Origin of the sequence: Gottfriedia luciferensis (assembly GCF_002156865.1) — a bacterium.
GTDB lineage: Bacteria > Bacillota > Bacilli > Bacillales > Bacillaceae_G > Gottfriedia > Gottfriedia luciferensis.
This window is the reverse complement of record NZ_NCTA01000010.1, coordinates 1-57,671: the sequence shown is the minus strand read 5'-3', so window position 1 is coordinate 57,671 and position 57,671 is coordinate 1. Positions and strand designations below refer to the sequence as shown.

57 protein-coding genes, 1 tRNA gene and 1 other RNA gene (1 of these 59 running past the window's edge) are annotated in these 57,671 nt (G+C 33.6%); 13 read left to right on the top strand and 46 right to left on the bottom strand.

Translation table 11 applies throughout. From position 1 onward, the window contains the following. The 5 genes from B7R67_RS09560 to B7R67_RS09540 form a co-directional block, all read right to left on the bottom strand. Positions 1-219, bottom strand: partial view of a TVP38/TMEM64 family protein gene (locus tag B7R67_RS09560; RefSeq protein WP_158095061.1) — the beginning only. It extends 654 nt beyond the left edge of the window; the window shows 219 of its 873 coding nt (coding positions 1-219); its start codon is at positions 217-219; its stop codon lies off the left edge, out of view. 48 nt (positions 220-267) lie between these two features. Next, positions 268-564 carry a transposase gene (locus B7R67_RS09555; protein ID WP_088069835.1) on the bottom strand — a complete coding sequence of 99 codons (297 nt, stop codon included), beginning with the start codon at positions 562-564 and terminating at the stop codon, positions 268-270. 624 nt (positions 565-1,188) lie between these two features. Beyond that, positions 1,189-1,362, bottom strand: coding sequence for a hypothetical protein (locus B7R67_RS09550; RefSeq protein WP_025671792.1), 174 nt, complete (start codon positions 1,360-1,362; stop codon positions 1,189-1,191). 207 nt (positions 1,363-1,569) lie between these two features. After that, positions 1,570-3,000, bottom strand: a complete 1,431-nt coding sequence (locus tag B7R67_RS09545) for a YfcC family protein (RefSeq protein ID WP_088069834.1) — start codon at positions 2,998-3,000, stop codon at positions 1,570-1,572. Between the two features lie 146 nt (positions 3,001-3,146). Beyond that, entirely contained in the window at positions 3,147-3,905 is a 759-nt protein-coding gene (locus B7R67_RS09540) for a gamma-glutamyl-gamma-aminobutyrate hydrolase family protein (protein ID WP_088069832.1), read from the bottom strand. 320 nt (positions 3,906-4,225) lie between these two features. Here B7R67_RS09540 and B7R67_RS09535 point away from each other — a divergent pair, with 320 nt between their 5' ends. After that, positions 4,226-6,274, top strand: coding sequence for a sigma 54-interacting transcriptional regulator (locus B7R67_RS09535; protein WP_088069830.1), 2,049 nt, complete (start codon positions 4,226-4,228; stop codon positions 6,272-6,274). Between the two features lie 230 nt (positions 6,275-6,504). On the opposite strand, the gene ssrA is transcribed toward B7R67_RS09535, so the two are convergent. From ssrA to B7R67_RS09515, 4 genes are all read right to left on the bottom strand, one after another. Continuing rightward, positions 6,505-6,862: a transfer-messenger RNA gene (ssrA, locus tag B7R67_RS09530) on the bottom strand. A 217-nt stretch (positions 6,863-7,079) separates the two neighbouring features. Continuing rightward, positions 7,080-7,547: an SsrA-binding protein SmpB gene (gene smpB / locus B7R67_RS09525; RefSeq protein WP_088069828.1), complete on the bottom strand. Its 468-nt coding sequence runs from the start codon at positions 7,545-7,547 to the stop codon at positions 7,080-7,082. Between the two features lie 120 nt (positions 7,548-7,667). Then, positions 7,668-10,103, bottom strand: coding sequence for a ribonuclease R (rnr, locus tag B7R67_RS09520; RefSeq protein WP_088069826.1), 2,436 nt, complete (start codon positions 10,101-10,103; stop codon positions 7,668-7,670). A gap of 71 nt (positions 10,104-10,174) precedes the next feature. Beyond that, positions 10,175-10,915: an alpha/beta hydrolase gene (locus tag B7R67_RS09515; RefSeq protein WP_088069824.1), complete on the bottom strand. Its 741-nt coding sequence runs from the start codon at positions 10,913-10,915 to the stop codon at positions 10,175-10,177. A gap of 292 nt (positions 10,916-11,207) precedes the next feature. Here B7R67_RS09515 and B7R67_RS09510 point away from each other — a divergent pair, with 292 nt between their 5' ends. Next, the gene (locus B7R67_RS09510; protein WP_088069822.1) at positions 11,208-11,699 is read left to right on the top strand and encodes a DinB family protein; all 492 of its coding nucleotides are present in this window, start codon (positions 11,208-11,210) and stop codon (positions 11,697-11,699) included. Positions 11,700-11,783: 84 nt separating this feature from the next. Here B7R67_RS09510 and secG read toward each other — a convergent pair whose 3' ends face one another. From secG to B7R67_RS09495, 3 genes are all read right to left on the bottom strand, one after another. Next, positions 11,784-12,017: a preprotein translocase subunit SecG gene (gene secG, locus B7R67_RS09505; RefSeq protein ID WP_025569105.1), complete on the bottom strand. Its 234-nt coding sequence runs from the start codon at positions 12,015-12,017 to the stop codon at positions 11,784-11,786. Positions 12,018-12,098: 81 nt separating this feature from the next. Beyond that, positions 12,099-13,028 carry an alpha/beta fold hydrolase gene (locus B7R67_RS09500; protein ID WP_088069820.1) on the bottom strand — a complete coding sequence of 310 codons (930 nt, stop codon included), beginning with the start codon at positions 13,026-13,028 and terminating at the stop codon, positions 12,099-12,101. Continuing rightward, positions 13,021-13,242: a hypothetical protein gene (locus tag B7R67_RS09495; protein WP_088069818.1), complete on the bottom strand. Its 222-nt coding sequence runs from the start codon at positions 13,240-13,242 to the stop codon at positions 13,021-13,023. The genes B7R67_RS09500 and B7R67_RS09495 overlap by 8 nt, the downstream gene beginning before the upstream one ends. 157 nt (positions 13,243-13,399) lie before the next feature. On the opposite strand from B7R67_RS09495, the gene B7R67_RS09490 reads away from it, so the two are divergent. Next, complete coding sequence (locus tag B7R67_RS09490; protein ID WP_088069816.1) at positions 13,400-13,978, top strand: hypothetical protein; 579 nt, start codon at positions 13,400-13,402, stop codon at positions 13,976-13,978. Positions 13,979-13,998: 20 nt separating this feature from the next. Here the strand turns inward: B7R67_RS09490 and B7R67_RS22085 are convergent, their stop codons facing one another. Both B7R67_RS22085 and B7R67_RS09485 read right to left on the bottom strand, forming a co-directional pair. Continuing rightward, positions 13,999-14,157, bottom strand: a complete 159-nt coding sequence (locus B7R67_RS22085; protein WP_158095060.1) for a hypothetical protein — start codon at positions 14,155-14,157, stop codon at positions 13,999-14,001. A gap of 148 nt (positions 14,158-14,305) precedes the next feature. Beyond that, entirely contained in the window at positions 14,306-14,536 is a 231-nt protein-coding gene (locus B7R67_RS09485; RefSeq protein WP_142289534.1) for a hypothetical protein, read from the bottom strand. A gap of 586 nt (positions 14,537-15,122) precedes the next feature. Between B7R67_RS09485 and B7R67_RS09480 the strand changes: the two genes are divergently transcribed. The 4 genes from B7R67_RS09480 to B7R67_RS09465 are packed head-to-tail and all read left to right on the top strand — an operon-like array spanning position 15,123 to position 16,496. Beyond that, on the top strand, positions 15,123-15,698 hold the full coding sequence (locus B7R67_RS09480; protein WP_088069812.1) for a sigma-70 family RNA polymerase sigma factor: 576 nt from the start codon (positions 15,123-15,125) through the stop codon (positions 15,696-15,698). 17 nt (positions 15,699-15,715) lie between these two features. Continuing rightward, a complete protein-coding gene (locus B7R67_RS09475; protein WP_088069810.1) occupies positions 15,716-15,916 on the top strand; it encodes a hypothetical protein in 201 nt (66 codons plus the stop codon). 25 nt (positions 15,917-15,941) lie between these two features. Then, entirely contained in the window at positions 15,942-16,091 is a 150-nt protein-coding gene (locus tag B7R67_RS09470; protein ID WP_088069809.1) for a YvrJ family protein, read from the top strand. A 3-nt stretch (positions 16,092-16,094) separates the two neighbouring features. Continuing rightward, positions 16,095-16,496 carry a hypothetical protein gene (locus B7R67_RS09465; protein ID WP_088069807.1) on the top strand — a complete coding sequence of 134 codons (402 nt, stop codon included), beginning with the start codon at positions 16,095-16,097 and terminating at the stop codon, positions 16,494-16,496. A 255-nt stretch (positions 16,497-16,751) separates the two neighbouring features. On the opposite strand, the gene B7R67_RS09460 is transcribed toward B7R67_RS09465, so the two are convergent. The 12 genes from B7R67_RS09460 to rpoN form a co-directional block, all read right to left on the bottom strand. Further along, positions 16,752-16,937 (bottom strand): hypothetical protein, encoded by a 186-nt coding sequence (locus B7R67_RS09460; protein WP_088069805.1) that lies wholly within the window; start codon positions 16,935-16,937, stop codon positions 16,752-16,754. Continuing rightward, positions 16,927-17,253 (bottom strand): hypothetical protein, encoded by a 327-nt coding sequence (locus B7R67_RS09455; RefSeq protein WP_088069803.1) that lies wholly within the window; start codon positions 17,251-17,253, stop codon positions 16,927-16,929. Before B7R67_RS09455 ends, B7R67_RS09460 begins: the two co-directional genes overlap by 11 nt. A 120-nt stretch (positions 17,254-17,373) precedes the next feature. After that, positions 17,374-17,775: a hypothetical protein gene (locus B7R67_RS09450; RefSeq protein ID WP_088069801.1), complete on the bottom strand. Its 402-nt coding sequence runs from the start codon at positions 17,773-17,775 to the stop codon at positions 17,374-17,376. Between the two features lie 172 nt (positions 17,776-17,947). Continuing rightward, entirely contained in the window at positions 17,948-19,189 is a 1,242-nt protein-coding gene (locus B7R67_RS09445) for an MFS transporter (protein WP_088069799.1), read from the bottom strand. Between the two features lie 392 nt (positions 19,190-19,581). After that, positions 19,582-20,877, bottom strand: a complete 1,296-nt coding sequence (gene eno / locus B7R67_RS09440; RefSeq protein ID WP_088069797.1) for a phosphopyruvate hydratase — start codon at positions 20,875-20,877, stop codon at positions 19,582-19,584. A gap of 63 nt (positions 20,878-20,940) precedes the next feature. Next, a complete protein-coding gene (gene gpmI, locus B7R67_RS09435; RefSeq protein WP_088069795.1) occupies positions 20,941-22,473 on the bottom strand; it encodes a 2,3-bisphosphoglycerate-independent phosphoglycerate mutase in 1,533 nt (510 codons plus the stop codon). Beyond that, positions 22,473-23,228 (bottom strand): triose-phosphate isomerase, encoded by a 756-nt coding sequence (tpiA, locus tag B7R67_RS09430; RefSeq protein ID WP_088069793.1) that lies wholly within the window; start codon positions 23,226-23,228, stop codon positions 22,473-22,475. Before tpiA ends, gpmI begins: the two co-directional genes overlap by 1 nt. A 79-nt stretch (positions 23,229-23,307) precedes the next feature. Next, the gene (locus B7R67_RS09425; protein WP_088069791.1) at positions 23,308-24,489 is read right to left on the bottom strand and encodes a phosphoglycerate kinase; all 1,182 of its coding nucleotides are present in this window, start codon (positions 24,487-24,489) and stop codon (positions 23,308-23,310) included. A 239-nt stretch (positions 24,490-24,728) separates the two neighbouring features. After that, positions 24,729-25,736, bottom strand: coding sequence for a type I glyceraldehyde-3-phosphate dehydrogenase (gap, locus tag B7R67_RS09420; RefSeq protein ID WP_088069789.1), 1,008 nt, complete (start codon positions 25,734-25,736; stop codon positions 24,729-24,731). A gap of 41 nt (positions 25,737-25,777) precedes the next feature. Then, positions 25,778-26,806 (bottom strand): sugar-binding transcriptional regulator, encoded by a 1,029-nt coding sequence (locus tag B7R67_RS09415; protein WP_088069787.1) that lies wholly within the window; start codon positions 26,804-26,806, stop codon positions 25,778-25,780. A gap of 193 nt (positions 26,807-26,999) precedes the next feature. Further along, the gene (locus B7R67_RS09410) at positions 27,000-27,239 is read right to left on the bottom strand and encodes a glutaredoxin family protein (RefSeq protein WP_407920388.1); all 240 of its coding nucleotides are present in this window, start codon (positions 27,237-27,239) and stop codon (positions 27,000-27,002) included. Positions 27,240-27,249: 10 nt separating this feature from the next. Beyond that, the gene (rpoN, locus tag B7R67_RS09405; protein WP_088069785.1) at positions 27,250-28,551 is read right to left on the bottom strand and encodes an RNA polymerase factor sigma-54; all 1,302 of its coding nucleotides are present in this window, start codon (positions 28,549-28,551) and stop codon (positions 27,250-27,252) included. 148 nt (positions 28,552-28,699) lie between these two features. On the opposite strand from rpoN, the gene B7R67_RS09400 reads away from it, so the two are divergent. Then, positions 28,700-31,411 carry a sigma 54-interacting transcriptional regulator gene (locus tag B7R67_RS09400; RefSeq protein WP_088069783.1) on the top strand — a complete coding sequence of 904 codons (2,712 nt, stop codon included), beginning with the start codon at positions 28,700-28,702 and terminating at the stop codon, positions 31,409-31,411. Positions 31,412-31,485: 74 nt separating this feature from the next. Here B7R67_RS09400 and chbG read toward each other — a convergent pair whose 3' ends face one another. From chbG to B7R67_RS09345, 12 genes are all read right to left on the bottom strand, one after another. Next, on the bottom strand, positions 31,486-32,202 hold the full coding sequence (gene chbG, locus B7R67_RS09395) for a chitin disaccharide deacetylase (RefSeq protein WP_088069781.1): 717 nt from the start codon (positions 32,200-32,202) through the stop codon (positions 31,486-31,488). A 78-nt stretch (positions 32,203-32,280) separates the two neighbouring features. Next, positions 32,281-33,618 (bottom strand): 6-phospho-beta-glucosidase, encoded by a 1,338-nt coding sequence (locus B7R67_RS09390; protein ID WP_088069779.1) that lies wholly within the window; start codon positions 33,616-33,618, stop codon positions 32,281-32,283. Positions 33,619-33,749: 131 nt separating this feature from the next. Continuing rightward, positions 33,750-34,070, bottom strand: a complete 321-nt coding sequence (locus B7R67_RS09385; RefSeq protein WP_088069778.1) for a PTS lactose/cellobiose transporter subunit IIA — start codon at positions 34,068-34,070, stop codon at positions 33,750-33,752. 22 nt (positions 34,071-34,092) lie between these two features. Beyond that, complete coding sequence (locus B7R67_RS09380; RefSeq protein ID WP_088069776.1) at positions 34,093-35,448, bottom strand: PTS sugar transporter subunit IIC; 1,356 nt, start codon at positions 35,446-35,448, stop codon at positions 34,093-34,095. Between the two features lie 45 nt (positions 35,449-35,493). Next, positions 35,494-35,796 (bottom strand): PTS sugar transporter subunit IIB, encoded by a 303-nt coding sequence (locus B7R67_RS09375; RefSeq protein WP_088069774.1) that lies wholly within the window; start codon positions 35,794-35,796, stop codon positions 35,494-35,496. 452 nt (positions 35,797-36,248) lie between these two features. After that, on the bottom strand, positions 36,249-36,575 hold the full coding sequence (locus tag B7R67_RS09370) for a PTS lactose/cellobiose transporter subunit IIA (RefSeq protein ID WP_088069773.1): 327 nt from the start codon (positions 36,573-36,575) through the stop codon (positions 36,249-36,251). Between the two features lie 25 nt (positions 36,576-36,600). Continuing rightward, on the bottom strand, positions 36,601-37,956 hold the full coding sequence (locus tag B7R67_RS09365; protein WP_088069771.1) for a PTS sugar transporter subunit IIC: 1,356 nt from the start codon (positions 37,954-37,956) through the stop codon (positions 36,601-36,603). Positions 37,957-37,999: 43 nt separating this feature from the next. Beyond that, positions 38,000-38,302 carry a PTS sugar transporter subunit IIB gene (locus B7R67_RS09360; protein WP_088069769.1) on the bottom strand — a complete coding sequence of 101 codons (303 nt, stop codon included), beginning with the start codon at positions 38,300-38,302 and terminating at the stop codon, positions 38,000-38,002. Positions 38,303-38,662: 360 nt separating this feature from the next. Then, positions 38,663-38,956, bottom strand: coding sequence for a DUF6509 family protein (locus tag B7R67_RS09355; protein ID WP_088069767.1), 294 nt, complete (start codon positions 38,954-38,956; stop codon positions 38,663-38,665). Positions 38,957-39,295: 339 nt separating this feature from the next. Further along, positions 39,296-39,448, bottom strand: coding sequence for a hypothetical protein (locus B7R67_RS22080; RefSeq protein ID WP_158095059.1), 153 nt, complete (start codon positions 39,446-39,448; stop codon positions 39,296-39,298). A gap of 183 nt (positions 39,449-39,631) precedes the next feature. Then, a tRNA-Arg gene (locus B7R67_RS09350) sits at positions 39,632-39,705 on the bottom strand. 529 nt (positions 39,706-40,234) lie between these two features. After that, positions 40,235-41,674, bottom strand: coding sequence for a 6-phospho-beta-glucosidase (locus B7R67_RS09345; protein ID WP_088069765.1), 1,440 nt, complete (start codon positions 41,672-41,674; stop codon positions 40,235-40,237). Positions 41,675-41,840: 166 nt separating this feature from the next. Between B7R67_RS09345 and B7R67_RS09340 the strand changes: the two genes are divergently transcribed. Together B7R67_RS09340 and clpP are read left to right on the top strand one after the other, a co-directional pair. Continuing rightward, positions 41,841-42,809, top strand: coding sequence for a LacI family DNA-binding transcriptional regulator (locus B7R67_RS09340; RefSeq protein ID WP_088069763.1), 969 nt, complete (start codon positions 41,841-41,843; stop codon positions 42,807-42,809). A 190-nt stretch (positions 42,810-42,999) separates the two neighbouring features. After that, positions 43,000-43,593: an ATP-dependent Clp endopeptidase proteolytic subunit ClpP gene (gene clpP, locus B7R67_RS09335; RefSeq protein ID WP_088069761.1), complete on the top strand. Its 594-nt coding sequence runs from the start codon at positions 43,000-43,002 to the stop codon at positions 43,591-43,593. Positions 43,594-43,686: 93 nt separating this feature from the next. On the opposite strand, the gene B7R67_RS09330 is transcribed toward clpP, so the two are convergent. The 8 genes from B7R67_RS09330 to B7R67_RS09295 form a co-directional block, all read right to left on the bottom strand. Next, positions 43,687-43,944 carry an HPr family phosphocarrier protein gene (locus B7R67_RS09330; protein ID WP_088069759.1) on the bottom strand — a complete coding sequence of 86 codons (258 nt, stop codon included), beginning with the start codon at positions 43,942-43,944 and terminating at the stop codon, positions 43,687-43,689. Between the two features lie 28 nt (positions 43,945-43,972). Continuing rightward, positions 43,973-44,923: a DNA-binding protein WhiA gene (gene whiA, locus B7R67_RS09325; protein ID WP_088069757.1), complete on the bottom strand. Its 951-nt coding sequence runs from the start codon at positions 44,921-44,923 to the stop codon at positions 43,973-43,975. Between the two features lie 18 nt (positions 44,924-44,941). Then, positions 44,942-45,928, bottom strand: coding sequence for a gluconeogenesis factor YvcK family protein (locus B7R67_RS09320; protein WP_088069754.1), 987 nt, complete (start codon positions 45,926-45,928; stop codon positions 44,942-44,944). Next, positions 45,928-46,812: an RNase adapter RapZ gene (gene rapZ / locus B7R67_RS09315; RefSeq protein ID WP_088069752.1), complete on the bottom strand. Its 885-nt coding sequence runs from the start codon at positions 46,810-46,812 to the stop codon at positions 45,928-45,930. Before rapZ ends, B7R67_RS09320 begins: the two co-directional genes overlap by 1 nt. A 29-nt stretch (positions 46,813-46,841) precedes the next feature. Continuing rightward, positions 46,842-47,300: an NUDIX hydrolase gene (locus B7R67_RS09310; RefSeq protein ID WP_088069750.1), complete on the bottom strand. Its 459-nt coding sequence runs from the start codon at positions 47,298-47,300 to the stop codon at positions 46,842-46,844. A 625-nt stretch (positions 47,301-47,925) separates the two neighbouring features. After that, on the bottom strand, positions 47,926-49,146 hold the full coding sequence (locus B7R67_RS09305) for a cyanophycinase (protein ID WP_088069748.1): 1,221 nt from the start codon (positions 49,144-49,146) through the stop codon (positions 47,926-47,928). A 26-nt stretch (positions 49,147-49,172) separates the two neighbouring features. Continuing rightward, positions 49,173-50,345, bottom strand: coding sequence for a beta-aspartyl-peptidase (gene iadA / locus B7R67_RS09300; RefSeq protein ID WP_088069746.1), 1,173 nt, complete (start codon positions 50,343-50,345; stop codon positions 49,173-49,175). 33 nt (positions 50,346-50,378) lie between these two features. Continuing rightward, positions 50,379-51,797, bottom strand: coding sequence for a YfcC family protein (locus tag B7R67_RS09295; protein WP_088069744.1), 1,419 nt, complete (start codon positions 51,795-51,797; stop codon positions 50,379-50,381). Positions 51,798-52,062: 265 nt separating this feature from the next. Between B7R67_RS09295 and B7R67_RS09290 the strand changes: the two genes are divergently transcribed. The 3 genes from B7R67_RS09290 (at position 52,063) to B7R67_RS09280 (ending at position 57,551) form a co-directional block, all read left to right on the top strand. Continuing rightward, positions 52,063-54,117, top strand: coding sequence for a sigma-54 interaction domain-containing protein (locus tag B7R67_RS09290; protein ID WP_088069742.1), 2,055 nt, complete (start codon positions 52,063-52,065; stop codon positions 54,115-54,117). Between the two features lie 172 nt (positions 54,118-54,289). After that, positions 54,290-54,610: a hypothetical protein gene (locus B7R67_RS09285; protein ID WP_088069740.1), complete on the top strand. Its 321-nt coding sequence runs from the start codon at positions 54,290-54,292 to the stop codon at positions 54,608-54,610. A gap of 436 nt (positions 54,611-55,046) precedes the next feature. Continuing rightward, positions 55,047-57,551 (top strand): cyanophycinase, encoded by a 2,505-nt coding sequence (locus B7R67_RS09280; RefSeq protein WP_088069739.1) that lies wholly within the window; start codon positions 55,047-55,049, stop codon positions 57,549-57,551. Positions 57,552-57,671 lie beyond the last annotated feature (120 nt).

The following is a 57,671-nucleotide window of genomic DNA, read 5'->3' as shown; positions in this document are numbered from 1 at the left end:
ACGTGTCAACTTTAAAAACTCTTCACTTTTATTAAAAAAAGCGGTCACTGCGAAAATAATAACGGTCGCTGTTTGAAAAAGGCAGATCATCCTGAATTGATATAGTAAAGTATCAAGAGAAGTTGTTAAGATGATTAATGGTATGAAGCTGACAACTAGCTGAAGTCCTAGCCTTACATATCTCCAATTTGTATATTTAATTCTAGGGATAATGTCCATAACATTCTCCTTATAGAAAGTCATATTTTTAAGCAAATAAATTACATTTTATATTTTCAAAAACTGCTTAATAAAAAGTCTAATCAATTCGTATAGCCCATATATCCCTAAATATGAACCTGCTAGAATAAAATAGAAATTTAGGAAAACAGCATGTATATTTGTCATAAAAACTTCATGATAGATGATGATCTCAGCAATAGAAAATGCAGCGATAAATCCAAAAACTACATAAGCAACTATTGCAATAAAATGAAAGATTAAACCAAAAACTTGTTTAAATTTAACTAATATATTCATCATGATCGGAACAGCAATGATGGTAAGGAGTATTAAAATTTTCAAAATAGATCCTTTCTGTTAATTGATTTTAAAAAGTAAAAGTTAAGTGATGTTAATTTCCACTACAGTATGCTCGCTTTCCATGGGGCGAAACCTGAGCCTCCTCGGCAAGCCTGCGGGGTCTCAGCCTTTCCGCATCTCCCATAGGAGTCGAGCACCCTTTCGTTCCAATCAATTTATTCTTCAATAAAAGTATTCATTAAAAACTATTTAAAATTAATCAGTTTAAACAACAAATTTAAAAAAAGCATCGTCTTTTAAGATTTGAATTCATTTTTCTTAAAATTAGTATTTATTATCTTAAACTTATGAAAAAGATCCAAGTATTGCTAAAAAATATTAACATTTTATATTCATTAATAGATTAGCAAGCATTATACTTTATCAAAAATAATGTTCACTTAATGACTTTTTTAAAATTGACCGTTATATACATCTTCAGTGTGTAGACAAAGTCATATTTCTGATTTTCAGACTGATTGAAAACGCTTGTCTTTCGAGGCACAAAGCCTGGCAGGAAGCGGAGTTACCTTATACGGTAATGAGCACCAAAGGCAGGCGAAGTAACAAAGAAAGCGAGCGTTTGTCAACAGTCTGGAGAGAGTATTTTACAACACTCTCCTTTTCTTAACTCCGATGTTCAACTAAGTCAATTGCCCCTAATACAATATGGGCTAAACCAAAGCCAAAAACAGTATTAGCAATCATTTTGTTTGTACCACGTTTTTGCTTTAAAGCGTAACCAGTAGCAGTAACAGCAGAACCTAAAACCGTTGGAATTAAACCTTCACGAATATTCATAAAAAGTTTCCCTCCTCATCGAAGTATTAGGTGAAAGATTCACCATAATATTATTGTTAACATTTGAGATTCTACTATGTAAATTTTCTTATCTAATTTATGACTCAAAAATTTTATTTAAAGAGGAAATAACAAACGAGCCTTACTACAGAAATTGTAGTAAGGCTCTGGTCATTATTATAAAACTTTCATTATACAGTTCTTACCTCAAAATGGACCATAATTGATAAAATGAGCAATTATAACCGCTATTAAACCGATTGTGTATTCAATTAGAATCAAAGGGAGAATCCACTTTGCCCACTTTGTCCAGGAAATTCCTGCTATTGCCAAACCAGCCATTAACGTACCACCTGTCGGAAAAATAATATTTCCAATACCATCTGCGAATGAAAAAGATAATACTGCTGTTTGGCGTGTAATGTGTAATAAATCTGCAAGCGGTGCCATAATCGGCATCGTCAACATCGCATGACCACTACCTGATGATAAAATGAAATGAATAGCCGCTTGGAAGTTGTACATTCCGACAACACTTAAAAAAGGAGGAATATGTTTCATTCCTTCCGATACTTGGTGAAGGAGGGGATCTATAATATGACCTTGATTCAATACGACCAGGATAGCGCGCGATACACCAATGATTAAAGCTCCGCTGACTAAAGACGCCGATCCCTGTGTAAAAGATTCTACGGTATCTTCAATCGATATCTTGCCAAGGATTGCAATTACGATCGTTAAAATAATAAATAGTGATGCAATTTCTGTTATATACCATTCATACTTAATAACACCGAAAACAAGAACAACATAATTAATAAAAAATGCTGTTAATATCCATTTATGTCTTGTTGTTAACTCTACTTTCGCTGTTAGTAGGGTATCTGATTTATGTGTATTGAATTTCCCGAAAACTCCAGTTGATGGATTTCTCTTTACTTTCATAGCATGACGATAGACAAATGTAACAGCTATAAGATACAAGATTACGAATAAAACCAGGCGGAAACCCATCCCAGAGTACATCGGAAGACCTGCTATTCCTTGGGCCATCCCGACTGTAAACGGATTCATAATTGCGGTTGTAAATCCGACGGAAGCTCCTATCAATACCATCGCAGTTCCCGTTATCGTATCAAATCCAAGTGCAAGAGCCAATGGTATAAACAGCGGTACATAAGCCAAAGTTTCCTCAGCCATCCCCATTAATGATCCTCCAAGTCCAAAGAATAACATAATAATAGGAATCATCAATTTTTCACGGTTAGCTAGATTTTTTGCCATGGTTGAAACAAGAGCCTCAACCGTGCCCGATGCCTTTAATACACCAAAAAATCCTCCGATAATTAGCACAAAAAAGATAATATTAGCCGCTTCCACCATCCCTGTAGGAATAGCTTTTACCATATCAAAGAATCCAAGCGGTGCTGATGCAATCCACTTGAATGAATTTGGAATTACTGTTGTATGCCCGTTTTTTTCAATCTGTGCATATTCACCAGCTGGCACTATATGTGTAATAAAAGTTGCAATGACTAAAAAGACAAGTAACAGTGCAAATACGTTTATTTTCCATTCTCTTTTTACCTTTTTTTCTCCTGACTTGACTGAAATTACTTTTTCTGACATTTGACTCATATACCGATCCCCTTTTCAATAAATTTTTGACAACTGATAGTCTGGTTACCTCATTTGCCGAGCTTACCAGACTGTCATATTACAAATAGCCCTTTATTTCTTTAAGAGGTAACTACAATGCCATCGATTCTATTACTTATAACACTCTAGGTTCTAACTACCCTTTTACTAGTTACGTTAACAAAATGGTTAAATAAACGCTGCTGTAGAACATCCCTTTCTGCCATCATTTCAGGATGCCATTGGACAGCTGTTACATAATGATGAGCTTTGGATTCAATGGCCTCTATCACACCATCAAATGAATAAGCACTCACTTCAAAATCTCTTCCCAGCGTTTTCACTGCTTGATGATGAAAAGAATTAACCATTAAGGATTTTTGGCCAATAGCGTCATAAATTTTTCCACCTTCAAGAAGATTGATCGAATGGGAGCCTTGCCATTTACGAAATTGTTCCCGAACATGGAAATGTTCAGGGCCCATCTCTTGTTCTAAGTCTTGATAAAGAGACCCACCAGATGCAACATTCAACACCTGTAATCCTCGACAGATTCCTAGAATAGGAATATCTCTTTCTAAAGCTTGCCTTGCCAGGTTTAATTCAAAGTTATCTCGCTCTTCCTCTACAGTGCCTAAATACGCTTTAGGTGTATCACCGTAATAAAGTGGATTGATATCCGCCCCACCAGCCAATAACAATCCATCTAATTGATTAAGTGTGGTTTCGATTTGATCAGCTTCTTCGATTGGAAGTAGTACAACCGTTGCATCCGCTCGTTGAAGTGAACGAATGTAGTCATAAGAAAAGATAGCCATATCTTGACCGGGCAGCCCACGTAAGCCTTCCTTTCCAATCTCACTATGGTCAACATAATATCCGGTAACGCCAATTAGTGGTTTCATTTACTCTCACCTCATCTATTCATTGTTTTTCTCTGTTTGATTTTCTATTTTTAACCTCCTCCTTTTTAAACAAATGGTAAAGAAGCGAATAGGTGGATTATTACTCTACTAATTTCATTATTTCTTTACACGCATTTACAAAAGCAAGTATCGTGCCAATATTAAAATTTGAATGATTATTTACATTCTTTTAAATATTCCAGTGTTTTCCCAGTGCTTGTCATGCCCATATGGATTATAATTGGTTATTATCTGGTTAATAAATAACCAAATTGATCAACCAACTTTAGACCAATAAAATCCAACTAAAGAGGTGTTCTATGACCAAATTTGAAAACAATCACGTTGTATTGATTACCGTTTTAAAAGAAACACGAAAAGCTCTGCATCAACAACTAGCAGAGATGGTAAGTGATCTTTTAGATATCGAAAGTTTTTCTGTAGAAGAAAGGATCCCAAAAGTATTTCATTCGACATTAATCGTTTTACCTAATAAATTTACGATTGAATCGGTCAAAGACTTTATTGGGGAGAATTGCGAAATAATCATTGCAAAACGAACATTAAATTATGAGAACGTGGATCAACTTTTATTTTTGCCTGAAGGAACACAAGCCCTATATGTGAATGATAATCATGAAACAGTATATGAATCGATTGAAACCATGCGTCAATTAGGACTGAACCATATTGAATATATCCCATATTATCCAGGAAAAACTAACATACAAATGATCAAGCTTGCAATCACACCTGGCGAACTTGAAATTATTCCGAACTTTGTAGAAAAAGTGATTAATATTGGTCATAGACTAATCGATATTACTACGATCATGTCCATTCTGGAGCGGTTCCATTTAATGGAGGAATACGGTAACCATGTTTCTGAAAGGTATTATCGAAAAATAGTCGATTTAACGAAGAATCTTGCTAAAGCTCATCGACAACTTCATCAAGTTATTGATGGCGTTGGTGACGGCATACTAGCTATTGATTATAATGGAAGGATTGTTGTTTTTAATGAGTTTCTGGAAAATATGCTAAAAATAGAAAACAACAAAGCGATCGGCCGTCCTATTGACTCCATTATTGATAATATTGATTTGGTAAATTTTATCCTTTCAACTAGTCAACAAGAAAGCGGTATTTTTGTTGTAAACGGCTTGGACATGATAGTAGAACGTCTGCATATAAATGATCAATCAATTATTGTTACTTTTAGAAATGCCCTTAAGACCATAGGATTTGAACGTAAATTAAGAAAAGAATTTGTTAAAAAAGGTTACGTAGCAAAATACAACTTTCCTGATATCGTCGGGATTAGCTCTTCCATCCAGGAAACAAAACAAATTGCCAAAAGGTTAGCAAAGAATGATTTAACTGTATTAATTGAAGGTGAAAGTGGTACTGGGAAAGAGTTGTTTGCAAGTGCCATTCATAATGCTTCTTTTCGAAATAGCGGCCCTTTTCTTGCCGTTAACTTTAGTGCTTTATCGGATGATTTAGTAGAGAGTGAACTATTTGGTTATGAGGACGGAGCATTTACCGGAGCAAAAAAGGGTGGAAAAATAGGATTATTTGAACAAGCAAATGGTGGCACTATTTTTTTAGATGAGATTGGAGATATTAGTCTTAAACTTCAAGCACGACTACTTCGAGTTTTGCAGGAAAAAGAAATCATGCGTGTAGGTGGAAGTCAAATTATCCCAATAGACGTTCGAATTATCGCAGCAACCAATAAGAACCTCCTTAAAATGATTCAGGAAAATCTTTTTAGAGAAGACTTATACCATAGACTTAAGGTACTCTTTATCCACCTTCCCGAATTAAGGGTTCGTCGAAATGACATTGAAATATTGGCTAAACATTTTGTTGCCCTATCGGACCGAAAAGTCAAAATTGAAAATGAATTAATTGAAGAACTTCAAGGATATCCATGGTATGGAAATGTAAGAGAACTAAAAAACACCATCGATTATATGCTTGCCGTCCGTACTGGAAACCAACTAACGAAAAATGATTTACCTAATCAACATTTTTTTCAAAAACCTCCTCATAGGAAAACAAATAGCGACCCAATCGAGAGTATACCGTCCTTTTATTCAGGTTCAAGTACTCTTGATGAAGAATCACTTTTCATCCTTAGCCTCATCATGAATTATGAGGAACAAGGAAAAATGATCGGAAGAAGGATTATTTCTGAAAAGAGTCAAGAAATCGCAATAAAATTATCTGAAGCACAGGTTAGACACCGGTTGAATTCCCTAAAAATTAGAGGGTATTTGCAAACAAAAAGAGGCAGGGCAGGAATTAATCTAACAAGCAAGGGACGGGAAATTTTAAACACAATCTTAGAACGTAGCCTTTGATTACTTATTATCAATGCTGTACAATTTTAAGTTTCCTTAAAGGGAAAGTCCATGCTTCAAGTTTGGCTATTTAGCTACATTTGATTAAAATTTTAATCCTCAAAAGATATAGCTTTAAGAATTCGAATGAATCCTCTTTTGCTACAAACAAAAAGAACCGTAAGTTTGCTGGAATGGCAAGTTTACGGTTCTTATCATAACAAATAAAAAAACCACCAAACAGTATGTATTGGTGGAGACGGTGGGAGTCGAACCCACGTCCAAGAATATCGGCACTTAAGCTTCTACGAGCGTAGTCAATATATTAGAATTTCGCATACCATTCAGCCCATTGACAGGCTTCCTGATAGCTAGTCTGATTAATCTCTTCCATTCCCCTCAGACGGCGAGGTCCGGCGTAGCCCACTAATAAGTGAACCCCTCTAAGCTATGCACATGGGCGATACATAGGAGGAGCCTTTAGTGCAATTAAGCAGCTAAAGAGAAATTGTTGTTTTTGCCAGTTATTGGCTTTTGCGTTTTAACGAGGCCGACCCCTCGACTCGCAACTTAAGCTCGAACTACCCCTGTCGAATCCGTAACGTCCCCATATAAAATGCTCACATAACTTATTCAGATATGTTCGCTATGAGTGACTTACGAAGCATAAAGCAAAGGCTTCATAATCTATAAAATCTGCACATCGTGCTCATTTATTTTGTAGCTGATTAACTTACAAACTTATTATAGCATATCCGACACAAGTTGCAATTAACAATTGTTTCTAAATGAATAACAGAATTCCAGCGCTTCAACATTTATCCATTTAGATTTTTTGGCGATCGCGGAACGCACGTTCAACTTCACGTTTTGCCTCTTTTTTCTTTAAATCATCACGTTTATCATATTGCTTTTTACCTTTTCCTAAACCAAGTAATAGCTTAGCATAACCGTTTTTTAAATAGACTTTTAAAGGTACAAGCGTATATCCTGTTTCCTTTGTATAGCCAATTAATTTCACAATTTCTCGATTGTGTAACAATAATTTTCTAGTACGTAAAGGTTCATGGTTATAGCGATTTCCTTGTTCATAAGGACTAATATGCATATTATGTAACCACACTTCGCCACCTTGAACACGAGCAAATGAATCCTTTAAGTTAGCTTTTCCAGCACGCAGTGATTTTATTTCAGTACCTTGTAAGACGATACCGGTTTCGTATGTTTCTTCAATAAAGTAATCATGATAAGCTTTTTTATTTTGCGCAATTACTTTCCCTTCACCTTTTGGCATATAGAACACCTCTCTATCTTTACTTATTTTACCATAAACAATGATCATATACTATGTAGCTGACTAATAAGGAAATAAAGCAGTGAACAGTTGTTGACTGTTCACTGCTTTGTTTTTAAATTATCGTTTTTTATTTCCCTTTGCTACTTTTTCATAAAAAGGTTTGTTCTTTTTACTCTTACTTTTACTCTTTGTTGGATTAAAACGATCGTCGCGCTTATTTCTCGATGATCTCCCGCTACGTCCGCTATCTCTCTCGTCGTTTTGAGAAGGACTGTCTCCTCGTCTTCCTCGAGAACGACCACTTCGAGTGTTGTCTCCATTTCGATCAGAAGAACCTCTTCCACGTCCTCCTCGACCTCGGCCACCAGATCCGCCACCCAAGTTCACTGGACCTCGGCCACCGCTTCGACGAGGTTTATTCGATTTCATTCCTACAATTTCAAAATCGATTGCTCGTTCTTCCTTATTAACATTTACAACTCGAACAGAAACTTCATCCCCAATACGGAATACTTTACCTGTTCTTTCTCCGATCATCGCATATGTGCGTTCATCGTAGTTATAGTAGTCATCTGATAAATCGGCAACTCGAACTAAACCTTCGATTGTATTTGGAAGTTCTATAAACATTCCGAAGTTTGTTACAGAACTAATAATCCCATCATACTCCTCACCAATCTTATCAAGCATGAACTCTGCCTTTTTCAAGTCATCAGTTTCTCTTTCAGCTTCAACTGAACGACGTTCCATATTAGATGCATGTTCAGCTATCGCAGGCAATTTATCATCCCACTCACGTTTAGTTGCATCATCCATTTTGCCTTCAATTAAATATTTACGAATTAATCGATGGACAATTAAGTCTGGATAACGGCGAATTGGTGACGTGAAATGAGTATAAAATTCAGCTGCTAAACCAAAATGACCAAGATTATCTGCTTCATACTTCGCTTGTTTCATTGAACGAAGCATTACTGTAGAAATAACAGTTTCTTCAGGCTGACCATGAACCATCTCAAGAACTTGTTGCAATGCTCTCGGGTGAATTTCATTTCCAGCACCTTTTACTGTATAGCCAAACGACGCTATAAATTCAAAAAATCTTTGTAGCTTTTCTTCTTTTGGATCCTCATGCACTCGATACATAAACGGTACATTTAGCCAATGGAAATGTTCAGCAACCGTTTCATTCGCTACAAGCATAAATTCTTCAATTAATTTTTCTGCTGTTGAACGCTCACGTATTACAACATCGGTTGGATGACCATCTTCATCTACAAGTACTTTCGCTTCTTTAAAATCGAAATCAATCGCACCACGAGTCATACGTCGATTACGTAATATTTTAGCTAATCCAGCCATTTCTTCAAACATTGGAACTAGTGGTTCATAGCGTTCACGTAATTCAACATCTTCGTCATCTAATATTTTATTGACATCGCTATATGTCATTCGTTCAGTTGTTTTAATGATACTCTCAAAAATCTCATGCTTAACAACTTCACCTTTTTGATCTATTTCCATGTCACAAGAAAGTGTAAAACGATTTACCTTTGGATTCAGAGAACAAATCCCATTAGATAAGCGATGCGGAATCATCGGGATTACTCGATCTACTAAGTAAATACTAGTTCCACGATCATATGCTTCTTGATCAATCGGTGAATTATCAGTTACATAGTATGATACGTCTGCAATATGTACGCCTAGCTTGTAATTGCCATTTTCAAGTTTTGTTACTGTAACCGCATCATCTAAGTCCTTCGCATCTGCTCCATCGATTGTGACGATTTGTTGATCTCTTAGGTCACGTCGTGTACCGATAGCTGATTCATCAATTTCATCCGGAACTGCATATGCTTGATCCATCACCTCTTTTGGAAATTCTTGAGGTAGGTCAAATTTATGAATAACCGATAAAATATCTACACCTGGATCATTTTTATGACCAAGTATTTGAACAATAATACCCTCTGCATTCTTCCCGTTTTCAGGAAACTGCGTAAGCTCAACGACAACTTTATGTCCTTCTACAGCACCTTGTGAATTGCTCTTTGTAATAAAAATATCACTACCGAAACGTTTATCATCAGGTATCACAAATCCAAAACTTTTCTGTGCTTGGAATGTACCAACCATTTTTGTTTGACCACGCTCAAGAATTTTAACAATTGTTCCTTCTCTTCGTGCATCACTTTTCTCTTTTGTAATACGTGCTAAAACGATGTCTCCGTGAAGAGCTCCATTTAAATCTGACGGCGGAATGAATACATCCTCTGCCCCAGCTTCCTCTGGAATCACGAAAGCAAATCCTTTCGCATGGCCAGTTAATTTACCTCTTACTAAATTTGATTGCTCAGGTAAACTGTATTTATTATTTCGCGAACGTACAATATAACCCTCATCCTCCATAATGACAAGAGTTTTTACTACTTCTCTAAAATCACTAGCTTCAGTTAATTCTAAAGCCTCTTCAATTCCTTGAATATTTAAAGGTTGATAATCATCACTTTTCATTAAAGTTAATAATTTTTCTTTCCATTGTTGATTCATGTATTTCCCTCCTTTTACTTACTTAATTTTTAAAGGGTATTTTATATAAGTTTGTCCAGAAAGAATTATTTCTACCATTCCAATTCATTTAGAAATGCTAGTACATCTTCATGAAGCGTATCTCTTTCTGGTCCAAGCGTAATAACATGTGTTGAATTTTCATACCATTTTAATTTTTTTTGATCAGATTGCACTTCATTAAAAATAATATTCGCACTGTCCGTATTAATCATCTCATCTACTGTAGATTGGACAACAAATGTAGGAGCATAAACTGTATCAACATTTTCACGAACTTCTTTAATTAAACCTTGAAGGGCCTTTAATGTATTCATAGGTGATTTTTTAAAATCTTCCATTTCTACTTCAATTTGCTCAGGCGATTTTCCTTCACGTTTTTTAAACTCTTTCGCATAAGCAAGAACTCCTTCGTACATCACTTCTTCACTTTTTATGTACATTGGCGAACACATTGTGACAATACCATTCAATGGAACAGTATAACCTAGCTTTAATGCAAATACTCCTCCTAGAGATAAACCAACTGCAGCAATTTTTTGATGGCCTTTATCTTTTAAAAGCTGATAAGCCTCCATCACATCTTGCCACCAGTCTTCTGGCCCAGTATGTACAAGTTCATCTGGTGGAACTCCATGTCCTTTATAATGAGGTGCATGACAAGTATATCCTTGTTTTTCTAAAAAACGACCAAGCATGCGAACATCAGCAGAATGACCTGTAAAACCATGTAATAATAAAACTGCGCGATCTCCACCTTCAAAAGTAAATGGCTTCGGCATTGTTACTTTCATATATACTCACTCCAAAACTTTTCTATCCTATTTTTCTTTCGTTACCTTTATATTACCTATAAACAGTTTCAAACATTTAAGTAATTAATCGTCATTTTCTCATTCACTTTTTTATCTATATCCAGTTTAATGGATCAATAATAAGATTTGACTTAATATACGTAAAGAAATTGTTCTTTTATTTTACCTTTCATTTCAAAGATTTACCAATAAACAGTTTTTTTAATTCACACGTTATGATTTAATAATAAATGTGGCCATAATATTGTTTGTACTCAGAAGGAGGATGACTATGTTTATTAATGTTGAAGAATTTATTACTGAATGGAAGTTTGAAGAAGCAAACACAATCAAATTGCTAAATGCTATGACAGATGAATCACTTGATCAATCAATCGGTGAAGATTTTAGCTCTTTAGGAGAATTAGCTTGGCATCTTACTACAGCAATTAAAGCAATCGTCTCCCAATCAGGTTTACAATTCGAAGCACCTATGAGTAAAGAAGATATGCCTGCAACTGCAAAAGAACTTGCTGAAAAATACGCTCAAGCAAGTAAATCAATGATTGAAGCAGCACAAGCTGAATGGAAAGAAAAAGACTTAAAACAAATTATTAATGCGTTTGGATTCCTTGATATGCCGATCTTTGCATTACTTCGCATGGCGATTCAACACCAAACTCACCACCGTGGTCAAATGACTGTGCTAATGAGACAGGCAGGACTAGCAGTGCCTGGTATGTATGGTCCGAGTAAAGAAGAATGGGCTGCAATGAAACGATAAATACTTACTGAGACAACCTGAATTTGGTTGTCTTTTTTAATTTTCGCCAAAAATAAAAAAGCCACCGAATAGGTAGCTAGTTTATCACAGTTTAAAGTAAGTTACAGCAATTGTTAAAATGAAGAATAATACTGCTACAACAACTGTTATTCGTTGTAAAACTAATTCAAAACCGCGAGCTTTTTGTTTCCCAAACAGCTGCTCAGCGCCACCAGAAATCGCACCTGATAGGCCGTTACTTTTACTTGATTGAAGTAGTACAAGAACAATCATAAGTACTGAAACAATAATTAATAGTACAGATAAAAACGTATGCATTTCTTCACCTCCACAGTACAACACTGTTACTTCCTATTTTACTATGAAGAATACTATACTTCAACAAGAGAGTACAACCCTTCAATGATTTAATATAGCTTCTTCAATCCAAGCTTTTACATCTTGATGAACTTCATCTTTATTCGTTTCATGAAGCATCTCATGTCGGCCTTCATCGTATAGTTTCATTTTTACATTTGTACAACCTATCTCTTTATATAGCTCATAAACTTTCTTAACTCCATCACCATTTGATCCAACCGGATCCTTGCTTCCTGAAAAAATGTAAATTGGAAGTGAAGTCGGCGTTTTCTTTATCTCTTTTTTATTATGTATAATACCGATTCCTTTTAACAGTTCACGGTAAAAACTAGAAGAACAGATAAAACCGCAAAATGGATCTTTAATATAACGTTCAATTTCAGCATCATCTCTTGTTAACCAGTCATATCTTGTTTTAGGAAACTTAAAATGATTATTGAAATTACCAAAAGTTAAAAAATCTAATATTTTACTTCTTTTATTAGCACCGATTAAAAAAGCTTCTGCACTAGATATAAAGACGCCCATTTTCCTTAAGATACCAGGATCGTATCCAGTCCCTGATAAAACTAATCCGTCATATAATCCGCCATCTAATTGAACAACGCGCCTGCTCAAATAAGATCCCATACTATGACCGAATAGGATAAGAGGTAAATCAGTTAATTCTTTTTTGATTATTTTACTAATAAAATTAATATCTTTCGCGACATCATCCCATTCTATCTCTTCACCAAAGAAACCTAAATCATCTTCAATCATCGCCGTTTTCCCATGTCCTCTTTGATCATGTATATAAACTGCAAATTGATTATGAACTAAATACTCAATAAATTTCTCATAGGCTCCGCCATGCTCTGCCATTCCATGTACGATTTGAATGACAGCAATCGGTTCTGCTGGAATATATTTTCGTAAATAAATTTTCGTTCGATCTTCCGCCGAAATTAATCCTTCCCAATTATTCATTTTTATGCCCCTTCATCTCATATGTTGTAAAAGATACGAATAAGAAAAAACAAATAAAATAGATTATTTCTAATCGTATGTTTTGAAAAGTAAATTCATCACCTAGTAATCCCCAAAAAACAAGTACTATTGAAATTATAACAATAATAAATGGAAGTAAATATGTTTTAATAGTATACCAAATATAATCTTTTAAGTATTCGAAAAAACTCATAATTATCCTCCCAACTATTTGTCACTCTTTTCTTATTTAAATATTAGTTCAAAAACTCTAATTTTTAATGTTTATTTTTAAAAGTTTATTGTCAATTTGATGAACTATTTTTGTCTAATACGCTTGATCATAAAACATTTTGAATGGAGGATTCGTAATGAAAAGAGGTTTCCAAACTATTTTATCTATTACTTATTCTATTTGCATGCTTGTCCTATTTATCATTTTTTTCATAAAAGATGACACTTACAGATATCCAATTGCATTAGGTAGTGTTGTAGTTGCTCTCGTTCCACTTATATTAGATAAGTTTTTTAAAATCCGCTTTAAATTATCGATTATCATTTCATATTTTGCATTTTTAATTGGTTCACAATGCCTCGGCTCAATGCTTAAATTTTATTCATTAGGTTGGTGGGATTCATTTTTGCATTTTTTAAGTGGCGTTTTAGTCGCATTTTTAGCAATTGATTTAATGGAAAAATTAACAACTGAAAAATCAAGAAGTGAAATGTCACCTTTCTTCATTTTCATTTTTATATTTGCTTTCGGAGTATTTTGTGGAACACTATGGGAAATTTGGGAATTTAGTGGAGATCATTTATTAGGAAGCACTATGCAAGGTGGAGGAAACTTTGATACAATGACCGATTTAATAGCCGATACAATTGGAGCATTTATTATCGCCGTTTGGTTTGCTAGAAAATCAAACGTAAAAACGAAAGAGAAGGTTTGATTCCTTCTCTTTTTTTAATATTACTCTTCATGGTCCCATACATTGTAAGCTAGACTATATAGTTCTTTTTGACTATTATATTGATTACTTCCTTTACTTTTTACGTAATGATATATTCCATTCGTATCTTGTTCAAGTGCTTTTGCCGTATCAAATAACATCATGAGTAAAGTGTTCATTTTCTCTGTAATAAATTTACCACTATTATATCAACAGAATAGGAATAAACTGATTTTTCAGAGGTAATTCGTACTTTAGACCCGGATTAATTTGCTTGGGCTTATACGAAAAAAGAGAAGGTATTTAGATCCCCTCCTCTCATTTATTCTATTTTGTACCTTTACTGCGTTCGTTAAAGGCTTTTACTTCACTTTCGAAAATAATTTTCTCTCGTTTTTTCTCTGCTTGTTTCTGTTCTTCTTTATAGCGTTCCTCAGCATTAAGCGAAGAAAAAAAGATAATCCCAATTGGAATAGCTAAAAACATCATACATACAGCAATACTCAGCATTACTGTTTGAAACTCTCTGTTCTGCAATAACTTTTTAAATCGCTTCATCACTAGTTGATAGCCTCCTCATTAACGGAATTAAAGATTAGTAATTGTTTCACTATTATTCCCATTGTATTAAGCTATGTATTCTACAATTTTTAGTTAAAGTCCCTCTTAAATATGACTTTAAATCTATTATGAATTGTTTCGGATTGTTTGTTGTTATTTAATACGTAAAAAAACAATTAGATTATGAGCGAAAAATACACATAATTTGGAGGCTGTCTAGTATTGTGAAGTTCATATAATATTACTATTTTCACATAAATAATATATTCAAATCATTTATTAAATCTTTTAAATGTTACAATCGTTTTATTCTCCTAGGAAACTCTATGTTTATAGTTTATGATCCTCGTTATTTAGATTTTATGGCTGTTAACCTCTTATATGGATTAACTTATTAATCCTCTCAATTCTTTTTAAAATTCGCCATTTTTTACATTTATTGAGATTCAAAATTAATCATATTATTTTTTCCAATATAATTTTTGTTATATATGTGAATCATTTTCAATTTGGTTTAAATCTAACTTATTAAGACCACTTATATTATTAATATCAATGTAGCCTAAGGAGGTCAGGGTTCTTTATGGATTCAAATCAAAAAAAGGTTAGCATGTATTTGGATAATTTAGAGAAAAGCAAAAGATTTATAATCGAAAAATTTCTTGAAGACCAAAATAATTTGATTTTGTTTGAATCATATTTAGAGCAACCAGATTTAGAGAAACAAAAGTTGATAGACACGTCTTTTAAAAAATTTTTATTTGAATTTAGAAAAAAAAGTTTCTTTAAAAGTTTAATACGATTTAAATCCATAGATTTTGATAAGCATTTAAATAAGCATAATAAACGAAATATCTTAACATTAGATTCACCTATTAACTCTACAACAAAGAATAATCTTACAAATAAAGAATTAATAGTAAGTGAAACTACTACTTTTTATAGTAAGTTGGATCCCTTTGAAGAAATAGATAACGATCAATTGAAAAAGGCTATAAAAACTCTAACATCTAAACAACGCTTAATTATCAAATTAATCTATTTTTATAATTTTACACAAACGGAAGTTGCCTTATTAATTGATACTAGTCCTCAAAATGTAAATAAAATTCACAAAAAAGCTATTGAACAAATCAAGTCTAAATTCAAATATGAATAAATTGGAGGTCTACAATTATGAAAAATGACGATGATTTTCAGTCACTATTGAATGATTTCAATGTGATTATTAATAAAAATGTAAGGAAAGTAACTCCTATCAATCAAGATGATTTATCTCAAGAAATAAAAATTTTAATGTATGAGAAGTTTTTAAATATTAATAATATAATCGCTGAGCCACCTGGCTTTTTTGATTTTATAAAAAACAATAACTAAGAAAAAGAGTATTGGAGTGCTTAATTTGCCAGATATTATTTCTTTCATAAATAATTTAGGGTTTCCTATAGCTATAATATTTTATTTACTTTATAGATTTGAAAAAAAATTAGAATATTTGACTCAATCAATCCAACAACTAACAGATACAATAAATAAAAATTTAGGAGAATAAATAATGGAAATTGAAAAAAGAAGTGTATTTAAAATATTCCCTCCAGTTTACCTTAACTATGTGGATATCCAAGAAATATACCATATCTTTATTAGGCAACCCTTTAATACAAGAGATATTGTTAAAGATACTGAATCGTTTGGGGAAGAAAGAACTTTAAAAATCTTATCACAATTAATCGGCGCAAAATGTAATTTTACAATGTTTCAAGAGTTAAAGTTATTTAATATTGAAGGGATCACTACAATTTTTTATTACTCACTAAAAGAATCAAATATTCTTGAGAAATTAAAGTTTTTAAAGAGGAATGGCAAACTTAAGTTTTGCTTGTACGTTTATAAAAATGAAAATGAATATAATAAATCTGAATTCGAACAATCTATTAAACTAGCATTTATAAAATAATAAAATTCATTGTAGATAAAAAGTTTAATCTGTATAAATATGGATTAAGCTTTTTTATATTTCATAAAAAATTATTATGAGTCATTTTTGAAATCATTATTGAAATACTGCTTCAACAACATTTTTTACATCGTTATGCATAGTTTTACTTGGGCTTAATTCAAATAATTCCTTTTTACCGCATACGCTAATTACTTTAACTTTAATAATAGAATTCTGCTGTGATATTAATATTGTACTTATTAATTTACATCCTTAAGTTAATGAAAACTTTTCTATTATAAAAATTAAACAATTATTTATTTCAATTCTTTCTAAAATCTTAAACTTAATTCCCCTTAAATTTTCGATTATTTTATTTTGCTCAATATCCTTAATTTCAATTTGAGTTTCGTAATCTTTCTCAAATTTTTTCTTTTCTATCACTCCTTCAACCAGCAAATATTTCTTCAACAATACTTATTACATCAGTATGAATTTTTGAATATGAACCTAAATCAAGAAATTCACTAAGTTTCCCTCCAGCAGTTATTATTCTTACTTTCATCATTCCATCTTGCTCATAAATAATGACTGTTGTTGCTAATTTACACCCTAAGGCTAAAGTATATTTTTCAATAACAAGATATAAACTATTATTTAATTCAACTTGTTCGAGAATTTCATACTTTTTTTCTTTCAACTCTTTAATTACTCTATTAATTTCAATATCTTTAATAGAGTAATCAGCTATGAAATCTTTTTCATATTTTTTCAACTCTATCACTCCTTTTTAGTAAATTTCACTTTAATTTTACCTTATATTACTAACTCAAATTTAATGGATAAGTTACAAAAAGATGTCATTGAAATTTATCAATGACATCTTTTAACTAATTTAAATAAATTGTGCTGTTTGTTTTGTAGTATAGCTCCACATGTTACCAGATGCTGAACCTGTAAACGTCTTATAGATTGCTGTTTTTATTCTTAAATATTTGTAAGTCCCGCTTTTAAGTTTTGACATATTTGATACAAAATTAGCTTTTTCTAAAGCACTTTTAACTCCATCAGCTATGCCAATTAACGCTATCGTGACACCTGCTATTGCACAAATAATCGGTCCTATAAATAATCCTATTATTGTTAAAACAATTCCGGCACCACCTAGACTAATACAAGTTACAATATCCTTATACCCACCCGAATTTTTAGCAATAAACTCATCATTTAATTGTTTGTACGTTTTGTCGACATTACTTAAATTTTCAACAAAAACTGCTTGTCCTACTACTGGCATTCTAATTACTCTCCTTCAAAATTTATTTTATATTTCAAAACATCAATTACCGGTAAAATTGTGTTTGTATATATAAGTGAAGAATCTAATAGATTTTTAAACTTTATTAAAAATTTAATACTCCAAAATAAAAAACCTGATTATTAAAAAATAATCAGGTTTTTTATTACTATCATGATTTCGCTTCTACTAAAACATTTTTCATTAATTTGAACATCGGAATCATAATGATTATTCCAACGATAAATAGACAGGCTGAAAATTGGTAAATAGAGAATAAAGAAAATTGTTCTTTTAGGACTCCTGATAAGCTCATTGTAATAACCATCGAGCCCATAAATAATGGTGTTAAAATTCCGTTCACTCTTCCAACAAACTTTTCTTCCGTATTTTTCAAGATAATCGTATTAATACCTATATGCAATGCTGGCATAAATAAACCGATAAAAAATTCAGCAACAAGAGTGAGCCAGAATAGTTCGGACCAACCAATTACGAAGATTCCGATCGCATTTACTGCCATACCGATTAATAATAATACATGTGGCGCAAGTTTATTCGAAATGAACATAATGACACCACCACCAATAATCATAGCCGCTCCGTTTGCTGCGAATAACCACTGTAAATAATCTTTGTCTAGCCCTAGTCGTTCTGTTACAAGAAAAATTGCTAAAGGATGAATTAGTCCAATGCCTAACCCCGCAGCCGCAAATACTCCACCTAAAAGTACAAGAATTTTTCGTGACCACACATACTGAAAGCCTAACTTCATCTCTTCCCATACTGATGACGTTTGATCATTTTTTTCTTCCTCTTGATCTTTTGGTAGCTTTGTTAATACGAAAGCTGACAAAAGAAAAGCCACTCCTACGATTCCCATCGAAACGTACATTCCAGCTTGTTGAAAAACAAATGTACCTAAAATAGGACCTAAAATCATAAATATTGCCATCATTGTTTGAAATAGTGACATTCCAGCCTGCATTTGCTCCATTGGAACATGTACTTTAAATAACTTCATATTAGAAGGCTGAGAGAACTGTGATAAAATTGCTGAAACTAAAGTAGCAAAAAATACGAACTTCCAAGTTCCATATAGTAGTGCAAGCAAAATAACAAATATAGATGCTGCACTTAAAAGATCGCACCATATCATTGTACGTTTTGGTTTCCAACGATCTGCGAAAGTCCCACCGATAAATGAAAAAATAAATATCGGTGCAAATTCAGCAACTGAAATTAACGATACTGCCGTAGCATCCCCATTCGTCTTTTCTACTACAAATAATAAAATTGCAAAATTTCGAACCCATATTCCGATCTGAATAAACAAGCCTGCTGAAAGAATCGTCTGGATGAAACGATTTTTTAACAAAGAAGCCATTGATGGACTTGAAGTAGTTGTTGACATTATTTCCTCCTTTTAATCAAATATTTACGTATCAAAAACTTATATAAAAAATTTTATAGCTACTCTGAAAAAAGAGAACCGCTTTTACAGAACATACATTCTTATTTTATCATTAAATTCCTTTAATAATCAATCTGTTTTTACTTTAAATAATTTACTTTTAATTCTTATTTGGTTTTCAGACAAATAAAAAAGAGAAGGTAATGAACCCTCTCTTCTTAATTACTATAATGGATTATGTTTTTTTAGAAAGAAGGTGACGATCCTTCTCTCTTTTTTTAAGTCTATAATGGATTATGTTTTTATAAGAGAAGGTGACGATCCTTCTCTTTATAATGTCTATAATGGATTATATTTTTGTTTGTTTTGTTAATGCACTTGTTTTGATTAAATTATTTTCTTAAGTTGTAGAACGATTTTAAACCTTGGTATACTGCGCTTTCGCCTAACTCATCTTCAATACGTAATAATTGGTTGTATTTAGCGATACGGTCTGTACGAGAAGCAGAACCAGTTTTAATTTGACCAGCATTTGTAGCAACTGCGATATCAGCAATTGTGCTATCTTCAGTTTCACCAGAACGGTGTGATACTACTGCTGTGTAACCAGCACGTTTAGCCATTTCGATTGCATCGAAAGTTTCAGTAAGTGTTCCGATTTGGTTAACTTTGATAAGGATTGAGTTAGAGATACCTTTTTCAATACCTTCAGATAATTTTTTAGTGTTTGTAACGAATAAGTCGTCACCAACTAATTGAACTCGTTTGCCTAAACGATCTGTTAATAATTTGTGACCATCCCAATCATTTTCATCTAAGCCATCTTCAATTGAAAGAATTGGGAAATCATTGCAAAGTTGCTCGTAGAAGTCAACCATTTCTGCTGAAGATACGCCAGTGCGTCCTTCACCTGCAAGATCATATTTACCAGTTTCTTTGTTGTAGAATTCAGAAGAAGCAACGTCCATTCCTAAGAATACTTCTTCACCAGCTTTGTAACCAGCTTTATCAATAGCTTCCATGATTACTTCTAAAGCTTCACGGTTTGAACCAAGGTTTGGAGCGAATCCACCTTCGTCACCTACAGCTGTGTTTAAACCTTTTCCGTGTAAAACTGCTTTTAAGTTGTGGAAAATTTCAGTACCCATACGGATTGCTTCTTTAAAGCTGCTAGCACCTACAGGTAAGATCATGAACTCTTGGAAGTCTACGTTGTTATCAGCGTGAGAACCACCATTGATGATGTTCATCATTGGAACTGGTAATTGCTTCGCATTAAATCCACCAAGGTATTGGTATAAAGGTAAACCTAATTCATCAGCTGCTGCACGAGCTACTGCCATAGATACACCAAGAATTGCGTTAGCACCTAATTTTCCTTTGTTTTCAGTACCATCAAGTTCAATCATACGACGGTCGATTGATACTTGATCAGTTACTTCGTATCCAACGATTTCTTCAGCTAAAATATCATTTACGTTAGCTACAGCTTTCTCTACACCTTTTCCAAGGTAACGAGATTTGTCACCATCACGTAATTCAACTGCTTCATATTCACCAGTTGAAGCACCACTTGGTACTAATGCACGACCAAAGCCGCCATCTTCAGTATAAACTTCTACTTCTACAGTAGGGTTACCACGAGAATCTAATACTTCGCGAGCATAAACATCAATAATCATTGACATAATAAAATCTCTCCTTTTATTGCGATATACGCTTATTTAAAACTTTATATATTAACTGTTCACTTATTTAATAAGTGATTTACCAGTCATTTCTTTTGGTTGCTCTACGTTTAATAAAGCAAGAACCGTTGGAGCTAAATCACCTAAAATTCCATCTTCACGTAACGTAATGCCTTCTTCTGTTAAGATAACAGGAACAGGATTCGTTGTGTGAGCTGTCATAGGTTCACCCTCTGGTGTAATCTCTTCATCAGCATTACCATGGTCAGCAGTGATGATTGCTTTTCCACCTTTTGCAATAATTGCATCTACTACTTCACCTAAACATTCGTCAACCGCTTCAATTGCTTTAATTGTTGGCTCAAGTTTACCTGAATGTCCTACCATATCTGGATTTGCGAAGTTTAAGATGATTACATCATGCTTGTCTGCTGCTATTTCTTTCAATAAAGCATCCTTAACCTCATAAGCACTCATTTCAGGTTTTAAATCGTAAGTTGCAACTTTTGGCGAGTTGATTAAAATACGTTCTTCACCTGGGAATTGCGCTTCACGGCCACCACTAAAGAAAAATGTAACGTGTGGATATTTTTCCGTCTCAGCAATACGTAACTGTTTTAGGTTATTTTGAGCAAGCACTTCACCTAAAGTGTTATCTAAGTTTGTTGGCTTAAATGCAACATAACCTTGAACTGTCTCACTAAAATGAGTTAAACAAACAAAGTGAACATTTTTCGGGAACTTACTTCCTCGATCAAAGTCACGGAAATCTTCATTAGTAAATACATTTGAAATTTGAATTGCACGGTCAGGTCGGAAGTTATAGAAGATAATCGAATCTTCATCACCAATTGTAGCAACCGGTTTACCATCTTCTTTTACCATTACTGAAGGTAAAACGAATTCGTCATGGATTCCATTCGCATACGAATCTTCAATTAATTCAGTTGGATTTGAATAAGTTGGCCCTTCACCATAAACCATTGCACAATAACATTTTTCTACACGGTCCCAGCGCTTGTCTCGGTCCATGGAATAGTATCGGCCAGAAATTGTTGCAAACTCTCCGACACCATATTCTTTAAATTTTTCTTCTGTTTGATCAATATACTTTTTAGCTGTTGTTGGACCTACATCTCTTCCATCTAAGAATGCATGAACATAAACTTTCTTCATGCCTTCTTCAGCAGCTAATTTTAATAAAGCAAACATGTGATTAATATGACTGTGTATACCACCATCAGACAATAGTCCGAAAATATGTAATGCTTTATCCTTTTCTTTTGCACTTTTTATTGCATCGATGAATGTATCATTTTTTTCGAATTCACCTTCGCGAATTGCTTTGTTAACACGTGTTAAACTTTGATAAACAATTCGTCCAGCCCCGATATTTAAATGACCTACTTCGGAATTTCCCATTTGACCTTCAGGAAGACCTACTGCTTCACCACATGCAGTTAGTTGTGCATGCGGATATTTATTCCAATATCTATCATAATTTGGTTTCTTTGCTTGTGCAACAGCATTTCCAAATGTTTCTTCTCGTAAACCAAATCCATCAAGGATAATTAACGCTACTGGTTGTTTACTCATTACTTAACAGCCTCCAGTAATGCAAGGAAAGAAGCTGGTTCTAAACTCGCCCCACCAACTAACGCACCGTCGATATCAGGTTGAGCCATATACTCTTTAATATTTTCAGGTTTTACACTACCGCCGTATTGTACACGTACAGATTCTGCAACAGTTTCATCATAAAGACTTGCTACAACATCACGTACAAATTTACATGAATCTTGAGCATCTTTTTCAGTTGCAGATTTACCTGTACCAATAGCCCAAATTGGTTCATATGCAATAACTAAATTTTTCACTTGCTCATCAGTTAAACCAGCAAGATCTGCTGTTAATTGAGTACGAATAACATCCTCAAATTTGCCGCCTTCACGTTCCTCTAGTGTTTCACCACAGCAAAGAATCGGTGTAAGACCATGTTCGAACGCTTTTTTAGTTTTGCTATTAATAAATTCATCAGTTTCGCCATAATATTCACGACGCTCAGAATGTCCAATAATAGCATAAGTTACACCTAAGTCTTTAAGTGCTACTGGGCTAATTTCTCCAGTATAAGCACCACTATCTTTATCACTTACGTTTTGAGAACCGATTTTTAATTCAGTTCCTTTCACAGCATATAACATAGGTGCAAGAAATAATGCAGAAGCACAAACAGCTGAATCTACTTTATCTGATGCTGGAATGTTATTTTTTACTTCTTCAACGAATGTCATCGCTTCGTTTAGCGTTTTATTCATTTTCCAGTTACCTGCGATAATTGGTTTACGCATGTAAAACACCTTCCTTACAATTGGTAGGTTATAAAATCCTACTCTATTTCAATTACTATTAAATGTAAAGCTATTAAGCTTATTTATCGTTTAAAAGTGCTACTCCAGGAAGCTCTTTACCTTCCATAAATTCTAATGAAGCACCACCACCAGTAGAAATATGGCTCATTTTATCAGCTAAACCGAATTTTTCAGCTGCTGCTGCTGAGTCCCCACCACCGATAATTGAGTAAGCATCTGAATCCGCTAAAGCTTGTGCTACCCCTTTAGTACCTTGTGCAAATTTATCAATTTCGAATACACCCATTGGTCCATTCCAAATAACTAATTTAGAGTTTTTGATTACATCTGCATAGAGTGCAGTTGTTTTTGGTCCAATATCAAGTGCTTCCCAATCTGCAGGAATACGATCAATGTCAACCTCTTGTGTATTTGCATCTTCACCAAATTTATCTGCAATAATTGCATCAATCGGCATATAGAATTTAACACCTTTTGCTTCCGCTTTTTGCATAAATTCATTTGCTAAATCAATTTTGTCTTCTTCTAAAAGAGATTTACCAATTTCATACCCTTTTGCTTTTAAGAAAGTATAAGCTAGTCCGCCGCCAATAATTAGGTTATCAACTTTTTCTAATAAGTTTTCAATTACACCAATTTTATCGCGAACTTTTGCTCCACCAATAATAGCTGTAAATGGTCGTTCTGGATTAGAAAGTGCTTTACCTAAAACATTAATTTCTTTTTCCATTAAGAAACCTGCTACAGCTGGGATATGTTTAGCAATACCAGCAGTTGTTGCATGCGCACGGTGAGCAGCACCAAATGCATCATTTACAAATACGTCTGCAAGTGCAGCAAATTCTTTAGCTAATGCTTCATCATTTTTCTCTTCGCCAGGATAGAAACGAACATTTTCTAATAATAAAACATCGCCTTCGTTCATTTTATTAATTTCTTCTTGAACTTTTGGTCCATATGCTTCATCAGTTTTAATAACGTTTTTTCCTAACTTTTCGCTTAAACGTTTTGCAACAGCATTTAAACGCAAATCTTCATTTACTTGTCCTTTTGGACGACCTAAATGAGAAGCTAAAATAACTTTTGCTCCGTTTTCTATTAAATACTGAATCGTAGGAAGTGCAGCACGAATACGTGTATCATCTGTTACTTCACCATTTGCCATTGGTACGTTAAAATCCACACGGCAAAATACGCGTTTCCCCTTTACATCAATGTCATGTAATGACTTTTTGTTCATAGTAGGTGCCTCCAGTAATGTTAATATTCATACATGTTCAATTCCACTTATCGATCCGTTTCATTTCGAAGTCGCATCTATTCTGTGATATTGTCACCGCAATTTTAACAGATTATGTATATCAATTGGAATTTATTTCTAGAGTATTTTTAAAAATATGTTGGATTTGTGTCTTAAAGGTTTAATATCAAATAAAAGAGGGGAGGAAAAACCCCTCACCCTCATATTAATTTTGCTTATTATAGACCTTTAGAAGCGATGTGAGCTACTAAGTCAACTACACGAGTTGAGTAACCAGTTTCATTATCGTACCAAGAAAGGATTTTAACCATGTTACCTTCCATAGTCATTGTAGATAATGCATCGATTGTAGAAGAATTTGTGCATCCATTATAGTCGATTGATACTAATGGCTCTTCAGAGTATCCTAAGATACCTTTTAATTCGCCTTCAGAAGCAGCTTTAAATGCAGCATTTACTTCTTCAGCTGTAACTTCAGTATTTAATTCTACTACTAAGTCAACTAGAGATACGTTAGCAGTTGGTACACGTACAGCACCACCGTTTAATTTACCTTTTAATTGAGGTAATACTAATGAAACAGCTTTAGCAGCACCAGTAGTTGTTGGAATCATGCTCATTGCAGCAGCACGTGCACGACGTAAATCTTTATGTGGTAAATCTAGAATTTGTTGGTCATTTGTGTAAGAGTGAACAGTTGTCATCATACCGCGTTTGATACCAAATTTTTCGTCTAATACTTTAGCAAATGGAGCTAAACAGTTAGTTGTACAAGATGCATTAGAAATTACATTGTGGCTAGCTGCATCGTATTTATCATCATTTACACCCATAACGATCGTGATATCTTCATTTGAAGCTGGTGCAGAGATGATTACTTTTTTAACTGATCCACCCAAATGTTTTTCAGCATCTTTTTTATCTGTGAAACGACCAGTAGATTCTACAACAACTTCTACTCCGTAATCGCTCCAAGGTAATACTGCTGGGTCACGCTCAGCAATAACTTTAATTTCACTACCGTTAACAACGATTGAATCACCATTTACTGATACATCAGCGTTTACTGAACCGTGAACTGAATCATATTTTAATAAGTGAGCTAAAGTTTTAGCGTCTGTTAAGTCGTTAATTGCTACAACCTCTACGTTAGGGTTGTTTAAAGCTGCGCGGAAAACCATACGTCCGATACGTCCAAATCCATTAATACCAATTTTAGTTGCCATTTTTAATTTCCTCCTTTTAATAGGTAGAAGCTTTTTTATTTTTAAAGGGTACATCCTTTAATTAACTCTTTTGCTGCGCCTTCGTCTGTGACAAGGATGTTTACATGCCCTTTCTTTAAGAAAGATGCCATTGCTTTTGCTTTAGAAGATCCTCCAGCTACTGCTAATATATAAGGAATATTCTCTAATTCGTTCAGTTGTAAACCAATTGTTCTTACTCTGTAAACAACTTCACCATTTTCATTAAAGTAATATCCAAATGCTTCGCCAACAGCTTCAGATTCGACTAAGGTTTCTAATTGTTCTGAAGAAGATTGCCTTCGTTTAGCCATCGTAAATGCTTCTCCAATTCCATGTACGACAATTGATGATGATCGAATTAAATTTAGAACCTCTTTTACTCTTGGTTCTTCCATCATTGTGAGATAAGCTTCCTCACTTAGTTCGTCAGGTAAATGAAGTAAACGATAATTACCTTTTGCCATTTCAGCCATTTTGGCGCAAATCGTATTTGCTTGATTTCTTACCTCTTCACCTAAACCGCCTCTTGCTGGAACAAATAAGGGATTTAGATCTTTCGAGTCATCATTCATCATTTCAGCTACTGCAGCTAAAGTTGAACCACCAGTAACAGCAACAATATTATTTGTTTCTATCCTCTGGTTTATACAATTGACAGCCGCTCGACCCATCTCCTTTTTTACCCAATCAAGTTCATCACTATCACCAGAAACTACGATTACTTCCTTCAGATTAAACATATCTTTAAGTAAGTCCTCGATATTTTTCAGGCCGAATAGTTCTCGCATTGGTTCTTCTAGGTCTAGAAGTAAGCTTAATCCTTCATCTGTTAACGTCATTCCCGAAGAAGCGACGCTGATTAATCTTTGCTCTTTTAAAAGAGCAACTTCTGATCTAAGCACTCGTTCGGTTAACCCTACACTAGCAGACAAATTCCTGCGCCCTATCGGTTGCATAATCCGTATATATTGTAGGATCTGAAACCTTTTTTGAATAACTGGAATTAGATCAGGTAATAATTTGTGTTGTAGCTTTAAAATGTGGTTCATTTCTATCTCCTCTTTCACAGAGTATTCATCCGGGCTCATTTTTGTCCCACTATGACATATTATGTCCCGCTTGTATCAAAAAAATTACAGCGTTTTTCAACGTTGTTTTTTTTCACAAGATTTACTCCAGAAATGAAATATCCCCTGCTACATTTACATTGTAACAGGGTCATTCCATTCTTTCAACTGATAACTACCCATTTAATGCATTTATTATGTCAATTCTATGAATTTTACCGTAAGCAACAGTTTCTCCATTGATTTGAATTACGGGGATCATGAGTTGATATTCCTCTAATAATGCATCATCAGAGTAAATATCGATTTCTGTTACATCGATTTCATATTCCAATTGAACTGAACGAATTGCTTCCTTTGCTTCATCACACAATCCGCATTTCTCTTTCGTATATAAAGTTAACTTAATCGACATCCATTTCTCCTTAACTAAAGCGCTTTCGTTTTGATGAACCAGGAATTCTAAGTATATCTCTATACTTAGCGACTGTTCTTCTAGAAATTTCCACTCCATGTTTTTGTGCTAATAATTCAACTATTTTTTGATCTGATAAAGGTTTTTCTTTGTTTTCTCCGTCCACTAGTTGCTTTATGAAAACTTGCACACTCGTTGAAGCAAGCTCCTCACCATCTGCACTTACGCCTTGATGGAAAAACTTCTTCATTTCAAATAAACCAAAAGGTGTCTGTACGTATTTATTTTTACAAGTACGACTAATTGTTGACTCATGTAGCGATAGTTCTTCTGCAATTTCTTTTAATGTTAGCGTTTTTAAATTTGCAGGACCTTTTTCAAAAAATGCTATTTGCTTGCGAAGAATACAATTCATAACTGATAACATTGTTGATTTTCGCTCTTCTAAACTTTTCATTAACCAGTTTACTTGCGTATTTTTATCTTTTAAATAAGCAGAAACTTCCTTCTCATGTTTGCCATTTAAAATGGAAGAATATTCGTTAAGTACCTTTAAACGCGGCATAATCTTATCATTAATTAGTACTACAAATTCTTCACCGATTTTTTCGACAGTTAAATCTGGTGCTACATAATTTACTTGTTCTTGAAAATAATTTAAGCCTGGTCTAGGTTGCAGCGTTAAAATCAAATCAATTTCTTTTTGTAAATCAGGTAAACTAACCTTAAGTTTTTTCGCTATTTCTTTCCAATTTTTATTAACAAATAAATCAAAATAGCCTTTAATGATTTGCTTCGCAATTGTTGTATCCGTTTCGAGCCTATTTAGTTGAATTAGTAAGCATTCCTTAACAGATCTAGCTCCAACTCCTGCAGGTTCAAAATTTTGAAGAGTTTCAATACAGATTTGTAATTGAACATTTGAAACATTTAATTCATGTAGTAGCTCTTCATCGGATTCCATTAAAAATCCATTTTTATCTAGATTATATATTAAATATTTTATAATTTTATATTCCTCATTTTCAATTTTCAACTCATTTAATTGACTAATAAGGTCCTCTTGTAAGGTTTCCGTTCTCCGTGTGTATAACTCCATTCCTTGTCCGTTGGAAGTAGTTTGCTGTTTAATCTTTGAAGAAGAGAAATCATTATAAGGAGTTTCAACTTCAATTAATGGATTTTCTAATGATTGCTCAAATAAAAAATCTGTAAGCTCTTGGGCATTAAATTGAAGCATTGTAATGGCTTGTCGCAGTTCCTGAGTCATCGCAAGTTTCAATGATTGTTTTTGCATTAAATTCATTTCCATACTACTTCACTCCCTTATTACTATTTTACTCGATATTTAACTTTTTCATAGTACTTAACGAATTGTTTATAAAATTAAAATATAGTGAAAACGTTTACTTTTTCCTGTATAGTAAAAGTATACAACTCTTTATATCAGGTGGGCTATTATGAATAGAAAGAACCAAATTTATGAAGTTTTTGTTCAAAATAATGAACAAGGTTTTACTGCCATTGAGATCGCTCAAAGATTAAATTTAGATCGGGCAAACGTTAGCAGTGATTTAAATAAACTAGTTAAAGAGGAATTACTATCCAAAACAAATTCAAGGCCTGTCGTTTTCAAACTTCCATCGAACACTATACAAACTCATCATCAAACAAATCGTTCTCAAACAAATCCGGTAAGTACAGAACATAAGTATGAATATTTTTATGAAGAAAACATTAGTTTAAGACCTGCAATCGAAAAAGCTAGATCTGCAATTTTATATCCACCTCATGGAATGCATACTCTAATACTTGGAGAAACTGGTGTAGGTAAATCAGCTTTTGCTGCAAGAATGCATGAATTTGCGATTAGCTCAAATATCTTAAGTAAGGATTCACCTTTTATTATCTTTAACTGTGCAGACTATGCAAATAATCCTCAGCTATTATTAGGTCAGCTATTCGGTGTTAGAAAAGGTGCATATACAGGCGCTACTGAACAAAAAGGATTACTCGAAAAAGCAAATAACGGGATATTATTTTTAGATGAGGTTCATCGTCTTACACCCGAAGGTCAAGAAATGTTATTTACATTCATTGATTATAAGTTGTATAGACGACTAGGAGAGACTGAAAATGAGCGAACTTCGAATGTTCTTATCATTTCTGCAACAACCGAAGACCCAGGATCAACTTTATTATCCACATTCACACGTCGAATTCCTATGGTTATTACGTTACCTGCTTTAAGGGATCGAACATATGAAGAGAGATTAACTCTGATTAAACGGTTTTTTACTGAAGAAAGCCTTCGTCTAGGAAAAGAAATCGTAGTAAGCGCAAATACTATTCGCTCGTTTCTTTTTTATCCGTGTCAAAACAATATCGGTCAGCTTAAAGCTGATATCCAATTAGCTTGCGCAAAAGCCTATGCAGATTATATTACTAATAAGCATGATAAGATTCGGATTTATAGTACTGATTTAAATTGGTATGTTAAAGAAGGCTTATTTATCGAGAAAAAGGTAAAGCATTCTATTACTCTATTAAATGAGCATTTCGAATTTTCACCAACTAAAGGTATAATCAGTAATCCACAAATGGAAAATATATCGGATACAATTTATGACCGAATTGACACGAAATATGAAGAACTAACACAACGTGGCGTTGCTCAGGACGAGTTATCTTTACTAATGGAAAATGATATTGAAAGTTATTTCACGCATTATTTAACTTCTATTAATCGAAAACTATCCAGTAAAGAAAATGTCCAAAAAATCATTAAGCCTGAAATCGTTACATTAAGTGAGAAGGTACTGAAATTAGCAGAAGAAAAATTAAATAAAAAGTTTAATGAAAAAATACTAGTAGCTATTAGCTTGCACATACAAACGCTATTACAACGTATTCAGTCAAACAAAAAAATCTATCATCCAAATATAACTCAAATTCGAGATCAATATAAAAACGAGTTTTCAGTTTCAATTGAATGTGTGAAAATGATTGAAGACTTTTCTAATGTATCAATTCCATTTGATGAAGTAGCGTTTATTACGATGTTTTTTGTTTACGGAGATGAAGATTTCAAGGTAATCAATTCAAATGTTAAAGTAATAGTATTAGCTCATGGCAATGGTATTGCTAGAGAAATGGCAAACGTGACGAATGAATTACTAGAAAACGAAGAAGTAATTGGAATTGATATGCCATTAAGTGAACCACCTCAAGAATTTTTAATTCGTGTGAAAGACTATATCAAATCATTGGGTAAACTAAATGGAATTCTCCTTTGTATTGATATGGGTTCATTAGCTTATATAGGAGATATAATAGAAGCCGAATTTTCTATTCCTGTACGTGTGATTCAAATGGTAAGTACAGCACATGTAATTGAAGCCTCTCGAAAAGCGACACTAGGCTATAATTTAGATGAGCTTTATCAAGATGTTAAGAATCTTACTACTTTCTTTATTAATTCTCATTCTAATAAAAAGAAACAAGCCGAATTTAATCGTTCAGTTATTTTAACTGCATGTCTGACTGGTCAAGGAAGTGCAATAGCCATTAAAAATATACTAGCGAATAACTTGGTCTATGATAAAGAGATGCTTGAAATCGTTCCAATTAGCCTTTTAAATAAAAAAGAATTACAAAAAATGTTAAATGATATTTCGAAAGAACGAAGTATCGTTTGCATCGTTTCTAATTTCGAAATAAACGTACCTTTCAATACATTCCACTTACAAGATGTACTAAATATGAAGGCTACTAAAACAATTCAAGAACTAATAACTTATGAAGAAACTTATTTAAAAATGGCTGAAACATTACAAGATACGATTTCTTTAAAGGATGCTAAAAAAGTAATTAGTGTGATTAGACGTTCATTAAATGATATCCAATTACAAACAAATAGATTTTTCAAAAATGAAGATTTAATGGGAATTGTCCTTCATATGAGTTGCATGATCAATCGTATTCAAAACGAAGAGCCATTGATACCTTTTAAAGACAAAGAAAACAAAATAAATAATGACTATATGCTTTATTTAAAAATGAAAAAAATATTACAACAAATTGAGGATGCATGTGACATTATCATACCTGATGATGAAATATGTTATTTAATGGAGTTTTATTCTCGAAACGAAGTACCTATTACTGAATAATAAATAACCAGAGCAAAATCAAAAAAGCCAGTTTCTTCAACGCTTAGAAGAAACCGGCTTTTTTTCATTCATGTTTAATATTTTACTAACTGAACACCCTCTGGAAGTTTTGCATTCGTTAAAATGTCTAGTTCTGTTAAACGTTCAAAGCAGTAAGAAGTTCCATTCTTCAAATGGTTATCGATTAGTGCGGGATGCACCATAATTTCCACTGACTCTGCACCTTTATTTATTCTCTCTTTAATTGTCTCGAAATAGTTTAAAGGAATGTCACTTCCATAAAAATCAGTTAATAATTGATCAGTAAAAGGTGTTATACCATCTATTTGGTGGTTTTCAGAAATGCGCACTGGTAATTCATACTTTTGAGATAGTTTCGCTATAACGGGTTGTAGAATCGGTAGCATATGTATGTGGTGATGGCTATCTAGATGTGTAGGCTTCAAATCAAACGATAAGAACTTCTGAATCTGTGCATCCCACTCTTTTTCAACTTCATCTAGATTGACTGTTGGCTGATTACTCCAAAAACTTTGTTTATGAAAAACGCCATTTTCATCTACAATCGTTTCTAAATCGGCTAATACAGGCTTACCAGCTGTTAATACAAGATGAACTCCTAAACCTAATGTTGGATATGCTTTTGCTAATTCAACTCCATGCTCAACAGCAAACATATTCATCATCATAGTTGCTGAATTAACGATTCCATTTATATGAGCTTCTATAATTCCGTAATTTACACCTTTTGAATATCCATAATCATCAGCGTTTACAATTAGCTTCGTCATCTATATCTCCCCTTTTATTTTAGTAGATGAAGAAAAGGATGTACTCATACTTAGAGCTACATCCCTCTCTTAATTAATTTAGTTTGCTACTACTTTTTCATTCTTAAAAAATTGAGGTAAATGCTCTCTATGAGCTTCTAACATTTCATCTAGAATTTCTTTTGCTAAATGATCCGATCCTACTAATGGATTGATACACATTGCAAGCAATGCTGTTTTATAATCACCTGTTACACCAGCTTCTGCAGCAACTCGTTCAAAGGATTTAATTTGTTGAACTAATCCGCGAACTGCAATTGGTAAATCCCCCATTGAAAGTGGTTTTGGACCATCTTTTGTAATAACAGAACTTACTTCAACTGCACAGTCATCTGGAATCGATGCAATAGCGCCATTATTCATTGTATTAACTGGTTGAATATCACCTTTATTGTTATATAGAGAAGAAATTAGTCGACAAGCTGCATCACTATAATAAGCTCCTCCACGTTTTTCTAATTGTGGTGGCTTAATATTTAAATTAGGATCTTTATATAATTCAAATAGTGCTTCCTCTAATTTTTTTACGACTTCAGCACGAGTACCGTCTTTTTTCGCTGCTTCTAATTCTTCTTCTAACATTGCTTTCGATTGATAGTAGTAACGATGGTACGGACATGGAATCGCACCTAAAGCTTCAATAAAATCAGGATTCCAATCCATTGCTTTAATATTTTGCATCGTCATACTTTCAGCAGGGCGTGCAAACTCACTTACAACACGACTTGTTACATCTTCACCATCTAATAATACTTTCGTTCCGTAAACCATATGATTTAATCCCATAAAATCAATATGAACACGTTCTGGCTCAACTCCTAAACCTTTGGCGATATTCATATGAATATGAATTGGAACATTACATAAACCAACCACTTTACGGAAGTTTGTATAGCGCAAAATCGCCTCAGTTAAAATACCAGTTGGATTCGTAAAGTTAACTAACCATGCATTCGGACATAGCTCTTCCATATCTTTCACGACATCTAATATAACTGGAATTGTACGAAGTGCTTTAAATAATCCACCAGGACCATTAGTCTCCTGTCCTATTACACCGTATTTTAAAGGGATGCGCTCATCTTTCATACGAGCTTCTAGTAAGCCAACGCGGAATTGAGTTGTAACAAAATCAGCATCTTTCAGAGCAGCGCGTCGATCAAGTGTTAAGTTGATTTCCATCGGTACTCCTGCTTTTTCTACCATACGTTTAGCAAGGTTCCCTACAATCTCAAGTTTCTCTTTACCTTCTTCAATATCTACAAGCCATAATTCTCTTACAGGTAGTTCATCATATCGTTTAATAAATCCTTCAACCAACTCTGGAGTATAACTTGAACCGCCACCAATTGTTGCTATTTTAATACCGTTTCTCATCCTCTTCACTCCTTATATTTTTAAGTTCTGCTAAAAAAGATTTGTTAAAAAAACGTAGTGTTCTATACAAGCTCTTTAAGAAGAAAAGTAGCTTGGATATTCAAAACTACTTTTCTATTATTCTTTCTATTTTATTTGTTTAGTTTTTCATGTAAGTAAATGATTTCTGTTACTAAATCTCTCATTGTTAATGCATTCATTAAATGATCTTGGGCATGAATTAATAAGATACTTAATTCAACTTTCTCTCCTCTTGCTTCGCCTTGGATTAGTGAAGTTTGTGCATGATGAGCAAGGTTCAATTCTTCCTTTGCTTCTTCAATCTTACTATGTGCTTCTTCTAAATTTCCTTGACGAGCAGCTTGCATCGCTTCCATTAATGAGCTTTTTGCATTTCCTGCGTGTAAGATTAACTGAAATGCTGTTTGCTCGATCGTCACTACAGTACTCATTTCGTATCCTCCTCAAACTGCATTACATCGCAGCACTTTGATTATTTGCTGCTTCTCTTATCTTTTTAGCATCCATTCTCTCTTGCATTGCAACGAATGGTAAATAGATCACTACTGAAATAACTAAGTTTATTGCTGCCAAAGCTGCACCTGTCCAATGTCCACCAGTTGATAGCCATCCACCTAAAACTGGTGGAGTTACCCATGGAATGTTTGTTGTTACAGGATGAACTAAGCCCCATGAAATTGATAAATATGAAGTAATTGTTAATACAATTGGTGTACCAATAAACGGTATGATCCACATTGGATTTAATACGATTGGCATTCCAAATAGAATTGGCTCATTAATCTGGAATAGACCTGGCGCACCACCTAGTGCAATCATTTGTTTATTACGCTTTCTATTCACTAAAACCATTGCAATAATTAAACCTAATGTTGCACCTGAACCACCTAAGAATACGAAAGCATCAAAGAATGGACCAGCCATTACATTATAATCACTCCATTTAGAAACTCCTTTTGCTGCTAAATCAATATTATGATTTCCTAAAGAAGTAAATAAAGGAGTAGTAATTCCACCTAAGATATTTGGGCCATGTAATCCAAGTACCCAGAAGAAGTGAATAAAGAATGCAATACCAATCGCAAATGGTAACGAATCCGCTGCATTCGTTAAAGGTTTTACAAGCACTGAATTCAACCAGTCATTAAAATATACTCCGTCAGATAGATATAATCTAAATAATAAACCAACTAGTGCAATGCTAAAAATTGTTAACATACCAGGTAATAATTTCGCAAATGCTTTTGAAACAGCCGGTGGAACACCATCAGGTAATTTAATTACTAATTGTTTTACCTTTGTTAGACGAATAAATATTTCAGTTGCAATAATTGCTACTATAATTCCAGTAAATAACGCTGTTGAATTTGTATAGCTCCAGTTTACTAATCCCCACGTACTACCTGTAGCTTTTTCGCCATTTTCTAGCGTAACAGATACTGTATTTAATGATTGAGGAACTAATACGAAATAGGATGCTAAGGCTACAAGCATTGCCTCGAAACCTTCATCACCATAGGAACGAGCTAACTTATGTGATATCCCAACTACTGCAAAAACAGTCATGAACGCAAGTGTTCCCCACCAAATGTCCAAACCTAATGTATTCCATTTAACGCCAAAAAGTGATTCCATCATTTTGTCGTAGCCTTTAATTGCGCCACCTAAGTTATTGAATAATACGGCAAATGAACCTACCATCGTAATGGCAATCATTCCAATTAATGCATCACGTATAGCTAATAAATGACGTTGGTTACCGAACTTTGCTGCAGCTGGCATTATATATTTTTCTACAAAATTCATCATTTTTTCTACGACTCCTTTGTGTGATTAATTATGAATTTACTGCTGTTACTTTTTTAAACTAAGTGCTAATTCTAAAACAGCTTCACCGTTCATTAAACCGTAGTGAACAGGATTAATAACATCAACTGGGATCCCTTTTGGTTCAGCGATTTTCTTCATCTCCGAAGCTAAATAACGAACTTGTGGTCCTAATAATAGTACATCTGCTTGATCTAAATTATCTTTTGCAGCATCACCAGATACTGCCCAAATTTTTGCCTCTATGCCTTTTTCCTTTGCTGCATTCTCCATTTTAGTTACTAGTAAACTAGTAGACATCCCTGCTGAACAAGCTAATAAAATATTCATTATTATTCCTCCTAGTATTAGTATGTTGTAGCGCTTACAAATTTAACTGCTCGCTATAAGCACGATTCCTCAAGCAATCTACAAATTATTTAATTCGTACACTCTTTTATATAGCAAATGGCGTGCCAAGTTTTTAACTCTTATAAGAAATTACCTGTCTAATAGCTTACAAGCCTTGTTCTGTAAGACATTTAAGAATTTATTTCTTTTTAAAACATTGAAGTCTATTTTCTCTATTTTTCTTAGTGTGTTAGTTTTTTTTCATAAATTTTCTAAATAAGTTTTAGTGTGTCATTCTTTAGCTAGTGTGTTTAAATACAAACACACTATATAATAGTGTTTTAAAAAAACTAAAAATACTCACTTTAAATTATACACTTGATATCTTGTTTCCTTCGCATATGGGCAATAAAAAAAGTGATGTAGATTGAATCTACATCACTTTTTATCATTCATTTATTTAGTGAAGTCTTTTCATGCAAGTAAATAATTTCCTCAACTAAATCTCTTGTAGTAAGAGTGTTCATTAAATGATCCTGCGCATGTACTAACAATATATTAATTTTATATTGTTGCCCGCTTGCTTCACTTTGAATTAGCGAGGTTTGAGAATGATGAGCATGCCGTAGTTCTTCATTCGCTTCTTTTACTTTCTCACGTGCTTCCTCAAATTTCCCCTCGCGAGCTCTATACATCGCTTCCATTAATAAACTCTTTGCATTACCTGAATGAAGTATAAGTTGAAATGCAATTTGTTCATTATTCGTGTCGGTACGCATTTGCACTCGTCTCCTTCAAATTCTATTAAAGATTTAATGAGTTATCACTTACAGTTTCTGTTGATTTTTTAGATTCCATTCTTTCAGCTACTATAACGAATGGTAGGTAAATAACAATTGAGATTACAACGTTAACTAATGCTAAAAGAGCACCACTCCAGTGACCACCCGTTGCTAAATATCCGCCAATGATTGGTGGTGTTACCCACGGAATCGTTGATACAACTGGGAATACAATATGTGAAGCAACAGCTAAATAAGAAATAATTGTTAAAACGATTGGAGTAAGGATAAATGGTACTAACCAAACTGGGTTTAATACAATTGGTAAACCGAAAATGATTGGTTCATTAATATTAAATAATCCAGGAGGGGTACCTAAAGCAATCATCTGTTTGTGACGTCTACGGTTAACAATAAACATCGCAATGATTAATCCAATCGTTGTACCAGAACCACCCATATAAACGAAAGCATCTAAGAATGGACCTGCTAATACTGAATACTTATCTAAATCTGTAACACCTTTAGCATATAAGTCAATATTGTGGTTACCTAAAGTTGTTAATAATGGAGTTGTAATACCTCCTAAAATATTTGGACCATGTAAACCTAAAGCCCAGAAGAAATGGACAAAGAAAGCAATCGCAACTGCAAATCCTAATGAATCAGCTGCATCAGTTAATGGTTTTACAAGGACTGAATTTAACCAGTCGTTAAAGAATACACCGTCTGAAATGTATAATCTAAATAATAAACCAACTAATGCGACGATGAAAATCGTTAACATACCTGGTAATAATTTAGCAAATGCTTTTGATACAGCAGGTGGAACACCGTCTGGTAATTTAATTACCAACTGTTTTACTCTAGCTAATCTTACAAAAATTTCTGTTGCAACTAGTGCCACGATAATACCAGTGAATAACGCAGTAGAGTTTAAAGAATTCCAGCTTACAAGGCCCCAAGTACCACCTGTAGCTGTTTTACCTCCATCTAATGTAACAGATACTGCAGCTAAAGATTGTGGAACAAGTACAAAATAACAAGCTAATGCGACAAGCATTGCTTCAAAACCTTCATCACCATAAGAACGAGCTAATCTATGTGCAATACCAACTACAGCAAATACAGTCATGAACGCAAACGTTCCCCACCAAATGTCTCCACCTAATGTTTTCCAGTTTGCACCGAATACTGTTTCCATCATCTTATCGTAGCCATGAATTGCGCCACCTAAATTATTTATCAGTACCGCAAAAGCCCCGATCATCGTAATTGCAATCATGCCAATTAAAGCATCACGAATCGCTAACAAATGACGTTGATTTCCAAACTTCGCCGCTGCAGGCATTATATACTTCTCAGCAAAACGCATCATTTTCGTACACCTTCTTTTCTCTCTAGTTTTTAAATACCCCGTTTTATTTCTTCAAATTTATAGCCATTTCTAATACAGCTTCGCCATTCATCAACCCATAATGCACTGGATTAATAATATCTACTGGTATCCCTTTAGGCTCTGCAATCTTCTTCATTTCTGAAGCTAGATAACGAACCTGTGGCCCTAGTAGTAATACATCTGCTTGTTCTAAATTTTCTTTTGCAGCATCTCCAGCGACAGCCCATATTCTTGCTTGAAGCCCTCTTGATTTAGCCGCTTGTTCCATTTTTGTAACTAGTAAACTAGTTGACATTCCTGCTGAACATACCAATAAGATATTCATTCTCCACCTCCTACTTAAATAATCCTGTCAATATAACGCTTACATTTTTACAAATAATGACAAAAGAACTATGCGTTATTTAGACAAGTAGTTAAATCAATTTAAGTATTGCAAATTATGTGCCAATTTTCTAAAAAGTCTATAAATTATAAATGCAAAATAAAAAAACCTTGAAAAATCAAGGTTTTAAAATTCAACATATTTTTTGCATTACGAATTTGTAATGTAGTGTTTTAAAAGTGTGTAAACACATTACCTACTGTGTTTATAAAAATTCAATAGTGTGTTATAAATCAGCCTAAAAAGCCTATATTCTAGCTCAGTGTGTTTTGATTAACAACACAATCATAAAAAAACGTATTAATCCTCAGTTGTTAAATGCGATTTACAAAATTCGAACACTTCTTTTTCTTCATCTTCTTCTAAATCAAAATCTAAATAATTATTCGTTTCAGTTTCAAATAAATCATATTTAATTAATTTTGACTCTCCGTTATTTAATCCAAAAAGTACTTTTATGTAGATCCCTTTTTCATTATATAATTCGTCATCCTCTGGCACGTCAATATATAACAAAAATTCATAACGATTGCCTTCTATAATACCAAATGGGTCTTTAATTTCTTCTACAGTGTATTCAGTGATTGTTAACACACAAACATTCCCTTCAAATTTAATATGTACTATTATACACAAAGGAATAAGCAAAAAGAAAGACGCCTGCCGCAGCAGACGTCTTGATGCGTTTGAGGCGAGAGACCGGGCGGCCACATCCGCGCGTTTAGCTTACGCATATCTCTCGACTTACTCAAATTAGCTCATCGCAATTAGTAATATAACATATATTTTTGAAAATAGATAGAGGAAAAAATTAGGGCAGAGTTAAAAGATAGGAAATACAGGTAGTTGGAAATGTTTGAAGAAAAAGAGCCGTTTGGTTTGTTTCTTTAAACTTTAATCAATCAAACGGCTCAATATGTTAGCATTTTTTAGTTAAAAACAAAATTTAATTATTTTTAAATCGATGCAGTGTTTCTTTTTGGTTGATGGATAAAGCTTGTAGGTTTCATTATATTTTAGCTCTCTTTCCATTTCCTCTTTATTGAATTTAACTATTTCCTCTAAGAACCAAGAATTCGTATCCATTTCGAAATCCCCCTTTTTCTTACTTTAAATATATGATTTAAAGTAAGAAAAACCCATTCATCATTGGATTGAGATTGTTACATCTTTAGTCTTAGTTCGAAAGGATGTAGAACATAAAAAAACGAGTGATATTAATCGCTGTTAGATGTAACAGGTAATATCACTCGTTTCAGTTTGTTTTAGCGCGCTCGACAGGATTCGAACCTGCGACACACGGTACCGGAAACCGATGCTCTATCCAACTGAGCTACGAACGCATGATTTAATTTGTTTGAGAAATTATATACTCTTTTTGTCGCCCCAATCTCAGTAGGTAACTCAAGTAACATCTCCATCGGTTACACTTTAAACTGATATTCACTCTGTTTAAACCCTTGCCTCAGATGGAGTTTACAAGTAGTGGCTCGGCAAGTGCGCTCGATGTTGTTTCATTGGAGCTTATTCATTCGTGCTCTATCCAACTGAGCTACGAACGCATAAGAGCAGGATTGAGGATCTAGGATCAAGGAAATGCAGGATCCAAATAGATAAAAACTAAATAAAGACTAAGTATTTCTCGAACTTTGTATTTTTAGTAAATCTTGTATTTAATTATATCGTTTGAAAGTTCTGACCGCAATGATTTAGGTTGTTTTTTCATTTGTTAAATTGTTCTTTTGCTGTAAAAGGATAGTTGTCAGACTGATGATAAACGCTTGCCTTCTGTGGTGTTCATCAGTTTTTATGGTAACTCAGTGCCTCGAAAGACAAGCGTTTTTCCGTCAGTATAAAAGTCAGCTGAAGAACTTATAAATTTTCTCCATTTGCTTGAATGACTTGTTGGTACCAGTAAAAGCTTTTTTTCTTTATTCTTCTTAGTGTGCCTTTACCTTCATTATCTTTATCTACATATATATAACCGTAGCGTTTTTTCATTTCTCCAGTTCCTGCACTTACTAAGTCTATTGGGCCCCAGCTAGTGTAGCCAATAATTTCTACTCCATCTTTAATGGCTTCTGACATTTCAATGAAGTGTGCTTTTAAGTAATCGATTCGATAATCATCGCTTATTGTGTCATCTTCCTCTAAGACGTCTATTGCTCCTAGTCCATTTTCAACAATAAATAATGGTTTTTGGTAACGCTCATGTAAATGATTACATGTAATTCTTAATCCTTTCGGGTCAATTTGCCATCCCCATTCCGAAGCTTTTAAATACGGATTTTTAATAGATGCAAAAATATTCCCTTCTGTTAACTGACTTAATACTTCAGGGTCGGTACTAGCGCAACGACTCGCATAGTAACTAAAACCAATATAGTCTACCGTATTATTTTTTAAAATTTCTTCATCACCTTTTTCCATAGCGATCTGAAGATTATTTTCCTTAAAATATCGTTTGGCGTACCCAGGATATTCGCCTCTTGATTGAACATCAATGAAAAAGAATGATTCCCGGTCTTTATCAATCGCTTCCCATATATCGTTTGGATGACATGTATAAGGATAAGTTGCTCCCGCTGCAAGCATACATCCGATTTGAGCATTTGGACTAATTTCATGGCAAGCTTTTACAGCTAAAGCACTTGCCACAAGTTGATGATGTGCTGCTTGATAAAGAACTTGTTCCTTATTCTCCTCTTCATTCACAATGATGCCTGCACCAATAAATGGAGCATGTAAAAGCATATTAATTTCATTAAACGTCATCCAATATTTAACCTTATTTTTATATCTATCAAATATCGTTCTAGTATAATTCTCATAGAAACCGATCATTGCTCTATTTTTCCAGCTACCATACTTTTCGACTAAATGAATCGGCACATCAAAATGACAAGTCGTAACGACTGGTTCAATATTATATTTTAGCAATTCATCGAAAACATCATCATAAAATTGAAGACCTGCTTCATTCGGAATCTCATCGTCACCATTCGGGAAGACCCTCGACCATGCAATTGATAATCGCAGGCATTTAAATCCCATTTCTGCAAACAAGGCTATATCCTCTTTATAGCGATGATAAAAATCAATCGCCTCATGTGATGGATAATAAACACCATCTTTTAATTTTAGTGAATCTACTTTTCCTAACATAAATGAAAATCGCTCTTTTCCTGTAGGAAGTAAATCAACAGTAGTTAATCCTTTTCCACCTTCTAAATAAGCACCTTCAGCTTGATTTGCAGCAATTGCGCCTCCCCATAAAAAATTTTCAGGAAATGTCGATTGAAACTTACTCATTTTGGTTCTCCTCCTATTCAATTTTTCTTATATTCTTTACATGGCTATCATAATTTCTGAAATGCATTTCAGGTCAACCATTTTTTATTAAATTTTTGGAATAATCAATGACTACTATGATAATGTAGTAGTAAGAAAGCTGGATCACATTTAAGGGGACTTAAGTATGTTAAATATTAAAGAAATTGCTAAACTTTCAAATGTGTCACCAAGTACGGTTTCAAGAGTCCTAAATAATCATCCATATGTTAAAGAAGAAACCAAAAAAAAGGTACTCAAAGTTATCGAGCAATTTGATTACGTTCCAAATTTAAATGCAGTGAAACTAAAAAGAGGCAGAAATTTTTTAATTGGAATTATTACGCCAGAAATAAATGAAATATTATTACCATACATAAATAGCTTTATTTCGATCGCAAATGAATACGGTTATAAGACGATTACGTATTCGACCCAAAATGAAAAAGACGGGGAGCTTGATGCTCTAGAGGCTTTACGAAGAAAAGAAATCGATGCCATCGTTATTACAATACGTAGGACAAAATGGAGTGAAATTGAACCTTATAGTAAGTACGGTCCTATTATCGCTTTAGAAAGAGTAGATTCTGATTTCGTACCTTCCGTCTATTTAGACCAATATATTGGTTACTGTATGGCATTAGAGTATTTAATACAAAAGGGTTATCGAAAGATAAGTAATGCGTTTGGAAGAATGGAAGGATTGAATACGTTTAGAAGAATACAGGCATACAGAGATGTATTAACAAAATATAATCTTCCAATTATCGAAGAATATAACTTTACAAATATTTATTCCAGTACAGATGGTGAAAAAATCGTTCAACGAATACTGAAACTAGATGATCCACCAAGCGCAATCATCTGTTCAAATGATTATGTTGCTGCTGGAATTGCTTCTGAAGCAAAAAGAAAAGGATTAGAAGTACCGCGTGATTTAGCTATTATAGGGTTTGATAATCATTTAATGGCGAAGATTTTAGACATAACGACCATCCATAACCCAATTAAAGAACAGGCAGAAAATGCTTTTAAACTAATTTATAAAAAACTTGAAAATACTTCTCTTGCTACAGTTCCACTAGAATTTCAGTTAATCAAAAGAAAAACTACATAAAGTTACGTTTAATAATAGGAAAAGTCGTTAATGATGTTGAAGTATTACATAAGTAAATATGTTAAAAAAGGTCTATTACTTTTAGCTTTATAAATACATTAAATAGAATATCTCTTTTATTTGACCTTTTCTGACCTTAAGGGTATTATTGAATTAATCAATCTTTTGTTTAAAAAAAGGAGGAGAAAAAATGAATTTAATTCCTACAGTTATTGAACAAACAAGTCGTGGTGAGCGTGCTTATGATATTTACTCTCGTCTTTTAAAAGACCGCATCATCATGTTAGGTAGTGCAATCGATGATAACGTAGCTAACTCTATCGTTTCACAGCTATTATTCTTAGCAGCAGAAGATCCAGAAAAGGATATTTCATTATATATAAATAGTCCAGGGGGAAGCATTACTGCTGGTATGGCTATTTATGATACGATGAACTTCATTAAACCTCAAGTATCTACAATCTGTATTGGTATGGCAGCTTCAATGGGAGCTTTCTTACTAGCAGCTGGAGAAAAAGGTAAAAGATACGCTCTTCCAAATGCGGAAGTAATGATTCACCAACCACTAGGTGGCGCGCAAGGTCAAGCGACTGAAATTGAAATTGCAGCTAAACGTATTCTATTCTTACGTGATAAATTAAACGGTATTCTTGCAGAGCGTACTGGTCAGCCTCTAGAAACAATTGAGCGTGACACAGAACGTGATAATTTCATGACTGCAGACCGTGCATTAGAATATGGATTAATTGATAAAGTAATTTCGAATACTGCAGCAATTAAATAATGACACGAAACTAGCCGAATTGACTCGGCTAGTTTTTTTATTTATTAAAGCAAAAAAAATAGGTATTCATTTAAAATGAATACCTCGAAAGTTTTAAATTTCTTCCCCAATAAAGTCTAACATAGCTTCCATTGCTTCAACTTCATCGTCACCTGTAACAGTAATTGTTATTTCTTCACCGTAAGGTACCGCAAGACTCATTACGCCCATGATACTTTTTACGTTCACTTGTCTACCTTTGTATTCTAATAATACTTCTGAACGAAATCTCGTTGCGACTTGAACGAATTGTGCTGCTGGACGAGCCTGTATCCCAGTTTCTAATAGTACTCTTCCTTTTTTCTCAACCATCTTCTCTTCCCTCTTAACTTATTTTATTTTATTTTATTTTAATTGGTTCGCCTGCTCTTAGTTTGTCAGCTATTTCATCAATTTTACGTAATCGATGATTTATGCCTGATTTACTAATCGCACCACTCGATACCATTTCTCCTAATTCTTTTAACGTTACATCCTCATATTCTACTCGTAGTTCCGCTATTTCGCGTAGCTTTGGTGGTAAAATATCTAATCCTACCGAGCTTTGGATATATCGAATATTTTCAATTTGTCTGAACGCTGCACTAATTGTTTTATTTAAGTTCGCAGTTTCACAATTTACTAGACGATTAACACTGTTTCTCATATCTCTTACAATTCGAATATCTTCAAATTTCAATAGAGCTGAATGTGCACCTACAATGTTTAAAAACTCAGTAATTTTTTCTGCTTCTTTTAAATAAGTAATATATCCTTTACGTCTTTCCAATGTTTTCGCATTTAGACCGAATTCATTCATTAGACGGCAAATTTCTTCTGTATGTTCTTTATAGAACGAAAAGATTTCCAAATGATATGAAGAAGTTTCTGGATTATTTACTGATCCACCCGCTAAAAAAGCACCTCTCAAATAAGAACGCTTGCAACATTTTTTTTCAATTAATTGCTTTGCTATTTCATTTGTAAAACTAAATCCTTCACCTGTTATATAAAGATCTTTTAAAATATGCTGTGCCTCTTCTTTAATTCGAACAATATAAACATTATTCTTTTTAAGACGCATTTTTTTACGAACGAGTAATTCAACGTCCACATCATAAACTCGTTTAATTAATACATAGATCCTTCTTGCAATTGCAGCGTTTTCAGTAACAACATCTACAATAAATTGGCGATTTGCAAATGATAATGAACCGTTCATTCGAATTAAGGAAGATAGTTCAGATTTCGAACAACAATCTTTGATTTCGATTGTCGTTAACTCTTTTTTCGTTTCTGATGCAAAGGACATTTGAATCACCCCCTCCTTCTACAACTTACTTTTCTTTGATTCTTTAATCTTTGTTGGAATTAGATCGCATAATATTTCCGCTAATTTTACGGTATCATGTCTAATGACATTATTATCATACTTTACGATTGATTTATGAACAATTTCTAGATTTAAATTATTCAGCTCATCAAAATCTAGTTGCACTTGTTGAGCATGCTCTTCGATATATAGTTCTAAAATATTATTAGGCATTTTACCTTCATTTACAATAATTGTATCAATAAAGCTTGAATCTAGATGCTGATATAAAGCTTTTACGTGATCACTTGCCGTATAATGCAAAGTTTCACCAGCTTGTGTCATAACATTACATACATAGACTTTTTTAGCAGTTGAATTAATAACAGCCTTGCCAATTTTAGAAACTAATAAATTCGGAAGGATACTCGTGTATAGACTACCGGGGCCAATTACAATTAAATCAGCACGTTTGATTTCATCAATAGCTTCTTTTAGTGGCTCAACGTTACCTGGTGATAAAAATACTCGTTTAATTTTCTTACCCGAATATGGAATTTTCGATTCCCCAGAAACGATTGTGCCATCCTCTAGTTCGGCTTTTAATACGACGCTTTGATTAGCAGCCGGAATAACTTTACCTCTGACATTTAATACTTTTCTCATTTCGATAATCGCTCGGTAAAAATCACCTGTAATTGCAGTCATTGCACTTAACATTAGATTCCCGAGGGAATGACCGGAAAGGTCTCCTGATGTTGCAAACCGATGTTGGAATAATTCCTCTAGCATCGGTTCTACATCAGATAAAGCAGCTAAGACATTTCGCACGTCTCCAGGCGGTGGAATTTTCAATTCGTCTCGTAAACGACCTGAACTTCCACCGTCATCTGCTACTGTAACGATTGCAGTGATATCTACGGGATGTTTTTTCAACCCACGAACTAAAACAGATAAACCCGTTCCACCACCAATAATAACTATTTTCGATTGTTGACCTGCCATTACTTATGGCTCCTTTTTTCAACATCTCGATGGCTTACATTTGTATCATATTGATCTTTAAAGTAGTTCGCTAAATATTCCGCTAATGTAACTGAACGATGCTGACCACCTGTACAACCAATTGCAATGATTAATTGACGTTTACCTTCTCTTTTATACTGCGGTAACATAAAGCTAATTAAATCAATTAATTTCAGCATAAATTCAGTAGTCTCATTAAATTTAAGAACATATGAGGAAACTTCTTCATCTAGACCAGTCAATGGTCGCATTGATTCAATATAAAATGGGTTTGGTAAAAAGCGTACATCAAAAACTAAATCCGCATCAATCGGAATACCGTACTTAAAACCGAATGACTGGATGTTTACTGAAAAACCTTCTTGTTCATTCTCTCTGAACTGTTTAATTATTTTTTCCCTTAATACTTTAGGTTTTAAATCTGAAGTATCATATATTAATTGTGCACGCCCTTTTACTTCAGCTAAAAATGTACGTTCCATCTCGATTCCTTTTAATGGAGAACCCGTTGGAGAAAGAGGATGTGAACGACGAGTTTCTTTATAGCGAGTAACAAGAGCTGCATCTGTTGCATCTAGGAATAATATTTGAGGGATGATTGAAGGAGTAGTCATTAATTGATCTAACGAACTTCCCAATTGATCAAAAAATTCTCTTCCTCGTAAATCCATTACAAGAGCAACTTTATCTGTTGTATGGTGATCTGGATCCTTTAACAGCTCTACAAATTTTGGCAGTAGAGCAGGCGGAAGATTATCAACACAGAAATAACCGATATCTTCTAACGCTTGAACAACAACGGTTTTTCCAGCACCTGACATTCCAGTTATTATAACCATTTTTACGTGTGATCTTGTAGGCATTTATCTCAACCCTTTCTATGAATTTTAGCTTAGCTAGGATTTAATCGGTATCTTAATAATTCAAAATCTGGTGTGTAGACAAAGGTACCATGCAAAATTTCAGTTCCTTTTAGTAAATAATCAATAATATGATAATCGCCTTCAGCCATTGGAAGTTTTTTCACTTCATCAACTGAATGCCAGCTAAGAATACCTTCTTCGCATTCATCTTGATTCTCACCATCAAACTCAGTAGCTAAAAATGAAAACATCATCCATTCATTCACTACCTTTGCATCTTCTTCTATAATAATTGTAAAAACACCTTTTAATTTTGGGTTTTTCAAATAAACACCTGTTTCTTCACGATATTCGCGAACAACAGCTTCTCGTATATTTTCACCTGGTTCCATTTTACCACCAGGAGCAACCCACCAGTTTCTTCTAGGCTTTTGTAGCAGGAGGATATTATTTTCATTTAATAAAACACAATGTGTTACTCTTTGCATTTTTATACCTCACTTACAATTTCTACTTGCAGTTAGTTGAAACTGCCCATTCTATATTATACCGTTAAACCGATTTCTCAACAACTTCAAACAACGTCGTCATTATTTATTCTTTTCGAGTTCTAACGATAAAACAATACATGAAATTACAAGCATTCATAATAAAAAGAACCCTAGTCTTAACACATAAAATGTGCACAATCTAGGATTCTTTTTTAAAATAAGGCTCAGTTAAAAAGAAGGTTGATTTCCATTTTAGGATGCTCGCTTTCCTTAAGAGCAGGAACAAGGAAAGGCAGGATCTAGGGGAAAGGAAAAAATATTAAAAGACTTTAGAGAATTTTATTGATTTCCTCTAAGTAATTTATATCCTAGATGCTTTCCCTGCATTTCCTGCTCTTCCTGCTCTTCCTGTCTCCCACCTTCCACTCCAATCAACTTATTGTTCAATGAAAGTATTCATAAAAAACGATTTAAATATTCTCTACTTAGAACAAATGATTAGTCAGTTAAACAAATGACAAATTCAAAAAAACAGCATCTTTTATATTGACCGTTATATATTTCAACACTCTGAAAAAGAAGATTTACTGTAATCGTAAATCTTCTTTTTATTATTTTGAAGTTAGTAATTTACACTTAGTACAACATTGCTAACTGTATATTTACTATTCTTATAATAACCTTTTGTATTCGAATCCTTTAAAAATTTTAATGTAAATTGCGGACCAGTTTCGTAACTATCACCATATAAATAAGATACATTTGTATCTACTAATCTCGTAATTGTTGTTGTAGTTTCATAAGCTGAAAAAATATCAGATGAATCACGAATAGTTGAATAGTAAGGAGTCGTGATTAATGTTTTGGTTGATGTAGTTGCTTTTGTGCTAGTGTTATAGGAATCCCCAGTTGTTAAATAACTTACTTTTACATTATTTGCTGTAAACGATGAACCAGTACCGTAAGTTGCATTTGTAGAATCGACAATGAAAACACCATGTTCACCATATACTTTACCAGTTGTACCGTTAAGATAAAGTGCCGTATTTTCATCAATTCCGTAACCTACTTTTTGACCTAAATCTCTCTCAGCTAATAATATACGACCGATTCGACCTCTTGCATCGAAATGTGTATCAATAGCAGCATTTACAAAACCAAATCCTGTAGTGTAGCCACCATTATCAGGATACAGGGAATCAGCTAAAGATATATCACTAATTTTTTTAGACACTAGACGATTGTAATATAAATAACCGTAACTGACACCTTCTCCATATGTTTTAGGACTTTGAACAGCGGTTCCAGCACTCGTCCCTGAAATAATAGCTCCAGCTGCTGCTCTTTGTTGGATTGCAGCAAAGAGTGGGGTAGGAGTTCCATCGTCTTTTAGTAAACTTCTTACATGGCGGGACTGATCGCCACCGTTAAAGAAAATAACATCTGCTGAGTTAATTAAATCAATATTACTTTGTTTATATGCTTCTGTTGTATAGTTATCTACTGCTACCGGAATAAAAACAGGAGTAAAACCATAACTAGCAAACAAATTCTTATAAGATAAATGGCCAGTTATATCGTTAGTGTATGCGTCCAATGCTGTTGCATAATCAGCAGCTGCACTACATACGATTGCAACGACTGGGTTAGATTTTCCTGTTGCTGCTTTAAGAGCATTGTAAATTTCAGCATTATTATCATCAATTGCACCACCCATTAAAAATACTTTAGGTGCGGCTGCAGCTTCAACATTCTTAGCATTAGGTAAAATAATCGTAGATACTATTAAGGGTAATATTAAAAACACAGTAAGTAATATCAATCGTTTAAATTTTCGATGCATAATTAATTCCTCCTAGTGTTTAAATGCTATTCAAATGTACCTTTTTTAAGTGGAATTCCATTATCAACCATTGTTAGCCCATGAGCTAGAACTGTTTCAACTTGTAATGTATCTTTATTTAATAAAACAATATCAGCATCGTTACCTTCTTTAATGTTACCTTTGTGTGATAGCTTTAAAACTTGTGCCGGATTACTAGTAATAACTTGTAAAGCGACTTCTAATGGAATTCCTTCATCCATTACTGCATCTCTTACTTCTTGATATAAAGATGAGACCTTTCCGATTTGTAGTCCCAAATAATCTCCATTTTCATCAAAGAAAGGAAGACTTGCCTGACCGTCAGAAGAGAATGTTATGTTTTCAATCTGAACCCCTTCCTCAAGCATAACGCGTAGCCCTTTGCTACATTTAACTTCGCCTTCTTCTAAAAACTGTGGAATTGTACTTGTCGTAAAATCTACATAACCACCTCGAAGTGCATAATTAATCCCTGATTTAAATAACTCTTCATTCCGATTAATATGAGTCGGATGAAACTGACGAATTGGAATATTTGTACATTCAACAAGTTGATGTAGAAGTGAAAGTTTGTCTTTACCATCACCAACATGAATTTCTAAAATCCCGGCTTTACCAGATAAAATTCCGCCATTACGTGCAGCCGATGCAATTTTTGAAAGTTCTTCAATTGTTGGTTCAGAAGATCGATGATCCGCAATCGCAATTTCGCCAACACCTATAATTTTATCAATCAGAATAATATCACTTTGAATTGATTCTGTTAGTGTTTTAACAGGAATTTGATATGAGCCAGTATGAATATAACAAGTAATCCCTTCTTCTTCTAAACCGCGAGCTTTTGCAAGTAGACTCTCCATTGTTCTTGTTGTTCCATCTGTACCTAGTACACCTACAACTGTAGTAATCCCAGCCTTTGTAATGTTAGTCAGCATCAGCTCGGGGGTACGTGTTTTAAATCCGCCTTCTCCACCACCTCCAATGATATGTACATGAGAATCAATAAAACCAGGTACAACGAAAGAGTCGGAGGCATCTATGACGTTACAGGAAAAAAAGTCGGATGGAATAGGAATATGATCACTAATCATTTCGATTTTTCCACCAGCAAGAAGCAGATCCTTTTTGCCGATAGAGTGTGGTGTGAATACTTGCCCGTTTTTTATTAAAGTTATCAACTTTATTCTCCTCCTAAATCTTCGGTTAATTTACTAGAATGGTCCGTAGTTTATTAAGTGTGCGATCACAACCGCAGCTAAACCGATTAAATATTGAATGAACACTAATGGGAAAATCCATTTTGCCCATTTTGTCCATGGAATCCCTGCGATTGCTAATCCCGCCATTAACGTTCCAGCTGTAGGGAAGATGATGTTTCCGATTCCATCTGCAAAAGAAAATGATAGTACAGCAGTTTGACGAGTAATTCCTAATAGGTCAGCAAGTGGAGCCATAATTGGCATTGTTAACATTGCATGGCCACTACCAGAAGCTAAAATAAAATGAATTGCGGCTTGGAAATTGTACATTCCAACAACACTTAAGTAAGCTGGAATATGTTTAATTGCTTCAGAAACCCCGTGAAGCATTGGATCAACGATATGACCTTGATTTAATACAACTAAAATTGCACGTGAAACACCGATAATAAGTGCACCACTAATTAAAGAAGCAGAGCCTTGCGTAAAAGATTTAACAACATCATCAATTGATAATCTACCAATTATGCCAATAGCAATTGTTAAAATTACAAATAAAGAAGCAATCTCAGTAATATACCATTGGTATTTAATAACACCAAACGCTAAAATAATATAGTTTATAAGAAATGCAACTAAAATCCATTTATGTCTAGATGATAGTCTAGATTTTGAAGTTAGTAATTCATTAGTTTGTTCAATCGAATATTTTCCATAAAATCCTAAATTAGGGTTTTTCTTTATTTTCATAGCGTATCTGTAGATAAATGCAACAGATACTAAATAAACGATTACGAATAATACAAGACGAAATCCCATTCCAGAAAATGTAGGTAATTCAGCAATCCCTTGAGCTATACCAACTGTAAACGGATTCATAATTGCTGTTGTAAAACCAGCGGATGCCCCAACTAACACAATTGCAGTTCCTGTAATTGTATCAAATCCTAAAGCAAGAGCTAGAGGAATCAATAGTGGAATATAAGCTAGTGTTTCTTCAGCCATTCCCATTAATGAACCACCAACTGCAAAGAACAACATCATAATTGGAATTAATAACTTTTCTCTCGTAGCTAATTTTCTTGCCATCGTTGAGATTAATACTTCGATTGTGCCAGTAGCACTTAGTACGCCAAAAAATCCACCAATTATTAGGACAAAGAAAATGATATTACCAGCTTCAACCATCCCAGAATGAATGGCTTTTACCATTTCGAAAAAACCAACTGGAGTTGCTGCAATCGATTTAAATGAATTCGGATCAACTGTTGAATGGCCATCAACGTCTATATGTGCGTATTCACCCGTAGGCAATATATAAGTAAGGATGGTTGCGATTAGTAAAATTACCAATAATAGTGCAAAGACATTAATTTTACGTTCTTTCTTGACATTGGTCTTAGGTGCTAATTTAGCTTGAATTTGTGTCATACATTCATCTCCTTAAAATAAATAGCTAATAAACGAAAATAGTAAAATATTAGTAAATTAAAACGTTTTCAAAATTCCCCCCATCATTTTTTAAATCATAAAAGCTATTAAAATGACTACATCTTTCTATAAGCAAATAGCGTGCCAAAATTTAAATGTCTTATTTTTGTGAAAATTCAGGATGATTAGCCCTCTAAATGGTTCTTTTTGGTTTAAATCGTGCTATAATAAAACCAATTTTATCAAATAGGATGGGAATTTAGCCATGAAAAATTCACTAACTCTGATAACTGGGAGTACAAAGACAAGACAAGCTTTAACAAATCAACTTATTCAATTGCTAGAAGAGTATATAACAATTAACTCTTTTGCAATTGATGAAGGAGTACCTGACGAGTTTAAGGATGATATTATCCTTTTTTCGTCCGAGGAAGTAAAATACGAAGCTGAAAAGTATGCAAAGATAACGGCTAACCATATCATAGCTGGAAAAAGAACACTTAATCACGAAAATGTAGATAAACTATTGAGGATTGCGGAGGGGACAAAGGTACTCGTAGTGAATGATGGTTATCAATCGACTGTCGAACTAATTCAGTCCCTATACCAGTTAGGTATTAATCATTTGGAGTTTTTTCCATTTAAAAGTGATCAACTTTATTATCCGGATATTCATGTAGCAGTTTCGCCTGGTGAAACGCATTTAACTCCAACATATATAAAAGATGTATTGGATATAGGGGTTAGACTTTTTGATATCTCCACCATTTTACATATCATTGACTATTTTCATTTTAATGATAATATTGCAACTTTAATTTCAGAAAAGTATTTACGCAATATTATTGAGTTACATAGAGATCTTATTGATGCAGAACAAGATGCTAAAAAAATAAATAGGCATATTCAAAGTGTAGTGAATGCAGTCGATGATGGCATTTTAGCTATAGATGGATACAAAAGAATAACTGTATTAAATGAAAGAATTGTTGACTTATTTCATTTACCAAACAATCGTTATGAAGGTAAATATTTAGACGAAATTATAAAGCAACAAAACATAAAAGACTTTATTTTAAATGGAACTGAAACATCCAAATTTTTCTCAATTGATAATGTCGATATCGTCATTTATCGAACTTATAATATTGATGACGAAAGGATAGTAGCAACATTTAAAAGTGTAAACCAAGCATTTGAAATTGAAAAAACAGCTCAGATTGAATTCAGAAAACAAGGTTTTTACGCTAGATATGATTTTAATGATATCATCGGTGAACATCAATCAATTATTGAATGTAAACGAGTAGCTACGAAACTTGCAAAAGCAGAACATCCAATTTTAATACAGGGTGAAACTGGTACAGGTAAAGAGCTTTTTGCACACGCCATTCATCAGCAATCTTTTCGTAAAAACGGACCTTTTTTAGCGATAAATTGTAGTGCATTTACTGAGAGCCTGTTAGAAAGTGAATTATTTGGTTATGAAGATGGAACTTTTACAGGCGCAAAAAAAGGCGGGAAAAAGGGACTATTTGAATTTGCTGATGGAGGAACTATTTTTTTAGATGAAATTGGTGATATCAGTTTAAATGTACAATCACATTTACTGAGAGTTCTTCAAGAACAAGAGATTCGTAGAATTGGTGGAAGGAAAATTATTCCCATTAATGTGCGTGTCATTGCTGCTACTAACAAAGATATCTATCGCAAAATTTCAGAGGGATCATTCCGTTCTGATTTGTATTACAGATTAAATGTTTTAAATCTTTTTATTCCCCCTTTACGCTCAAGAAGGACAGATATTCAATTGCTTGTCCAACACTTTATTTCACAAAGTGGAAAACGTGTATCAATCGAAGAAGATGCTTTGTATGCATTGAGTAATATGGATTGGCAAGGGAATATTAGGGAATTAAAGTCCGTTCTTAATTTTATGCTTACTGTGTGTGAAGGAGATAAGATAACACAAAAGGATTTTCCTCACACAAGCTATGAACAGAATGAGCAGCAATTAAAATCGGATAAGTCTCATTATAGTATTCCAAAAAGTGTCCTTGAAATAAAAGAGTCAATTACAATTCTTGAGACGATAAAGCAATGTAATGAATTAGGTAAAGCAGCAAGTAGAGAGTTCATTTCAAATAAAAGCGAGGAAAAAGGAAGGTATTTATCTACACAGCAAATTAGGCTCCGATTAGATGTTATGGAGAATAAGGGTCTAATAACAAAAGGGAGAGGAAGAGCTGGAACAAAGATTACTGCAGATGGAATCGAATACTTATACTTTTTAAAAGAAAATTTACAAAAAACTATATAAATGAATTGAAGACAATATGGGTAGTTCTTTTCAGTGGAAAACGAAAGAGACATGATTAAGAATGATCCTATTTTCTATCACGTTGTGTCTTTAAAGAGTTGGATTTTTTTCAAAATTGTTTAAAGGTGTTTATCGGTTTAAGTTGAGGCTTATTAATGTAAAGAGGTGAAAAATGATACCTAATTACTTGAGAATTAGAGGAACTACAAAAGAAAATAGATACAAAATCATCGATTATGTGGTAAGTAGTATTAATAAATGTTCTGGATACGTTACAAATCACACGACTTTTTCTAACGCAATTATAGTAATTAATTTCGAAATCGAGTTAATAGGTGTAACTAATTTATTAAACTTGCTAAATAGTAATGGCATTACTTTATTAGATGAAAGTATAGAAGTGAGAGATCATTTTCTAAAAAATATTGATGAAGAAGAATTTAAAGACAAGGAAATAATGGGTTCAATACAAATTTCTTTTTTTCATGAATAAGATTAAATTTAAAAAATTCAGCTGCTCATGAGTTGGTTGAAATTGTTTCTAGATTAAATCGGGAATGGGCATATAAACTCAACATTGTAAGTTAATGAAAATAAATAACTCTGTGTATAGCAGGGTTATTTTTTTATATTATTCCATCAAAATTATTTAATAGATTAGAAGTAGTTTGGATAGTAGCCTAGTATAAAAATGGGGAAATTAATAGATACAAGAATTTTTATGTAAGTATCGTTCAAAACAAATTAATAGTCGTATGCAATATTTTAAACTACATAAACTGGTTTGTATTGGTTGTATTCATTAACCCAAATACTAATATAGAAATGCATGAAATGTAATGAAATCATTGTTGTGACAACCTTCATATTTTTGGTATAAAACTTGCTTTACCCTAAGTAAATAAAAAACTAGGTAAAGGGGTTATGGAATGAGAAAAAAATTGATTGCAATTTTGCTTAGCTTTGTTTTACCATTTTCATTTCTTGGATTATCAAATGTAAGAGCTCAAAGTACAGAAGAATCGATTCAAGGGAATCTTCTGATTGTTGGTGGTGGACTAGGTTCCACGAATAAAGAAGTGTACGAGAAATTTATAAAATTGGCTGGAAATAAAGAGGCGAAAATAGGGATTATCCCTGCTGCTAGTAGTAAATTAAAATCCTCATATGACTTTAAAAACGATTTAATCAATTATGGCGTTAGCCCTGAATCAGTTGAAATATTGCCTTTATCAAATCATGATTTTTCTGATACAGATGAAAATGAGACAAGTTGGAAAGGAAATGCTAATAGTTCAGAATTAGCAAACCATATAAAGAACCTAACCGCTATTTGGTTTGTAGGTGGTGACCAATTACGTATTGTAGATACATTACGTCCGGATCGTATCGATTCAAAAGTCTTACAGGCAATTTGGGATATCTATCGTCAAGGTGCGGTCATAGGAGGTACGAGTGCAGGAGCTGCAATAATGAGCGACAACATGATTACAGGAGGAGATAGCCTTGGGGCATTAAAGGGTTATTATGAAAAAAATCAAGCCCAAGGTGAAGATAAAGAGTATGAACCATTGACAGTTGAAAAAGGATTAGGTTTCTTTCAGAATGGTTTAATTGATCAGCACATGGATGAAAGAGGACGTTACGCTAGATTAGCGATTACTGCAATTCAGTATGAAAATAGTGGGAATTTGGCTTATGGAATTGATGAAGATACTGCAATTGTAGTGAGCAACAAAGAGAAAACGATAGAGGTTTTAGGTCGCAGTGGTGTAGCAGTTATCGATGTAAAAGAAGCGAAAAGAACTGGTAGTTTAGAAAATATTAAACTTAGCTACTTAGCTTCAGGTGACAAGGTACATTTTGATTCTAATACGTTAGATTTTTCGAAAGAGAAATACGAAACAAAAGGCTATGAGTATTATTCTTTTCAAGCATTACCAAATACAGGACTTTTAACTCCTTATGGAAAGTTAAAAGATTATTTAGCATACTCGCTTGTTGATAATAATTCGACGCAATCGTTAAATTCATATTTATATGATAAAGAGGGCAGAGGGTATGAAATTGTTTTTAGTAAATCTCAAGATACAAATGGTTACTGGAACTATACTGATGGACAAAGGGATGATTATTCAATTCAGAATGTAACGATGGATATCCATCCTAAAAAATTAACATTTAAAGAGCAGGATACAGATAATGAGTTTAAGAAGTCGGAATTTAAACTAACTGATAATAATGTTGAAGAATCTATTAAGGGAAATCTAGTAATTGTCGGTGGTGCGTTGGGAAGCAGTAATAGTGCAATATATAATAAATTGATTGAACTTGCAGGAGGAACTGAAAATGCAAGAGTAGGAATCATTCCAGCAGCTAGTACAAAACTGACTTCTTCGAATGATTTTAAAAAAGATTTAATTAAATATGGGGTTAATAAGGATTCAATCGAAATACTTCCAATTTCAAATCATGATTTTAAAGGTACACAAGAAGACGAATCTAAGTGGATAAATAATAAAAACGATGAGCAATTGGTTCAAAAGATAAGTAAGTTAAATTGTATTTGGTTTGTTGGTGGAGATCAGACATTAATTACTTCCTCATTATTAAACGAAAATCAATCAAATTCAAAAGTTCTTGATGCGATCTGGAAGATTTATAAAGATGGAGCTGTAATAGGTGGAACAAGTGCAGGTGCTGCTATTATGAGTAATACGATGATAGCTGGTGGAGATAGTTATGGGGCTTTAAGATATGGTTTTACAAAATTTTATGATGATATGGAACAACAAGAAGGTGGACCGGTATACTTAGAAAAAGGTTTGAATTTCTTTCAATATGGAATTGTTGATCAGCATTTCGATAAGAAAGCTAGGTTAGGACGTTTAATTGTTACAGCATATGAAAAAGGAAAGAAAAACCAGTTAGCTTATGGAGTTGATGAAGACACAGCGATGATTGTAAATAACAATAAACATCAAGTTGATGTAGTTGGTCGCGGAGGATTAACTGTAATTGATTTATCAAAAGTCAGTACAAATAAAAATAGGCTGAACAATTATAAAAATGTTATTGTTTCAGTTATTTCGCCTGGAGATAGTGTAGATTTAGTAACGAATGAGCTGAACATAAGTAAATTAAAAGCATCAACAAAAGGATATGAATATTATAACTCTAAAGTTTCGCCTTACTCAGGAGTATTCTCTCCACATGGATTTTTAAAGAATTTTTTAGCATATAACTTAGTTGATAATGCTAAAATAAAAGAAGTATCTAGTTATAGTTTTAATGGTGACAAAGGATTTGAACTAAGATTTAGAAAAACATCAGAAACGAATGGCTACTGGACGTATAAAGACGGTCAAAAAGACGATTACAGTGTAGTAAAAGTTTCATTAGATATTAAACCGATAAATGTAGACATAAAATAATAGTTTTAATGGTTACAGTCTAATTTTGAATAGGGTATTTTTAGAAATACCCTATTCAGACTGCCCGCCAAACGCTCGCTTTCTTCGTTGCTTCGCCTGTCTGCGGTGCTCATTACCGTT

Bases quoted from the DNA above. Each gene is read 5' to 3' on its own strand.
- B7R67_RS09510 (WP_088069822.1), top strand. From the start codon at position 11,208: ATGTTTATTAATGTTGAAGAATTTATTACTGAATGGAAGTTTGAAGAA.
- smpB (WP_088069828.1), bottom strand. From the start codon at position 7,547: ATGCCAAAAGGTGAAGGGAAAGTAATTGCGCAAAATAAAAAAGCTTAT.
- B7R67_RS09280 (WP_088069739.1), top strand. From the start codon at position 55,047: ATGAGAAAAAAATTGATTGCAATTTTGCTTAGCTTTGTTTTACCATTT.
- B7R67_RS09445 (WP_088069799.1), bottom strand. From the start codon at position 19,189: ATGTCAACAACTACTTCAAGTCCATCAATGGCTTCTTTGTTAAAAAAT.
- B7R67_RS09545 (WP_088069834.1), bottom strand. From the start codon at position 3,000: ATGAGTCAAATGTCAGAAAAAGTAATTTCAGTCAAGTCAGGAGAAAAA.
- B7R67_RS09425 (WP_088069791.1), bottom strand. From the start codon at position 24,489: ATGAACAAAAAGTCATTACATGACATTGATGTAAAGGGGAAACGCGTA.
- rnr (WP_088069826.1), bottom strand. From the start codon at position 10,103: ATGAATCAACAATGGAAAGAAAAATTATTAACTTTAATGAAAAGTGAT.
- B7R67_RS09365 (WP_088069771.1), bottom strand. From the start codon at position 37,956: ATGATGCGTTTTGCTGAGAAGTATATAATGCCTGCAGCGGCGAAGTTT.
- eno (WP_088069797.1), bottom strand. From the start codon at position 20,877: ATGTCAATGATTATTGATGTTTATGCTCGCGAAGTATTAGATTCTCGT.
- secG (WP_025569105.1), bottom strand. From the start codon at position 12,017: ATGCATACGTTTTTATCTGTACTATTAATTATTGTTTCAGTACTTATG.
- B7R67_RS09320 (WP_088069754.1), bottom strand. From the start codon at position 45,928: ATGGCAGGTCAACAATCGAAAATAGTTATTATTGGTGGTGGAACGGGT.
- B7R67_RS09480 (WP_088069812.1), top strand. From the start codon at position 15,123: ATGGATTCAAATCAAAAAAAGGTTAGCATGTATTTGGATAATTTAGAG.
- gpmI (WP_088069795.1), bottom strand. From the start codon at position 22,473: ATGAGTAAACAACCAGTAGCGTTAATTATCCTTGATGGATTTGGTTTA.
- B7R67_RS09415 (WP_088069787.1), bottom strand. From the start codon at position 26,806: ATGAACCACATTTTAAAGCTACAACACAAATTATTACCTGATCTAATT.
- B7R67_RS22080 (WP_158095059.1), bottom strand. From the start codon at position 39,448: ATGGATACGAATTCTTGGTTCTTAGAGGAAATAGTTAAATTCAATAAA.
- B7R67_RS09500 (WP_088069820.1), bottom strand. From the start codon at position 13,028: ATGAATAATTGGGAAGGATTAATTTCGGCGGAAGATCGAACGAAAATT.
- gap (WP_088069789.1), bottom strand. From the start codon at position 25,736: ATGGCAACTAAAATTGGTATTAATGGATTTGGACGTATCGGACGTATG.
- chbG (WP_088069781.1), bottom strand. From the start codon at position 32,202: ATGACGAAGCTAATTGTAAACGCTGATGATTATGGATATTCAAAAGGT.
- B7R67_RS09540 (WP_088069832.1), bottom strand. From the start codon at position 3,905: ATGAAACCACTAATTGGCGTTACCGGATATTATGTTGACCATAGTGAG.
- B7R67_RS09485 (WP_142289534.1), bottom strand. From the start codon at position 14,536: ATGAAGCGATTTAAAAAGTTATTGCAGAACAGAGAGTTTCAAACAGTA.
- B7R67_RS09380 (WP_088069776.1), bottom strand. From the start codon at position 35,448: ATGATGAATTTTGTAGAAAAATATATAATGCCAGCTGCAGCAAAGTTC.
- B7R67_RS09515 (WP_088069824.1), bottom strand. From the start codon at position 10,915: ATGAAAGTAACAATGCCGAAGCCATTTACTTTTGAAGGTGGAGATCGC.
- whiA (WP_088069757.1), bottom strand. From the start codon at position 44,923: ATGTCCTTTGCATCAGAAACGAAAAAAGAGTTAACGACAATCGAAATC.
- B7R67_RS09310 (WP_088069750.1), bottom strand. From the start codon at position 47,300: ATGCAAAGAGTAACACATTGTGTTTTATTAAATGAAAATAATATCCTC.
- B7R67_RS22085 (WP_158095060.1), bottom strand. From the start codon at position 14,157: ATGAACACTTTACTCATGATGTTATTTGATACGGCAAAAGCACTTGAA.
- rpoN (WP_088069785.1), bottom strand. From the start codon at position 28,551: ATGGAAATGAATTTAATGCAAAAACAATCATTGAAACTTGCGATGACT.
- B7R67_RS09465 (WP_088069807.1), top strand. From the start codon at position 16,095: ATGGAAATTGAAAAAAGAAGTGTATTTAAAATATTCCCTCCAGTTTAC.
- rapZ (WP_088069752.1), bottom strand. From the start codon at position 46,812: ATGCCTACAAGATCACACGTAAAAATGGTTATAATAACTGGAATGTCA.
- B7R67_RS09550 (WP_025671792.1), bottom strand. From the start codon at position 1,362: ATGAATATTCGTGAAGGTTTAATTCCAACGGTTTTAGGTTCTGCTGTT.
- B7R67_RS09400 (WP_088069783.1), top strand. From the start codon at position 28,700: ATGAATAGAAAGAACCAAATTTATGAAGTTTTTGTTCAAAATAATGAA.
- B7R67_RS09360 (WP_088069769.1), bottom strand. From the start codon at position 38,302: ATGAATATCTTATTGGTATGTTCAGCAGGAATGTCAACTAGTTTACTA.
- B7R67_RS09385 (WP_088069778.1), bottom strand. From the start codon at position 34,070: ATGAGTACTGTAGTGACGATCGAGCAAACAGCATTTCAGTTAATCTTA.
- B7R67_RS09390 (WP_088069779.1), bottom strand. From the start codon at position 33,618: ATGAGAAACGGTATTAAAATAGCAACAATTGGTGGCGGTTCAAGTTAT.
- B7R67_RS09495 (WP_088069818.1), bottom strand. From the start codon at position 13,242: ATGAGTTTTTTCGAATACTTAAAAGATTATATTTGGTATACTATTAAA.
- B7R67_RS09340 (WP_088069763.1), top strand. From the start codon at position 41,841: ATGTTAAATATTAAAGAAATTGCTAAACTTTCAAATGTGTCACCAAGT.
- B7R67_RS09490 (WP_088069816.1), top strand. From the start codon at position 13,400: ATGAAAAGAGGTTTCCAAACTATTTTATCTATTACTTATTCTATTTGC.
- B7R67_RS09375 (WP_088069774.1), bottom strand. From the start codon at position 35,796: ATGAATATTTTATTAGCTTGTTCAGCAGGGATGTCTACTAGTTTACTA.
- B7R67_RS09285 (WP_088069740.1), top strand. From the start codon at position 54,290: ATGATACCTAATTACTTGAGAATTAGAGGAACTACAAAAGAAAATAGA.
- B7R67_RS09330 (WP_088069759.1), bottom strand. From the start codon at position 43,944: ATGGTTGAGAAAAAAGGAAGAGTACTATTAGAAACTGGGATACAGGCT.
- B7R67_RS09290 (WP_088069742.1), top strand. From the start codon at position 52,063: ATGAAAAATTCACTAACTCTGATAACTGGGAGTACAAAGACAAGACAA.
- B7R67_RS09475 (WP_088069810.1), top strand. From the start codon at position 15,716: ATGAAAAATGACGATGATTTTCAGTCACTATTGAATGATTTCAATGTG.
- B7R67_RS09370 (WP_088069773.1), bottom strand. From the start codon at position 36,575: ATGCGTACCGACACGAATAATGAACAAATTGCATTTCAACTTATACTT.
- clpP (WP_088069761.1), top strand. From the start codon at position 43,000: ATGAATTTAATTCCTACAGTTATTGAACAAACAAGTCGTGGTGAGCGT.
- B7R67_RS09295 (WP_088069744.1), bottom strand. From the start codon at position 51,797: ATGACACAAATTCAAGCTAAATTAGCACCTAAGACCAATGTCAAGAAA.
- B7R67_RS09535 (WP_088069830.1), top strand. From the start codon at position 4,226: ATGACCAAATTTGAAAACAATCACGTTGTATTGATTACCGTTTTAAAA.
- B7R67_RS09450 (WP_088069801.1), bottom strand. From the start codon at position 17,775: ATGCCAGTAGTAGGACAAGCAGTTTTTGTTGAAAATTTAAGTAATGTC.
- B7R67_RS09410 (WP_407920388.1), bottom strand. From the start codon at position 27,239: ATGTCGATTAAGTTAACTTTATATACGAAAGAGAAATGCGGATTGTGT.
- B7R67_RS09305 (WP_088069748.1), bottom strand. From the start codon at position 49,146: ATGCATCGAAAATTTAAACGATTGATATTACTTACTGTGTTTTTAATA.
- tpiA (WP_088069793.1), bottom strand. From the start codon at position 23,228: ATGCGTAAACCAATTATCGCAGGTAACTGGAAAATGAATAAAACGCTA.
- B7R67_RS09345 (WP_088069765.1), bottom strand. From the start codon at position 41,674: ATGAGTAAGTTTCAATCGACATTTCCTGAAAATTTTTTATGGGGAGGC.